At 57.3% G+C, this 55,431-nt stretch carries 63 protein-coding genes and 4 tRNA genes (1 of these 67 only partly in view); 6 read left to right on the top strand and 61 right to left on the bottom strand.

Features of this window, described 5'->3' with window-relative positions; translation table 11 throughout:
* The 4 genes in view from GH659_RS04215 to GH659_RS04200 are tightly spaced (at most 43 nt apart) and all read right to left on the bottom strand, a layout consistent with a single transcriptional unit that may run on beyond the window.
* On the bottom strand, positions 1-114 hold the 5' portion of the coding sequence (locus GH659_RS04215; RefSeq protein ID WP_153109514.1) for a lipopolysaccharide kinase InaA family protein. The gene continues 1,326 nt to the left of window position 1, outside the view; only the first 114 of its 1,440 coding nucleotides appear in the window; it begins with the start codon at positions 112-114; the stop codon falls past the left edge of the window.
* Positions 115-157: 43 nt separating this feature from the next.
* On the bottom strand, positions 158-979 hold the full coding sequence (gene rfaP / locus GH659_RS04210; protein WP_153109513.1) for a lipopolysaccharide core heptose(I) kinase RfaP: 822 nt from the start codon (positions 977-979) through the stop codon (positions 158-160).
* Positions 976-2,097 carry a glycosyltransferase family 4 protein gene (locus GH659_RS04205; RefSeq protein WP_153109512.1) on the bottom strand — a complete coding sequence of 374 codons (1,122 nt, stop codon included), beginning with the start codon at positions 2,095-2,097 and terminating at the stop codon, positions 976-978. Before GH659_RS04205 ends, rfaP begins: the two co-directional genes overlap by 4 nt.
* Complete coding sequence (locus GH659_RS04200; protein ID WP_153109511.1) at positions 2,097-2,951, bottom strand: lysophospholipid acyltransferase family protein; 855 nt, start codon at positions 2,949-2,951, stop codon at positions 2,097-2,099. Before GH659_RS04200 ends, GH659_RS04205 begins: the two co-directional genes overlap by 1 nt.
* Positions 2,952-3,184: 233 nt before the next feature.
* On the opposite strand from GH659_RS04200, the gene metK reads away from it, so the two are divergent.
* Positions 3,185-4,351 carry a methionine adenosyltransferase gene (metK, locus tag GH659_RS04195; RefSeq protein ID WP_153109510.1) on the top strand — a complete coding sequence of 389 codons (1,167 nt, stop codon included), beginning with the start codon at positions 3,185-3,187 and terminating at the stop codon, positions 4,349-4,351.
* 62 nt (positions 4,352-4,413) lie between these two features.
* Here the strand turns inward: metK and GH659_RS04190 are convergent, their stop codons facing one another.
* Complete coding sequence (locus tag GH659_RS04190; protein ID WP_170285821.1) at positions 4,414-7,902, bottom strand: EAL domain-containing protein; 3,489 nt, start codon at positions 7,900-7,902, stop codon at positions 4,414-4,416.
* On the bottom strand, positions 7,899-8,912 hold the full coding sequence (locus GH659_RS04185; RefSeq protein WP_153109508.1) for an ABC transporter substrate-binding protein: 1,014 nt from the start codon (positions 8,910-8,912) through the stop codon (positions 7,899-7,901). The genes GH659_RS04190 and GH659_RS04185 overlap by 4 nt, the downstream gene beginning before the upstream one ends.
* Positions 8,913-9,293: 381 nt before the next feature.
* Between GH659_RS04185 and GH659_RS04180 the strand changes: the two genes are divergently transcribed.
* The gene (locus GH659_RS04180) at positions 9,294-10,526 is read left to right on the top strand and encodes an HD-GYP domain-containing protein (RefSeq protein ID WP_153109507.1); all 1,233 of its coding nucleotides are present in this window, start codon (positions 9,294-9,296) and stop codon (positions 10,524-10,526) included.
* Between the two features lie 2 nt (positions 10,527-10,528).
* Here the strand turns inward: GH659_RS04180 and ubiA are convergent, their stop codons facing one another.
* Genes ubiA through GH659_RS04160 form a run of 4 tightly spaced genes read right to left on the bottom strand, consistent with a single transcriptional unit; the run spans position 10,529 to position 15,224 of the window.
* Positions 10,529-11,428, bottom strand: a complete 900-nt coding sequence (ubiA, locus tag GH659_RS04175; protein ID WP_153109506.1) for a 4-hydroxybenzoate octaprenyltransferase — start codon at positions 11,426-11,428, stop codon at positions 10,529-10,531.
* Positions 11,429-11,454: 26 nt separating this feature from the next.
* Positions 11,455-12,780: an MFS transporter gene (locus GH659_RS04170; RefSeq protein WP_153109505.1), complete on the bottom strand. Its 1,326-nt coding sequence runs from the start codon at positions 12,778-12,780 to the stop codon at positions 11,455-11,457.
* Entirely contained in the window at positions 12,777-14,831 is a 2,055-nt protein-coding gene (recG, locus tag GH659_RS04165) for an ATP-dependent DNA helicase RecG (protein WP_153109504.1), read from the bottom strand. Before recG ends, GH659_RS04170 begins: the two co-directional genes overlap by 4 nt.
* 9 nt (positions 14,832-14,840) lie before the next feature.
* On the bottom strand, positions 14,841-15,224 hold the full coding sequence (locus tag GH659_RS04160) for a RidA family protein (protein WP_153109503.1): 384 nt from the start codon (positions 15,222-15,224) through the stop codon (positions 14,841-14,843).
* Positions 15,225-15,267: 43 nt separating this feature from the next.
* Between GH659_RS04160 and GH659_RS04155 the strand changes: the two genes are divergently transcribed.
* On the top strand, positions 15,268-15,600 hold the full coding sequence (locus GH659_RS04155; protein ID WP_153109502.1) for a hypothetical protein: 333 nt from the start codon (positions 15,268-15,270) through the stop codon (positions 15,598-15,600).
* Between the two features lie 34 nt (positions 15,601-15,634).
* Here the strand turns inward: GH659_RS04155 and GH659_RS04150 are convergent, their stop codons facing one another.
* From GH659_RS04150 to GH659_RS03915, 48 genes are all read right to left on the bottom strand, one after another.
* Positions 15,635-16,417: an SPOR domain-containing protein gene (locus tag GH659_RS04150; RefSeq protein ID WP_153109501.1), complete on the bottom strand. Its 783-nt coding sequence runs from the start codon at positions 16,415-16,417 to the stop codon at positions 15,635-15,637.
* 42 nt (positions 16,418-16,459) lie between these two features.
* Positions 16,460-17,089, bottom strand: a complete 630-nt coding sequence (locus tag GH659_RS04145; protein WP_153109500.1) for a DUF2802 domain-containing protein — start codon at positions 17,087-17,089, stop codon at positions 16,460-16,462.
* Between the two features lie 154 nt (positions 17,090-17,243).
* Positions 17,244-17,642 carry a 50S ribosomal protein L17 gene (gene rplQ / locus GH659_RS04140; protein ID WP_153109499.1) on the bottom strand — a complete coding sequence of 133 codons (399 nt, stop codon included), beginning with the start codon at positions 17,640-17,642 and terminating at the stop codon, positions 17,244-17,246.
* A 30-nt stretch (positions 17,643-17,672) separates the two neighbouring features.
* Complete coding sequence (locus tag GH659_RS04135) at positions 17,673-18,647, bottom strand: DNA-directed RNA polymerase subunit alpha (RefSeq protein WP_153109498.1); 975 nt, start codon at positions 18,645-18,647, stop codon at positions 17,673-17,675.
* Positions 18,648-18,689: 42 nt separating this feature from the next.
* A complete protein-coding gene (gene rpsD, locus GH659_RS04130) occupies positions 18,690-19,319 on the bottom strand; it encodes a 30S ribosomal protein S4 (RefSeq protein WP_153109497.1) in 630 nt (209 codons plus the stop codon).
* An 11-nt stretch (positions 19,320-19,330) separates the two neighbouring features.
* A complete protein-coding gene (gene rpsK, locus GH659_RS04125) occupies positions 19,331-19,720 on the bottom strand; it encodes a 30S ribosomal protein S11 (RefSeq protein WP_153109496.1) in 390 nt (129 codons plus the stop codon).
* 13 nt (positions 19,721-19,733) lie between these two features.
* Entirely contained in the window at positions 19,734-20,096 is a 363-nt protein-coding gene (rpsM, locus tag GH659_RS04120; RefSeq protein WP_153109495.1) for a 30S ribosomal protein S13, read from the bottom strand.
* A 59-nt stretch (positions 20,097-20,155) separates the two neighbouring features.
* Entirely contained in the window at positions 20,156-20,269 is a 114-nt protein-coding gene (rpmJ, locus tag GH659_RS04115; RefSeq protein ID WP_153109494.1) for a 50S ribosomal protein L36, read from the bottom strand.
* 70 nt (positions 20,270-20,339) lie between these two features.
* On the bottom strand, positions 20,340-20,558 hold the full coding sequence (infA, locus tag GH659_RS04110; protein WP_153109493.1) for a translation initiation factor IF-1: 219 nt from the start codon (positions 20,556-20,558) through the stop codon (positions 20,340-20,342).
* Position 20,559: 1 nt separating this feature from the next.
* The gene (gene secY, locus GH659_RS04105) at positions 20,560-21,885 is read right to left on the bottom strand and encodes a preprotein translocase subunit SecY (RefSeq protein ID WP_153109492.1); all 1,326 of its coding nucleotides are present in this window, start codon (positions 21,883-21,885) and stop codon (positions 20,560-20,562) included.
* 20 nt (positions 21,886-21,905) lie between these two features.
* Positions 21,906-22,340: a 50S ribosomal protein L15 gene (gene rplO, locus GH659_RS04100; protein ID WP_153109491.1), complete on the bottom strand. Its 435-nt coding sequence runs from the start codon at positions 22,338-22,340 to the stop codon at positions 21,906-21,908.
* 1 nt (position 22,341) lies between these two features.
* Positions 22,342-22,524 carry a 50S ribosomal protein L30 gene (gene rpmD, locus GH659_RS04095; RefSeq protein WP_153109490.1) on the bottom strand — a complete coding sequence of 61 codons (183 nt, stop codon included), beginning with the start codon at positions 22,522-22,524 and terminating at the stop codon, positions 22,342-22,344.
* Positions 22,525-22,527: 3 nt separating this feature from the next.
* A complete protein-coding gene (gene rpsE / locus GH659_RS04090) occupies positions 22,528-23,052 on the bottom strand; it encodes a 30S ribosomal protein S5 (RefSeq protein ID WP_153109489.1) in 525 nt (174 codons plus the stop codon).
* A gap of 28 nt (positions 23,053-23,080) precedes the next feature.
* Entirely contained in the window at positions 23,081-23,437 is a 357-nt protein-coding gene (gene rplR / locus GH659_RS04085; protein WP_425499977.1) for a 50S ribosomal protein L18, read from the bottom strand.
* Between the two features lie 10 nt (positions 23,438-23,447).
* Positions 23,448-23,981, bottom strand: coding sequence for a 50S ribosomal protein L6 (gene rplF, locus GH659_RS04080; RefSeq protein ID WP_153109488.1), 534 nt, complete (start codon positions 23,979-23,981; stop codon positions 23,448-23,450).
* A gap of 9 nt (positions 23,982-23,990) precedes the next feature.
* Positions 23,991-24,386: a 30S ribosomal protein S8 gene (gene rpsH, locus GH659_RS04075; protein WP_153109487.1), complete on the bottom strand. Its 396-nt coding sequence runs from the start codon at positions 24,384-24,386 to the stop codon at positions 23,991-23,993.
* A gap of 15 nt (positions 24,387-24,401) precedes the next feature.
* On the bottom strand, positions 24,402-24,707 hold the full coding sequence (gene rpsN / locus GH659_RS04070) for a 30S ribosomal protein S14 (RefSeq protein ID WP_153109486.1): 306 nt from the start codon (positions 24,705-24,707) through the stop codon (positions 24,402-24,404).
* Between the two features lie 7 nt (positions 24,708-24,714).
* A complete protein-coding gene (gene rplE / locus GH659_RS04065; protein WP_153109485.1) occupies positions 24,715-25,254 on the bottom strand; it encodes a 50S ribosomal protein L5 in 540 nt (179 codons plus the stop codon).
* A 10-nt stretch (positions 25,255-25,264) separates the two neighbouring features.
* Complete coding sequence (gene rplX, locus GH659_RS04060; protein WP_153109484.1) at positions 25,265-25,582, bottom strand: 50S ribosomal protein L24; 318 nt, start codon at positions 25,580-25,582, stop codon at positions 25,265-25,267.
* A 9-nt stretch (positions 25,583-25,591) separates the two neighbouring features.
* Entirely contained in the window at positions 25,592-25,960 is a 369-nt protein-coding gene (gene rplN / locus GH659_RS04055; RefSeq protein WP_153109483.1) for a 50S ribosomal protein L14, read from the bottom strand.
* A 126-nt stretch (positions 25,961-26,086) separates the two neighbouring features.
* On the bottom strand, positions 26,087-26,350 hold the full coding sequence (rpsQ, locus tag GH659_RS04050) for a 30S ribosomal protein S17 (protein ID WP_153109482.1): 264 nt from the start codon (positions 26,348-26,350) through the stop codon (positions 26,087-26,089).
* Positions 26,347-26,541, bottom strand: a complete 195-nt coding sequence (gene rpmC, locus GH659_RS04045; RefSeq protein WP_153109481.1) for a 50S ribosomal protein L29 — start codon at positions 26,539-26,541, stop codon at positions 26,347-26,349. Before rpmC ends, rpsQ begins: the two co-directional genes overlap by 4 nt.
* A gap of 2 nt (positions 26,542-26,543) precedes the next feature.
* A complete protein-coding gene (gene rplP, locus GH659_RS04040) occupies positions 26,544-26,957 on the bottom strand; it encodes a 50S ribosomal protein L16 (protein WP_153109480.1) in 414 nt (137 codons plus the stop codon).
* Positions 26,941-27,735, bottom strand: a complete 795-nt coding sequence (gene rpsC, locus GH659_RS04035) for a 30S ribosomal protein S3 (RefSeq protein ID WP_153109479.1) — start codon at positions 27,733-27,735, stop codon at positions 26,941-26,943. Before rpsC ends, rplP begins: the two co-directional genes overlap by 17 nt.
* 9 nt (positions 27,736-27,744) lie before the next feature.
* The gene (gene rplV / locus GH659_RS04030) at positions 27,745-28,074 is read right to left on the bottom strand and encodes a 50S ribosomal protein L22 (RefSeq protein WP_153109478.1); all 330 of its coding nucleotides are present in this window, start codon (positions 28,072-28,074) and stop codon (positions 27,745-27,747) included.
* Between the two features lie 10 nt (positions 28,075-28,084).
* Positions 28,085-28,360: a 30S ribosomal protein S19 gene (rpsS, locus tag GH659_RS04025; RefSeq protein ID WP_153109477.1), complete on the bottom strand. Its 276-nt coding sequence runs from the start codon at positions 28,358-28,360 to the stop codon at positions 28,085-28,087.
* Positions 28,361-28,373: 13 nt separating this feature from the next.
* On the bottom strand, positions 28,374-29,201 hold the full coding sequence (gene rplB, locus GH659_RS04020) for a 50S ribosomal protein L2 (protein WP_153109476.1): 828 nt from the start codon (positions 29,199-29,201) through the stop codon (positions 28,374-28,376).
* Entirely contained in the window at positions 29,201-29,503 is a 303-nt protein-coding gene (gene rplW / locus GH659_RS04015; protein WP_153109475.1) for a 50S ribosomal protein L23, read from the bottom strand. Before rplW ends, rplB begins: the two co-directional genes overlap by 1 nt.
* Positions 29,500-30,120 (bottom strand): 50S ribosomal protein L4, encoded by a 621-nt coding sequence (gene rplD, locus GH659_RS04010; RefSeq protein WP_153109474.1) that lies wholly within the window; start codon positions 30,118-30,120, stop codon positions 29,500-29,502. Before rplD ends, rplW begins: the two co-directional genes overlap by 4 nt.
* Positions 30,120-30,761: a 50S ribosomal protein L3 gene (rplC, locus tag GH659_RS04005; protein ID WP_153109473.1), complete on the bottom strand. Its 642-nt coding sequence runs from the start codon at positions 30,759-30,761 to the stop codon at positions 30,120-30,122. Before rplC ends, rplD begins: the two co-directional genes overlap by 1 nt.
* A gap of 112 nt (positions 30,762-30,873) precedes the next feature.
* The gene (gene rpsJ, locus GH659_RS04000) at positions 30,874-31,185 is read right to left on the bottom strand and encodes a 30S ribosomal protein S10 (protein WP_153109472.1); all 312 of its coding nucleotides are present in this window, start codon (positions 31,183-31,185) and stop codon (positions 30,874-30,876) included.
* Between the two features lie 82 nt (positions 31,186-31,267).
* Positions 31,268-32,458, bottom strand: coding sequence for an elongation factor Tu (tuf, locus tag GH659_RS03995; RefSeq protein WP_153109461.1), 1,191 nt, complete (start codon positions 32,456-32,458; stop codon positions 31,268-31,270).
* A gap of 25 nt (positions 32,459-32,483) precedes the next feature.
* Positions 32,484-34,577, bottom strand: a complete 2,094-nt coding sequence (gene fusA, locus GH659_RS03990; protein WP_153109471.1) for an elongation factor G — start codon at positions 34,575-34,577, stop codon at positions 32,484-32,486.
* Between the two features lie 63 nt (positions 34,578-34,640).
* The gene (gene rpsG, locus GH659_RS03985; RefSeq protein WP_153109470.1) at positions 34,641-35,111 is read right to left on the bottom strand and encodes a 30S ribosomal protein S7; all 471 of its coding nucleotides are present in this window, start codon (positions 35,109-35,111) and stop codon (positions 34,641-34,643) included.
* Positions 35,112-35,202: 91 nt separating this feature from the next.
* Positions 35,203-35,580, bottom strand: a complete 378-nt coding sequence (gene rpsL, locus GH659_RS03980; RefSeq protein WP_153109469.1) for a 30S ribosomal protein S12 — start codon at positions 35,578-35,580, stop codon at positions 35,203-35,205.
* A 167-nt stretch (positions 35,581-35,747) separates the two neighbouring features.
* The gene (gene rpoC, locus GH659_RS03975; protein WP_211364098.1) at positions 35,748-39,956 is read right to left on the bottom strand and encodes a DNA-directed RNA polymerase subunit beta'; all 4,209 of its coding nucleotides are present in this window, start codon (positions 39,954-39,956) and stop codon (positions 35,748-35,750) included.
* An 84-nt stretch (positions 39,957-40,040) separates the two neighbouring features.
* The gene (gene rpoB, locus GH659_RS03970) at positions 40,041-44,324 is read right to left on the bottom strand and encodes a DNA-directed RNA polymerase subunit beta (protein WP_153109468.1); all 4,284 of its coding nucleotides are present in this window, start codon (positions 44,322-44,324) and stop codon (positions 40,041-40,043) included.
* A gap of 224 nt (positions 44,325-44,548) precedes the next feature.
* The gene (gene rplL / locus GH659_RS03965) at positions 44,549-44,923 is read right to left on the bottom strand and encodes a 50S ribosomal protein L7/L12 (RefSeq protein WP_153109467.1); all 375 of its coding nucleotides are present in this window, start codon (positions 44,921-44,923) and stop codon (positions 44,549-44,551) included.
* Positions 44,924-44,979: 56 nt separating this feature from the next.
* Positions 44,980-45,483 (bottom strand): 50S ribosomal protein L10, encoded by a 504-nt coding sequence (gene rplJ / locus GH659_RS03960; protein ID WP_153109466.1) that lies wholly within the window; start codon positions 45,481-45,483, stop codon positions 44,980-44,982.
* A 252-nt stretch (positions 45,484-45,735) separates the two neighbouring features.
* Positions 45,736-46,425, bottom strand: coding sequence for a 50S ribosomal protein L1 (gene rplA, locus GH659_RS03955; RefSeq protein ID WP_153109465.1), 690 nt, complete (start codon positions 46,423-46,425; stop codon positions 45,736-45,738).
* Between the two features lies 1 nt (position 46,426).
* Positions 46,427-46,858, bottom strand: coding sequence for a 50S ribosomal protein L11 (gene rplK, locus GH659_RS03950; RefSeq protein ID WP_153109464.1), 432 nt, complete (start codon positions 46,856-46,858; stop codon positions 46,427-46,429).
* A 101-nt stretch (positions 46,859-46,959) separates the two neighbouring features.
* Positions 46,960-47,493, bottom strand: coding sequence for a transcription termination/antitermination protein NusG (gene nusG / locus GH659_RS03945; RefSeq protein WP_153109463.1), 534 nt, complete (start codon positions 47,491-47,493; stop codon positions 46,960-46,962).
* On the bottom strand, positions 47,490-47,843 hold the full coding sequence (gene secE / locus GH659_RS03940; RefSeq protein ID WP_153109462.1) for a preprotein translocase subunit SecE: 354 nt from the start codon (positions 47,841-47,843) through the stop codon (positions 47,490-47,492). The genes nusG and secE overlap by 4 nt, the downstream gene beginning before the upstream one ends.
* Before the next feature lie 16 nt (positions 47,844-47,859).
* A tRNA-Trp gene (locus GH659_RS03935) sits at positions 47,860-47,935 on the bottom strand.
* A 52-nt stretch (positions 47,936-47,987) separates the two neighbouring features.
* Positions 47,988-49,178 carry an elongation factor Tu gene (gene tuf, locus GH659_RS03930; protein WP_153109461.1) on the bottom strand — a complete coding sequence of 397 codons (1,191 nt, stop codon included), beginning with the start codon at positions 49,176-49,178 and terminating at the stop codon, positions 47,988-47,990.
* A 45-nt stretch (positions 49,179-49,223) separates the two neighbouring features.
* A tRNA-Thr gene (locus GH659_RS03925) sits at positions 49,224-49,298 on the bottom strand.
* A gap of 35 nt (positions 49,299-49,333) precedes the next feature.
* Positions 49,334-49,407: transfer RNA gene (locus GH659_RS03920), tRNA-Gly, on the bottom strand.
* Between the two features lie 44 nt (positions 49,408-49,451).
* Positions 49,452-49,536, bottom strand: a tRNA-Tyr gene (locus tag GH659_RS03915).
* A gap of 170 nt (positions 49,537-49,706) precedes the next feature.
* Between GH659_RS03915 and GH659_RS03910 the strand changes: the two genes are divergently transcribed.
* Positions 49,707-50,441 (top strand): class I SAM-dependent methyltransferase, encoded by a 735-nt coding sequence (locus GH659_RS03910; RefSeq protein WP_153109460.1) that lies wholly within the window; start codon positions 49,707-49,709, stop codon positions 50,439-50,441.
* A gap of 9 nt (positions 50,442-50,450) precedes the next feature.
* On the opposite strand, the gene GH659_RS03905 is transcribed toward GH659_RS03910, so the two are convergent.
* Positions 50,451-51,044, bottom strand: coding sequence for a response regulator (locus tag GH659_RS03905; RefSeq protein WP_246167699.1), 594 nt, complete (start codon positions 51,042-51,044; stop codon positions 50,451-50,453).
* Here GH659_RS03905 and GH659_RS03900 point away from each other — a divergent pair.
* Positions 51,030-51,974, top strand: a complete 945-nt coding sequence (locus tag GH659_RS03900; protein WP_153109458.1) for a spermine/spermidine synthase domain-containing protein — start codon at positions 51,030-51,032, stop codon at positions 51,972-51,974. The two genes, GH659_RS03905 and GH659_RS03900, sit on opposite strands and share 15 nt — an antisense overlap.
* A 23-nt stretch (positions 51,975-51,997) precedes the next feature.
* Here the strand turns inward: GH659_RS03900 and GH659_RS03895 are convergent, their stop codons facing one another.
* Positions 51,998-53,173, bottom strand: coding sequence for an EAL and HDOD domain-containing protein (locus GH659_RS03895; RefSeq protein WP_153109457.1), 1,176 nt, complete (start codon positions 53,171-53,173; stop codon positions 51,998-52,000).
* Positions 53,174-53,216: 43 nt separating this feature from the next.
* Positions 53,217-54,287 (bottom strand): CDP-6-deoxy-delta-3,4-glucoseen reductase, encoded by a 1,071-nt coding sequence (locus GH659_RS03890; RefSeq protein ID WP_153109456.1) that lies wholly within the window; start codon positions 54,285-54,287, stop codon positions 53,217-53,219.
* 64 nt (positions 54,288-54,351) lie between these two features.
* On the opposite strand from GH659_RS03890, the gene GH659_RS03885 reads away from it, so the two are divergent.
* Complete coding sequence (locus tag GH659_RS03885) at positions 54,352-55,224, top strand: SDR family oxidoreductase (protein WP_153109455.1); 873 nt, start codon at positions 54,352-54,354, stop codon at positions 55,222-55,224.
* The last annotated feature ends 207 nt before the right edge of the window (positions 55,225-55,431 follow it).

The following is a 55,431-nucleotide window of genomic DNA, read 5'->3' as shown; positions in this document are numbered from 1 at the left end:
CCCGTCCGCCAGCGAGACGCGGAACGGCACATCGGGCATGCGCGCCGGCTGCCGCAAGTCGGCGGCCGTCAGCAACGGCACCGCTTCGTTTTGAGAAGTCGAGCATCCTGTCATTTCTGCCCCTCGGTCGCGTTACCGGAATCAAACCACCAGAAAATCACGCCGGCCCCTTCGCATACTTGCGCAGGTAGCGCGCGTGCAGGCGCGCCGCTTTGCGTTCAAGCTGGCGCAGCAGCGACGCCTCATCGCGCAGAATCGTGCGCAGCGGCCGGTCGAAATACAGCCTCAGGAAGCGCAGCACGTCACGCTTCGTCAGGCCGATGTCGAGCGCCGAGAAATAAAGGCCGGCCAGATCCTTGTCGCGCCAGCGGCGCGGCGTCTGCGCGCGGATTTGCGCGCGGTGCAGGTCGATCAGCGAGAGCTTGAGGTTGTCGGGCGTCGGCGCTGGGTCGAGATGAAGCAGGAAGTGGCAGATGTAGAAGTCGCGGTGATTGACGCCGCCTTGATGCATGCGCCGCGCCATCTCGGCGACACGGTGGAGCAGCGCGCGCTTCATCGCCACCGGCGGTGGGGTAACCGGCCAGTCGCGGCAGTAGTCTTCGAGGCTGATCGTCGGCGCCAGCTCCTCGGTGACGATGAACGAATGCTGCGTCGCCGGATTGCCGCCGCGCTGCCCGAAAGCGACGCCGCACATGGTGTCAACGCCGAGTTGTTCCAGCCGCTTGATCGCCTGCCACTCGTTGCCGGCGCCGAGCACCGGCAGGCGCAGCGAGCACAGGTTCTTGAAAATTTCGCCCCAACCGACACCGCGATGGATCTTGACGAAATAGCCGCGCCCGCCGACTTCGGTGCGCAAGGTGCGGCGCGCTTCGAGTTCGCGGAAGACTTCGCCCTGCAACGCCTCGACGGCGGCGAACGGATCGCGCCCGGCCCACAGCGTACGGAACGTCTCATCGAGATGAACGACGGTTTTACTCACAGGCGCTCCTGCAGAATCAGGTCGGCGGCGCGCTCGGCGTTGCTGTAGATATCGGCCGTCTCGGCGAAAGCCAGCGCATTGGCTTGCCAGCGTGCCCGTGCCTCCGTATCCGTCAGCATTTCGGCCAGCGTCGCGTTCAAGGTTTCTTGGGCGAACGGCTCCGGCACGACGCGGCCGCCGTCGGCTTCCTCGATGTAGTGCGCGTAGCCGCACACCGCTGTCGTCAGCACCGGCAGACCGGCGACTAGTGCTTCGAGCAGTACCGTGCCGGTATTTTCGTTGTAGGCCGGATGGATCAGCAGGTCGGCGCCGAGCAGGAAGCGCGGGATATCGTTGCGCCCAGGCAGGATGTTGACGCGTTCGGCGATGCCGAGCGCGTTGGCTTGCCGCTGGAACGGCGCCGGATCGTCCTGGCCGACGACAATCAGCCGGGAGCGCGACTTGAGCGACTCGGGAAGGCTGGCCAGCGCCTTCAAACTGCGGTCGAGCCCCTTGGTCTTGAAACCGGAGCCGACTTGCAGGAGCAGCAGGTCATTGTCGCCCAGCCCGAACTCGCGGCGGAAGTCGGCGCGAATCTCGGACGCATTGGCCGGCGCGCGGCGGTCGGGCGAAATTCCCGGCGGCAACAGGTGAAAACGCGCCTTCGGCGTGCCATAGTGTTTTTCGAAAAACGGCTGCTGCACCTGCGAAATCATCAGGATTTCGGTCCTGCTCTCCGGCGCGAAAACGGCGCGCTCGTAGGCCGCGAAATGGCGGTAGCGGCCGGACAGCCGGTAGAACGAATTGCGCAGCGTGCGCGCCTTTTCCTCGTAGCAGGCATCGGCGGCGAAATAGACGTCAAGCCCCGGCATCTTGTTGAAACCGATCACCCGCTCGGCTGGGCGCCGTTCGAGATCGCGAAACAACCAGTCGGTGAACCGGATGTTGCGGCGCACGTTGGTGAAGGCTTTCACCGGCACGACGACGACCTCGAATCCGGCGGGAACATCGCCGTCCCACTTGGCCGTATAGACGCGGATCGCGTGTCCGCGCGCCTGACAGGCCAACGCGATGCGCAGAAAATCGCGCTGCAGGCCGCCGAACGGGAAGTACTTGTAAAGGCAGAAGGCGAGTTGCATCAGCGGCTTTCGGGTGGCGCCTCGACGCCGCGCGGGCGCTTGTAGCGGTTGTAACCCCAGAGGTATTGCTCGGGACATTGGCGGATCAGGTGTTCGATCTCGTGGTTGATCTGTTGGGCGCGTTCCTCGGTCGTGCCGGAAAACGCTTGCGTCGGCGGTTGCAGATGGAAGTGATAACCCGCCCCACCGGGTAAACGCTCGGCCCAGACCATGATGGCGGCCGCGTTCGTCTCGGTCAGCCGCGCCGCCAGTGTCATCGTGTACGCCGGCTTGCCGAAGAAATCGAGCCAGCGCCCTTCACCCATTTTCGGCGCCTGATCGGGCAGCATGCCGACGGCTTCGCCCTTCTTCAGCGCCTTGATCAGCGAGCGCACGCCGGCCAGATCGGCGGCGGCGATGTGCAATTGCGCTCGTGCCCGCCCGGTCTCGATCATCGTTTGCAACCACGCCTGCTTCGGCGGGCGGTAGAGGACGGTGATCGGCGCCTGCGTCGACAGGTATTGCGCGGTGATTTCGAAACAGCCGAGATGCGGCGTCAGGTACAGGATACCCTTGCCCTCGCGCCTGGCGGCTTCGACCAGTTCCCAGCCGGTGATCTTGACGACGCGCGCGGCCGCTTCTTCCAGCGGGCGCAGCCAGATTTTCGGCAGCTCGAACGACGTCTTGCCGGCGCTGGCGATGGCGCCAAAGCGGGCGCGCCGTTCGCCATCCTCGCCGAGCGCCAGCGCCATGTTCTCGCGCAGGTGGCGGCGATAGGTCGGCGACAACAGCCAGGACAACCAGCCGGCGACGGCGCCGAGACGGTGCAGCCACGACAGCGGCAGATAACTCAGGAAACGGAAAACAAGAATCACGCAATAACCCCGAAAGAACCCAAAAGCAACCCCTGAATAACCCTACTCGCAACGAGTTTGACCCGTAGAATCCGAAAAACTACAATTATCCCATTCGCCGAGTTAATCAGGACAACTTGCAGGGCGAGGAAACACAAATTAAGTGTTTCGAAATACTGCTAAAGCGTCGTCTGCTCAAACCCCGGAGCCGGCCACGCCGCTGCAACGGGGTTTTTCATTTGGAGCAGAAGTACATGGCCCACGAGTATCTCTTCACTTCGGAATCCGTTTCCGAAGGCCATCCCGACAAGGTCGCCGACCAGATTTCCGATGCCGTCCTCGACGCCATCCTGGCCGAGGATCCGCACGGCCGCGTCGCCTGCGAGACGCTGGTATCGACCGGTCTCGTCGTCATTTCCGGCGAAATCACCACCAAGGCGCACATCAACTACCGCGAAATCGCGCAGGAAGCCGTGCGCCGCATTGGCTACAACGATTCCGAAATCGGTTTCGACTACAAGAGCTGCGCCGTGCTCGCCGCGATCAACCGCCAGTCGCCGGACATCGCGCAGGGCGTCAACGAAGGCCAGGGGATCGACCTCGACCAAGGCGCTGGCGACCAAGGCCTGATGTTCGGCTACGCGTGCAACGAAACGCCGTCGCTGATGCCGTTGCCGATTTACTACGCGCACCGCATCATGCAGCGCCAGGCCGAAGTCCGTAAGGACGGCCGCCTGCCGTGGCTGCGCCCGGACGCCAAGAGCCAGCTCACCGTCAAGTACGTCGACGGCAAGCCGGTGGCCATCGACACCGTCGTCGTCTCGACGCAGCACAGCCCGGACGTATCGCACGCACAGATAGAGGAAGCGGTGATCGAGGAGATCGTCAAGCCGGTGTTGCCCAAAGACATGTTGACCGACAAGACACGCTACCTGATCAACCCGACCGGCCGCTTCGTCGTCGGCGGTCCGCACGGCGACTGCGGCCTGACCGGCCGCAAGATCATCGTCGACACCTACGGCGGCGCAGCGCACCACGGCGGCGGCGCCTTCTCCGGCAAGGATCCGTCGAAGGTCGACCGCTCGGCCGCTTACGCCGCCCGCTACGTGGCCAAGAACATCGTCGCCGCCGGCCTCGCCGACCGCTGCGAAGTACAGGTCGCCTACGCCATCGGCGTCGCCAAGCCGGTGTCGCTAATGGTCGATACGTTCGGCACCGGCAAGATCGCCGACGAGAAGATCGTCGAGCTGATCGGCCGCCATTTCGATCTGCGTCCGAAGGGCATCATCCAGTCGCTCAACCTGCTGCGCCCGATCTACGCAAAAACCGCCGCCTACGGCCACTTCGGCCGCGACGAGCCGGAATTCACGTGGGAAGCACTCGACAAGGTGGCGGCGCTGAAGGCCGACGCCGGACTCTGATCCGCACGCGCAAAAAGCATTGCGCACAAGCCGACCGCCGCCACGCGGTCGGCTTTTTCATTTCACGGCGATCCGCGGCGCAGCAGCGCCTGCAGCAGGTCGGTCAGGCGATCCCGCCGCCGATGCAGCTCTGTCTGTTTGTTGCTGACCAGCTCCGTGTCGCCGCGCACGTAGCCTTCGTAGAGTTCCGTCGCCAATGCATGGATCGACTCGTGCAACACGTCGAGTTCGGCGAATTGCGGCAAGTCGCCGTAACGCCGCGCACCCTCATCATGCAGCCACAAACCGAAACGACACGCACAAATGGCCAGCGGCGGCGGAACTGACCGCCGGTTAGCGACCAAGTCGTCCAGCGCCGCCACCCACGCGCGGTGTTCGGTAGCCGCGAACAGCACCGCCAGATCTTCCTTCTCCACGGGCTCGACATTGCGCCATTCGGCAGGCAGCACCCAGTGGGCCGCCCAGTCGGCCAGGCTGTCGGCGGGCATCGGGCGGGCGATGCCGTAGCCCTGCGCCTGTTCGCAGCCGAGCTGCAGCAGGACCGTGCCGTGCTCAACCGTCTCCACCCCCTCGGCGATCACTTCGCGCCGGAACGCGGTCGCCATGCCGAGCACGCCGTCGAGAATCGCCAGATCGTCGGGGTCATCGAGCATGTCGCGCACGAAACTCTGGTCGATCTTGAGCACCTCGGCCGGCAGGCGCTTGAGGTAGGTCAGCGACGAATAGCCGGTCCCGAAATCGTCGAGCGCAAAACGCACGCCCAAGGCGCGGCAACCTTCCATCACCTCGCTGGCTTGCGCCATGTCCTCGAGCAGACTGGTTTCAAGCACCTCAAATTCGAGTTGCGCCGGATCCGCCTCCGGATGCAATGCCAACAGTTCCCGCAGGCGGGAAACAAAGCCGGCGTGCAGCAGGTGCCGGGCGGCGATATTGACGCTGACACACAGGTTCAATCCCATCCGACGCCACGCGGCCATCTGCGAGAGCGCGGCCGCCAGCACCCACTCGCCGAGCATGACACCGAGCGGCCGGTTCTCGACCATCGGCAAGAACTCTCGCGGCAACAACAAGCCGCGCTCGGGATGCTGCCAGCGGATCAGCGCCTCGACGCCGAGCACCTCGCCGCTCCGCATGCTGACGCGGGGCTGGTAATGCAGCACAAATTCGCCTCGCTCAAGGCCGGCGCGCACGCGTTCGACCGACTCCCGTTCGCCCTGGATGACCGCCTCCTGCTCGACATCGAAGCGCTGGCAGCGGTTCTTGCCCAGTTGCTTGGCCGAATACATCGCCTGATCGGCATGACGCAGCAATTGATCGGCATCGGCGTTGTCGAGCGGGTAAACCGTGTACCCGATACTCGCCGAGACCTGCATCACCTCGTCATCGAGCACGACCTGATCGGCTGCCGCCCGCAGCAACCTCGCCAGCACGGCATCGCAATCGCCCACCTGCTCGATGTCGACGAGCACGGCGGCGAACTCGTCGCCGCCCAGCCGCGCCAGGATGTCGCCCTCGCGCAGCACCGAACGCATGCGCTGCGCGACCTCAACCAGCAGTTTGTCGCCGGCGCTGTGGCCATGCCGGTCATTGATGGCCTTGAAGCCGTCGAGGTCGAGATAGACGACGGCCAGCTCGGTGCCGCGACGATGGGCCTGCGCCATCGCCTGTTGCAAATGGGCGGCAAACAGCTTGCGGTTGGGCAGATCGGTCAGCAGGTCGTAGTGGGCGACATGTTCGAGCTGCTGCTGATGGTTCTTGGCCTGCGTAATGTCGGAAAAGAGGCCGACGTAGTGCTGCAGCCGGCCGCTCGCGTCATGCACGGCGCTGATGCTGAGCATTTCCGGATAAATCTCGCCATTCTTGCGCCGGTTCCAGACCTCGCCGTACCAGTGCCCCGTCTCGGTCAGCGTCCGCCACATTTCGGCGTAGTAGTCGGCGGACTGGCGGCCCGAATTGAGAAGGCGCGGATTCTTGCCGACCACCTCGTCGCGCGTGTAGCCGGTAATCTCGGTAAAGGCTTCGTTGACGTCGAGGATCGTTCCCTCCGTATCGGTGATCGTAATGCCCTCGCGCGCATACGTGAAAACGCTGGCCGCCAGTTGCAGGCGGGTTTCCGACTGGCGCGAATGGGTGATATCGACATAGGCCACCACCACGCCATAGCGCGGATGATCGAGCGGCGTCGCGCTAACGTTCAGCCAGAGGCTGTGCCCCGGCGAGCGCACCTCCATGACCACGTCGTGCACGGCACGGTGCTCGGTCAGCGCTCGCACGCTGGGATACTCGTCGAGCGGCATCGGCGTGCCATCGGGCCGGTAGATTTCGACGTCGCCGCTGCCGAGCTTGCGCACCAGTTGTTCGGCTTGGCGCAGGCCGAGCATGCGCTCCGACGCCGCGTTGCACTCGACGATGCCGCCCGCGCGGTCAAGCAAGACAATGCCGACCGGCAGAATGCCGAAAATCGTGCGCAAACGCTCTTCGTTGCTGGCCAGCATTTCCATCGCATCGGCGAGCAGACGTTTCTCCTTCTGCAGGTTGAGCCCGAGCGCCTGCAATTCGCGTTTTTGCACAATCTGGCGCAACAGCGAAACGAACAGCAGCACGAGCAGCGCCGACAGGGCGATGATCCAGAAGCGGTACTGCGCCCATACATCGGCCACGCCGATATCCGGCGCAACGTCGTAGGGCGGAAGGCGCAGGGCGCGCGCCAGGTTTTCCACCGGCAGATAGTCGGCCGCCGGGTCGAAGCCCTCGATCCCGGCCGCCTGCGCCGCCGGGTGATCGGTGTCCAGAACCAGCAGCGCGCTGGCGATGCGGCGGGTCAGGCGTGGGTCGAGATGCGGCAGCGCCACCAGCGGCCATTCCGGATAGAGGCGCGTCGACACGATGTAGGGGAAACCCGGAAGGTGCTGGCGGTTGATGATGCGCAAATCAGGAATCTGTAATTTTTCTTGCCGGGCCATCGCTTCGAGCACGCCGGTCCGGACGAAGCCGGCGTCCACTTTGCCCGCCAGCACGGCCTCGATCACCTTCTCATGGTTATCCATCCGGATCAGCGTCGCGTCCGTGGGCAACTCGACGCCGACCTGCAGAAGCTCATACGCCTGCGCCTGATAGCCGCCGAGATACGGGCCGAGCATGGCGATCTGTTTGCCCCGCAGATCGGCCAGCGCCGCAATGCGCTCATCTCCCGAACGGGCGACGATCACGCCGCCGAAAGCGCTCGTCGCCACGCCATCTTCGCGATTGACTTGCGTGACCAGCGCCCCGGTCAGCGTGTTCCGGCTGCGCAAAACAAGGTAGTGGCTCGGATTGGTCAGCACCAGATCAAGCTGGTTCCTGTCCAGTGCCGTCTCGATTTCGCCAACTCCGAGAACCTTGAGTTCGACCTTGATGCCGTCCAGCCGGCTGCCCAGATAGTCGGCCAACGGCTGATAGCGCGCCTCCATGACCGGCTTCGGCATGTAGGCGAACACGCCGAGCGTGATCGTCTCCGCCGCCTGAACGGCGAAGCTCAACACGCACAAGGCGACGACACCGAGAGCTCTCATGTACTCAACCTTTTTGGCCGACTCAGGCATTCGGTGGTGCACAGATCCTCAACGCCGACTTCGGCCGCCATCAACCCCATTTCGCGCATCAGTGAACACAAATGGCGCGCTGCCTGGACGAAGGAGGCATCGCGCCCCGACAACCACGCCACATTTGCATCATAGGAAGGAATCGTGATTCCGGCGAGGGCGCGCTGAACGCCCTCGGGGTCGATCTTCTGGCGACCGGCGATGCGGTAGACGCCGTCGAGGCGGTTTTCCCTCAAATGACTCAGCGCCCGAAAATGAGCACCGGTCAGCGCTTGCAACGCCTCGACGCAACAGTCCAGCCGGTCGCGGCGCACGGCGAGCACGTCGAAAATCCGGTTCGGCATCTGCCGGCTGTCAAACAGACGCCGCGCGCCGTATTTCTGCAATTGTCCGGCGACCGGCTCGTAGCTCACCACCGCGTCCACCTCGCTCCGTTGCATCGCCTCAAGATGCCGGCCCGGCGGCATGTCCACGACGGACAACGCCGTCTTGTCCATATCATGGTGGCGCAGGAAACCTTCCAGCAGCAGCGCGCCAGTCGCGCTGCGCTCGACACCGATGCGCCGACCGACGAGATCGGACGCCTGCCGGATGTCGGGCTGCGCGTAGAGCGCATCCGCGCCGGAGGAAACGTCGAAGACAAGCGCCACGGCCAACGGCACGCCGGCGGCTTGGATGCGCAGCGTTTCATCGAGCGTCAGGCAGGCCGCATCGACCGCCCCCGAGCGCAACGCCGCCATGGAATCGGAAGCGTCTTCGCCGCCGAGCAGCGTCACCGGCGACGGTAGCCAGCCGAACTCGCTCGCCAGATAGAGCGTCTCGTAACCGATCCACGCATGCAGCCCGATGGAGAGGTGTTTTTGCCTGACTCGCTTGATCGCCCACGGCATGGCCAACGAAGCCAACCCGGCCAGCGCGGCCCCGCCGACGAGCAGCGTCCGCCGCTTCGCGTTGGGGCGCGACGATTGGTTCGCGCTCATGGATACAACCCCCTTCTTTCTCCGCTGATCATGCGGCTGTTCGCAACGCGGCGGGAACTTCAGCGCCTTGATCGGCTCGGAGTTACCTTTGGCGCCTTTTCAACAACTTTGGAATCCCGAATGACCAAGGCGGCCTGCCTGCGATGTTTCGCACGGCCGGCACAGCCAGTCCCTGTCAAAACAGGTTAGCACAGCCTCATTTGACGGACCGGATTGGCGTCACCCGAGATTTTTTGATAAAACAACGCATGGACGCGTTTTGGATACCTGCTTTCCCGATGACCGTTTCCGCCTATTTCTCGCTCGCGGAAATGGCCTGCTCGTCGCAAGCTCTTTCCCTCACAGCGAACCTTTCCGACTCATCTGCCCAGCCCCGCCACAATGCTCAAAAAGATCAGCGTTAGCCAACTCACGGTCGGCATGTACCTCAAGGAATTCTGCGGCTCCTGGATGGAACATCCGTTCTGGCGCAACTCCTTCGTAATTTCCGATCCGGAGGATATCCGGCGCATCCTCGCGAGCAGCATCAAGGAAGTGTGGATCGACAGCGACAAGGGGATCGACGTGGCGGCGGACGTCGCGGTCGTGTCCGAAACGGAGAACGAAGCACAGGTCGACGCCGAACTGGCCGCGGCCGCCCAAGCGGAGCGTGCAACCGCACCGCTTCCGGTCGAGGCCGAACTGCAACGCGCCGCCATCATCTGCGCCCAGTCGAAACGCGCCGTCACCTCGATGTTTCAGGAGGCGCGCATGGGCAAGGCCATCGACACCGGCAACGCCCATAAGCTGGTCGAAGAGATTTCCGATTCGATCCTGCGCAACCCCGGCGCATTGATCAGCCTCGCCCGCCTGAAAACCGCCGACGACTACACCTACATGCACTCGGTCGCCGTCTGCGCCCTGATGATTGCGCTCGGACGCCAACTCGCACTGCCGGAAGAACAGGTACGCCGGCTCGGCGTCGCCGGTCTGCTGCACGATCTGGGCAAGGCCATGGTGCCGCTGGACGTGCTCAACAAGCCGGGCAAGCTGACCGACGAGGAGTTCCGGATCATCAAGGCGCATCCGGAAGAAGGACATGCGCTGCTGAAGGACAATCCGGACATCGACCCGATCGTGCTCGATGTCGTCCTTCACCACCACGAAAAAACCGATGGCTCGGGCTATCCGAAAGGGCTGAAAGATGAGGAAATCAGCCTCTTCGCCAAGATGGGCGCGGTGTGCGACGTCTACGACGCGATCACCTCGAACCGCCCGTACAAGGCTGGCTGGGATCCGGCCGAATCGTTGCGCAAGATGGCCGAATGGGCGAACGGCCATTTCGATCCGACCGTCTTTCAGGCGTTCGTCAAAAGCCTCGGCATCTATCCGACCGGTTCGCTGGTCCGGCTCAATTCGGGGCGACTCGCCGTCGTCATCGAACAGTCGGCGAAATCGCTGCTGACGCCGCGCATCAAGGTCTTCTATTCGACCCGCTCGAACGCCCGCATCCGGCCGGAAATCATCGATCTGTCGCACAAGGGCAACCCGGAGAAGATCGTCAGCCGCGAAGATCCGGGGAAATGGCTTTTCCCCGACCTCAATGAACTGTGGTCGGGACAGGCCGGCGCCTGACCTCAGAACGGCCGCACGCCGCGCAGCAGCCAGAAATCGATCACGATACCGAGAAAAATGACGCCCCCGAGCCAGTTGTTGTGCAGGAAGGCCTTGAAGCAACGCTGGCGATCACGGCCGCGAATCAGCGTGAAGTGATAGCCAGCGATCAGCGCCGCCGCCGCCAGCCCGGAAAAATACGCCCAACGGGCCTGCACCAGCACGCCGACCCACGCCAGGATCGCCAGAAACGCTGCGTAACAGGCCATCACCGCCGCCACGTCGAAACGCCCGAAGGTGATCGCCGAGGTCTTGATGCCGATCTTCAGATCGTCCTCGCGGTCGACCATCGCGTACTCGGTATCGTAGGCCACCGCCCAGAAGACATTGGACAGCAGCATCCACCACGCGACCGCCGGAATCATGTCGAGATGCGCCGCGTAGGCCATCGGGATGCCGAAACCGAACGCCACGCCGAGATACGCCTGCGGCACGGCAAAGAAACGCTTGGTGAAGGGGTAACTCGCCGCCAGAAACAGCGCTGCCACGGACAGGCCGATGATGTAGGTGCTGCGCAACGGCAGGATCAGACAGAACGCGCTTAACACCAGCGCAAAGAAGAGCACGAGCGCCTCCTTGACCGACACCTTGCCGGCCGCCAGCGGCCGCTCCTTGGTGCGCTCGACGTGCGGATCGAACTTGCGGTCGGCCAGATCGTTGACCACGCATCCAGCCGAACGCATGAGGACGGTACCGAGAACGAAGATCCAGACGATGATCCAGCTTGGCGTACCGTAAGCGGATAGCCACAACGCCCACAGCGTCGGCCAAAGCAGCAGCAGGATGCCGATCGGCTTATCAAGCCGCATCAGTTTTTCGTACTGGTTCAGACGATCGATCAGGCGGGAGGGCTCAGCGTTCATGGCAAAGTTCTTTTAATGTAGTTGAGTTATTTCGTGCTTCCGCGCAGCGATTCGACGATCCGAAGCACAAACCGGGTCAGATCGTCCGGCACCTGACGGCACACATAGAAGGCGACCAACGCATTGCACAGCGCCGCGATCCCGAATAGCTGCGGGATCGATACGTCCAGCCAAAGCAGCGCGGCCGCCGCGATGGCGCCACCGACCATGAACAACGCATTGAGAATGTTGTTGGCGGCAACGATCCGGGCGCGATGCTCCGGTTCACTGCGCGACTGCATCACGACATAAAGCGGCACCACGAAAAAGCCGCCGAAGGCGCCGATGGCGAACAGATCGAAGAACACCCGCCAACAAGCGCCCGTCGCCAACAGATCACCGAGAGGCAGCGGTGCGCCGGATGGCGGCAGCGCCGGCCCGGCGAACGCCAGATCGGCACCAAAGACCGTCAGCCCAAGGATGCCAACCGGGATCAGTCCAATCTCGACATGCTTTCCGGAAAACTTTTCGCACAGCATCGACCCGGTTCCGATCCCGACGGTAAAGATCGACAGCATGAGCGTCACCAGCACCTCGTTTCCCCCAAGGACATGGAGCGCATAGACGGGAAATTGCGCGAGCAGCAGCGCGCCGTAAAGCCAGAACCACGAGATGCCGATGATCGTGAGGAACACGGTGCGGTTTTCGCGCGCAAAGACCATGCTGTGCCAGGTTTCGGTCACCGGGTTGAAATTGACGCGCAAGTCCGGCGATGGCGCCAGCGCTGGTGAGATGCCGCAACTGGCCACATAACCGCCGATCGCCACCAGCAGGGCGGCGAAGGCGATCCAGCCGGGATTGAGGCCGGAGCCGGCGAGCAGCCCGCCGGCCAAGGTACCGATCAGGATGGAAACGAAAGTGCCCGATTCGACCAGCGCATTGCCGCCGACCAGCTCTTCCTCGGAAAGATGTTGCGGCAGGATCGCGTACTTGACCGGCCCGAACAGCGTCGATTGCAGGCCAAGAAGAAACAGCGCCGTCAGCAGCACTTCCAGACTGTGGGCATAGAAGCCGAGCGCCGCCACGCCAATGATGGCGATCTCCAGCAACTTGACGAGCCGGGACAGCCGCGCCTTGTCGTACTTGTCGGCCAACTGGCCGGCCGTGGCGGAAAACAGGAAGAACGGCAGGATGAACACGCCCGCCGCGAGGTTGGTCAAGGTTTCCGGCGTCAACGTCGTCCAGCTCGCCGTGTGGAAGGTGAGCAGGACGACCAGCGCGTTCTTGTACAGGTTGTCGTTGAAGGCACCGAGGAATTGCGTCCAGAAGAACGGGGCGAAGCGCCGCGTGCCGAGCAGATGAATTTGGGTCATGCCTTGAGCAACTCCTGTCGCGATCCCAGCCAGCGGGCAAGATGGCGCTCGGCCCGTTCGGGCGCTTCGCGCAGCAGCGTATCCGCCATTTCGCGCGCCAGTTCGATCAGATCGGCATCAGCCTCCAGATCCGCGTAGCGCAGTACGGGCACCCCGGATTGGCGGCTGCCGACGAACTCGCCGGGGCCGCGCAACTGCAAGTCCTGGCGGGCAATCTCGAAACCGTCCGTGTTTTCATAAATGATTTTCAGCCGTGCCCGCGCCGTCTCCGACAACGGCTGCTGATAGAGCAGCACGCACACCGATTCGTGCTGGCCGCGCCCGACGCGTCCGCGCAGCTGATGCAACTGCGAGAGCCCGAAGCGCTCAGCGTGTTCGATCACCATCAGGCTGGCATTGGGCACATCGACGCCGACCTCGATCACCGTCGTCGCCACCAGAACGTCGATGTTTCCGGCGGCGAACTCGGCCATCGTCGCCGCCTTCTCGTCCGCCTTGAGACGTCCATGCACCAGCCCGACCCGCAATCCGGCCAGTTCGCGGGAAAGCACCGCGTGCGTGTCGAGCGCCGTCTGCAGCTGCAACTTCTCCGATTCCTCAATCAGCGGGCACACCCAGTACGCCTGTCGGCCAGCCGCGATCGCCCCGCGAATGCGCTCAATGACTTCGTCGCGACGGGCGTCCGAGACGAGCCGCGTCCGTACCGGCGTCCGCCCGGGCGGCAATTCGTCGAGCACCGACACGTCGAGGTCGGCGTAATAGCTCATCGCCAGCGTCCGCGGAATCGGCGTCGCCGACATCATCAACTGATGCGGCGGCAGCGCGTTCTTTTCACCTTTCCGCCGCAGCTCAAGCCGTTGCGCCACGCCGAAGCGGTGCTGCTCGTCGATAATCGCCAAGCCCAGGCGGGCATAATCGACGCTTTCCTGAATCATGGCGTGCGTACCGACAATCAGGTGGGCCGTGGTCGCCGCATGCTGCTGCGAGGCTTGCTTGTCGGCTTTCTTCAGACTACCGGTAAGCCACGCGACCTCCACGCCAAGCGGCTCCAACCAGGCGCGCAGCTTGAGGTAATGCTGCTCGGCCAGAATTTCCGTCGGCGCCATCAGCGCGGCCTGAAAGCCCGCCTCGATGGCCTGGCACGCGGCGAGTGCCGCCACAACGGTTTTACCGCTGCCGACGTCTCCCTGCAGCAGGCGCTGCATCGGAACAGGCCGGACGAGATCATCGGCGATTTCACCAAGCGCACGCTGCTGCGCCGCCGTCAGCGGAAAAGGCAACGCGCCGAGCAGTTGGCGACGCACCCCGCCATCGCCATTGAGAACAGGCGCCCCTTTGGCCCGCCGCGCCTGATAGGCCTTGCGGAGCGAGAGTTGCTGAGCCAGCACTTCGTCGAACTTGACGCGCCGCCAGGCGGGATGAGTACGCGCCTGCAGCGCCTGGCTATTCGCTGAGGGCGGCGGCGCATGCAACAGGCGAACCGCCTCTGCAAAAGTGAACAGACCATGCCGCTGGCACCATGATTTGTCCAGCAACTCGGACAAATCGGACTGGCCAAGCGCCTTTGCGATCAGCTTCCGTAGGGAATTCTGCGACACGCCGGCCGTCGCCGGATACACCGGGGTGAGTGATTCGGGCAACGAGGCGTCGGCGGCGACAAGACGGTAGCGGGGATGAACCATTTCCGGCCCCCAGAAGCCCTGCCGCACCTCGCCGAAAAGACGCAGCTTTCGCCCGTCTTCGCGTGCCGCTTCGAGCTGTTTGGTCTGGCTGCCGTAAAAATTCAGGAAACGCAGCGTCGCTTCGCCGCTGTCATCCGCAACCTTGGCAACCAACTGGCGGCGCGGTCGAAACTGCACAGAAACGTCGAGGACGCTCGCCTCGATTTGAACCGGCATCCCGGTGACGGCATGGCTGATCGCCGTCAGCCGCGTCTCATCCTCGTAACGCAGGGGCAGGTGCACAACCAGATCGTCGATCCGCTCAAGACCAAGCCTGCCCAACTTAGCCCTGAGCGCGGGCGTGACGCCAACTCCCTCGATCTCGGGCATTAACCGACGTTATTTCGGCAACTCCATGACGGCATCGGCTTCAACCAGCGCGCCACGCGGCAAAGACGCCACACCGACCACCGCACGCGCTGGATAAGGCTCCGTAAAATACTCCGCCATCATCTCGTTAACCTTGGCGTAATTGGCAAGATCCGTCAGGAATACATTGACCTTGACCACATTTTCCAGCGACCCGCCGGCCTCTTCAGCAACCGCCTTCATATTCTCGAAAACACGAGCAACCTGGGCATCGATTCCATCGACGAGTTGCATCGTTTCCGGATCAAGGCCAATCTGGCCGGCAAAATACACGGTATAACCAACTTTAACGGCCTGCGAATAGGTTCCGATTGCCGCGGGGGCGTTCGCGGTTGAAACGATTGTCTTGCTCATGTTGTTATCCTCCGTTTAAAAATTCTTCTCATGGGAATGATAGATGACTTCAACCATCATCGCCAACCTCGAAAAACTGCTCAACGGGCCGCGCGATGGCGCCCTGCTTCGCTTCTCCCTGGGCAATGAATGGCTCAAGGCCGGCAATCCAGAGTATGCAATCCGTTACCTGCGAGAGGCAACCACACTCGACACCACGTTCTCCGCCGCCTGGAAAATGCTCGGTAAAGCGTTGGCTGACAAGGGCGACCTTTCAGCCGCCCTGGAAGCCTACAAGACAGGGATTGCCGTTGCCGAAAGCCGCGGTGACTTGCAAGCCGCAAAAGAGATGACGGTATTTGCGAAACGGCTGCAGAAGCAAATGGGCAACCATTAAACTGACGCTCCCGCGCTACGCAGCGCGTATCTTTTTAGTGCGACTTTTTTCCCGAACGACTTGCCTGCGGCGTCGCCTCTATCCCGAGGCTCTTCAAACGGGCGCGAACGGTTTCTGCGTCCTCGCGGGTTTTAAACGGCCCGACGATCACGCGCGCCTCAATGGTCGACGGGATCCCTTCGAGGGATAACTTGGCGTGCAACTCCTCGGCTCGCCGGGTGTCGGTGAACACCCCACTCTGCAGGAGAATTCCTTTCGCTCCCCGAGGAACTACAACCGTCGCTTTGGGCGTTTCCCTAGCGGCAGGCGATGGGACAACCGTCAGCGCTGGCGCAACCTCAACCGCCGGCACAGGAGCGGATCCCCGAAGTTCATTATTAGGCGCGGACGAATTTCTTCCACCGCGTTCGGTCACGTTGCTGGCAGAGCTTTGCGAAAACGGCTTATGTGTTTCCCGGCCACCTCCGGCCGGCTCCGCTACCACCGCTTCTTGCACTGGAGCCACAACGTCCAGAGCGGCCGGCGGCGCGCTCACCTCAGGTTCAGCTGCATCAACCGCACCACTATCTGGTGCGTCAATTGGCAGCGCGGCCTCAACCGGAAGCGGTACGATCTTCTTTCCAACAGGTACCGGCTCGACAAATACAGAATCTTCATCGTCGTTTGCTTCTTCGGTATTGAGACGGTCGAAAAGAATCAGCCCCCCAAGCAGAGCGACAATCATCAACCCGGCAACGCCGATTCGCCGCACCAATTTTCTCTTGAGTTCGGCAAGTTTCTCTGAGTTCTTGGCAGCCCCATTTTCGTCACGGCCCATTAACGTCGCACTCCCTTTGAACCAAAATTCTCAATTCTGCCTTCAGACATTCGCGTCACCCCCACGGGCCAACGCCACCACCAACTCGGCCTCTGCCCGAGAAATTCCGCATTGCACGCAAATTGCGTTGGCGTCATGCCCGCCTTTCGCCATTTGCAGAGCATCACTGTAAAGCGGCGAAATGCTCTGCGTTGCATCCTTCGGCGTAATGTGCCGTTGCAACTCCTCACGCAGCACCAGAACCTCCGCACGCAACCCGCCGACTTCTTTACGCAACTGTGCGGCTTCGCGTAGTAGTTCCTCTATCGCGTCACCAACTTCTTCCAAGCCCGGTGTCGGGACTGCCACACGCAAATCGCTCCCTTTCCCTCCTTGCTCAGGGAAGTCTTTCTCGCCAACGTCGCCTGAGGAGGCCTCGCAGCCGTCTTCGCCAGCATCTGTGCGTTGCGCCACTTCCTCAGTATTTTCTGCTGCCTCGACCTGCTGCATGGCCGAATATGCACTCACGCCGTGATCGCCCAAATGTTCTTTGTCCGAAGGTGAAAACTCGTTCCCGGCCCGTCCCAAACGCTTGATGCGCAAACATGACCAGATCATGTATCCGGCAAGTAGGCCAACGATAGCGAGCAGCAGTTCTCGCCAATAAGGATTTCCCCAAAAAAACGGTTCCATAATCGTATCGATAACAACGTTCCTTCATTTCCCGAATGCCAGCCCCCCGAGGCTTTACAGCACCAGTGCCGGCCCCGCTTCAATTTTCACCGCGCGGCAGACAAATGGCAAAAAAAAACCAGGTCAATGACCTGGTTTTTTCAACAAAACCGCCTTACGCCGCCTCGGCCACGGGCTCGGCGGACTCGATCTCTTCCGACTGGTCAAGCAACTGGACAAACGCCATCGGCGCATTGTCTCCATCACGGAAACCACATTTCAGAATCCTCAGATACCCACCATTCCGCGTTGCGTACCGCGGTCCAAGAACGTCAAAAAGCTTCACAACCATCTCACGATCGCGGAGACGGTCAAACGCCAATCGACGATTCGCCAGCGACGGCTTTTTACCGAGCGTGATGATCGGCTCAACCACGCGACGCAGTTCCTTAGCCTTCGGCAACGTGGTCTTGATCGTCTCGTGCCGAAGCAGCGAAACAGTCATGTTGCGCAACATCGCCAGACGGTGCGCGCTAGTGCGATTTAATTTACGTAATCCCAAACGATGACGCATTTCTATTCCTTCCTATTCTTGTTCGGGCAATTATTTTTCGAGACCAGCCGGCGGCCAATTCTCTAGTTTCATGCCCAATGTCAGGCCCCGCGCTGCCAAGACTTCCTTGATCTCGTTCAATGACTTGCGTCCAAGGTTAGGAGTCTTAAGAAGCTCATTCTCCGTACGTTGAATCAGGTCACCAATATAATAGATGTTCTCGGCTTTCAGGCAGTTCGCTGACCGCACCGTAAGCTCCAGGTCATCAACAGGCCGAAGGAGCAACGGGTCAACCTGAACAGTCTTCTGACTCTCCACCGGCAGCGCCGTCCCCTCAAGATCCGCGAAGACGGATAACTGTTCACGCAAAATACGTGCGGCAGCGCGAATCGCCTCCTCTGGCTCTATCACGCCATTGGTTTCAATCTCCATGATCAGCTTGTCAAGATCCGTGCGCTGTTCAACGCGCGCGCTCTCGACGAAATAGCTGACCCGCCGAACCGGGCTGAACGAAGCATCCAGAACCAGCTTGCCGATGCTCTTGGCGCTATCTGAAAGCTGGCGAAGATTCCCAGGTACGTAGCCCCTGGACTTCTCGACCTTGATCTCCATAGCCAATTTACCGCCGGCCGAAAGATGAGCGATCACATGATCCGGATTGATAATCTCCACGTCATGAGACACGGAAATATCACTCGCCCGAACCACGCCATCGCCTTCCTTGTTGAGCTGCAGCACGACCTCGTCGCGATTATGCAGCTTGAACACGACTCCTTTCAGATTGAGGAGGATATCTACAACGTCTTCCTGAACACCATCAATCGTGGAATATTCATGAAGAACCCCCTCAATACTAACTTCCGTCGGAGCGTATCCAGGCATTGACGATAGAAGAATTCGCCGCAACGCATTACCCAAGGTGTGTCCATAACCGCGTTCAAACGGCTCCATGACCACCTTTGCGTGCACCGGAGATAGGCTCTGTACATCGATAATTCGCGGTTTCAAAAGTCCACTACTTTGCATGTCCTGTCCTCTGCCTAATTGCGAAACGTGCTGCTACCGCGATCACTTCGAGTAGAGCTCAATCACAAGGCTCTCATTGATCGTGGACGGCAATTCGCTGCGCTCCGGACGTGCTTTATATGTCCCTTTGGCTTCCTTGACATTCACTTCGACCCACTCAGGGAATCCCCGAGCCTCGGCGGCTGCTAATGCGGCTTTGATACGCAGTTGGTTCTTCGACTTCTCGGCGACTTCGATAACGTCACCGGGACGAACCTGATACGACGGAATATTTACGCGCCGTCCATTCACCAAGACGCTGTTATGGCGCACGACCTGCCGCGATTCTGCACGCGACGCTGCGAACCCCATACGATACGCGACCGTATCCAAACGCGACTCAAGCAACTGCAGGAGATTTTCGCCGGTCACGCCCTTGCGCCGATCAGCTTCTTTGTAGACCTTGCGGAACTGGCCCTCAAGAACCCCGTAGATACGACGAATTTTTTGCTTTTCACGCAAATGAACACCGTAGTCGGACAAGCGCTGCCCCGACTTTTGTCCATGTTGCCCCGGCGCATATGAACGCCGTTCAATTGCACACTTGTCAGTGAAGCACTTCTCACCTTTCAGGAAGAGTTTTTCCCCTTCTCGGCGACACTGACGGCACTTCGGATCAAGATTACGAGCCACTTAATTTCTCCTTAAATCCGGCGTTTTTTGGGGGGACGGCAACCATTATGCGGAATCGGCGTTACGTCGGTAATCGTCGTAATTTTCATGCCGAGTGCATTGAGCGCACGAACCGAAGACTCACGGCCAGGACCAGGACCCTTGATGCGAACTTCGAGGTTCTTGACACCACATTCTTGTGCCATCTTACCTGCGGCTTCCGCTGCGACCTGTGCAGCAAAGGGCGTACTTTTGCGCGAGCCCTTGAAGCCAGCACCGCCGGACGTTGCCCAGGACAACGCATTTCCCTGCCGGTCAGTAATGGTGATAATAGTGTTGTTAAAGGAAGCGTGAATGTGCGCGATACCCTCCGCGACGTTCTTTTTAACTTTCTTCCGAACTTTTGTAGCTGTCTTAGCCATTTAGTGATTCCTCTTACTTTTTACCGGCGATTGCCTTGCGCGGCCCCTTGCGGGTACGGGCATTGGTGCGCGTACGCTGACCCCGGCACGGGAGCCCTTTGCGATGGCGAAGCCCTCTATAGCAGCCAAGATCCATCAGGCGCTTGATGCTCATTGTCACTTCGCGGCGAAGATCGCCCTCGACGGAAAACTTGCCGACTTCGTCACGCAGACGATCCATTTCGGCTTCCGTCAAATCCTTCATCTTTACAGTACGAGCAACCCCTGCTGCGTCACAAATAACTTTGGCGCGGCTACGTCCAATACCATAAATCGCCGTCAACGCGATTTCGGCATGCTGGTGGTTGGGAATATTTACCCCTGCAATGCGGGCCATCGATTTACCCCAAAAAATATACTGGAATTAGATACCGACTATCAGATTTAGTCTGACAATCAACCTTGACGTTGCTTGTGACGTGGATCGGAACAGATCACGCGAACAACGCCATTTCGCCGAATGATTTTGCATTTACGGCAGATGCGCTTAACAGATGCCAGCACTTTCATTGATTTACTCCTCGTTCATGGCATTAGGCGCAGCCAGCCCTTTGCCGAGTAGATTACTGCGTAGAGATCTTTACTTGGCTCTAAAAACGATTCGAGCCCTGCTTAGGTCATAAGGTGTTAGTTGAACAGTCACTTTATCCCCGGGCAAAATCCGGATGTAATGCATTCGCATTTTCCCCGAAATAAACCCTAGGACAACATGTCCGTTATCAAGCTTTACTCTGAAAGTCGCATTGGGGAGGTTTTCCAAAACCTCACCTTGCATTTCGATCAAATCTTCCTTAGCCATGCTATTTTGCGGGCGCCCCGGCCCCCTTAAAGTTCGCCTTTTTCAGGAGGCCCTCATATTGGTGCGACATCACATATGCCTGAACTTGACTCATGAAGTCCATGGTAACAACGACGATAATCAGCAAAGACGTACCACCAAAGTAAAACGGAACGTTCCACTTCAGAATCAGGAACTCTGGCAACAAACAGACCAGTGTAATATAGCCAGCCCCGATTAACGTTAGTCGCATCAATATTTTATCAATGTAGCGTGCCGTCTGATCGCCAGGACGGATTCCAGGGACGAATGCGCCGCTTTTTTTCAAGTTATCGGCGGTTTCTTTCGAATTAAAAACAAGCGCCGTGTAAAAAAAGCAAAAGAACACTATCGCCGCCGCGTACAACATCACATACACGGGCTGACCAGGAGAGAGTCCGCCAGCGATATCTTTAAGCCAGCGCATAGACTCCGTCTGCCCAAACCATCCGGCAACCGTCGCGGGGAAAAGAATAATCGAAGATGCGAAAATAGGAGGAATCACACCGGCCATGTTGAGTTTGAGTGGCAAATGCGAGCTCTGGCCACCGTAAATCTTGTTGCCGACTTGGCGCTTAGCATAATTGACCAGAATCTTTCGTTGGCCACGCTCGACGAAAACCACAAAAGCCGTGACAGCAACGACCAGCACGCTAATGAACAGAGCGGACAAGGGATGCATGGCACCGGTTCGTACGAGCTCAAGCAGACCACCGATTGAATTCGGCAACCCAGCGGCGATACCGGAAAAGATCAAAATCGAAATTCCGTTGCCGAGCCCCCTCTCGGTAATCTGCTCCCCCAACCACATAAGAAACATGGTTCCGGTCAACAACGTTACCACCGTAACCAAGCGGAACAGCATTCCAGGTTCTGGAACCAAGCCTGGCTGCGACTCTACCGCAATAGCGATGCCAACCCCTTGAAACAGCGCCAGCACCACCGTTCCGTAGCGAGTGTATTGCGTTATTTTTCGGCGCCCGGCCTCACCCTCTTTTTTCAGAGCTTCTAGCTGCGGACTCGCATGAGTCATCAACTGCATGATAATCGAGGCTGATATGTACGGCATAATCCCAAGGGCGAAAATCGTAAACCGACTTAATGCTCCGCCTGAGAACATATTGAACATGCCGAGGATACCGCCTTGCTGCCTATTAAAGAGTTCGGCAAGCGCTTGCGGATCGATACCGGGAACGGGGATGTGCGCACCAATACGGTATACAACCAAAGCCCCAAGCAAGAAAAACAGGCGACGTTTTAGGTCGCCGTATTTGCCACTCTTGCCAACTTGTTTAGTATTGGTTGCCAAAAAATTCACCGTAATGAAATTTAGTCAGCGATGCAGCCACCGGCCGCTTCAATCGCGGCTTTCGCGCCCTTCGTGGCCCCGACCCCTTTTAACACGACTTTGCGGCCAATCGCACCCGAGAGGACAACCTTCGCCGACAAGGCATGAATCGAAACAAGATTTGCTTGCTTGAGAGCAAGCAGATCGATCTCATCGAAGGGCAAATCGTTAATTTCAGAAAGGCGAACTTCCACGTTACGGGCGTTTGTCATAGAAACAAAGCCGCGCTTCGGCAGACGACGCTGCAATGGCATCTGCCCACCTTCGAAACCAACCTTATGGAAGCCTCCGGCACGCGACTTTTGGCCTTTGTGCCCACGCCCGCAAGTTTTGCCGAGACCAGAGCCGATTCCACGCCCAACACGCCGCTTAGCATGCTTTGCGCCTACACCCGGCTGAATTGTATTGAGTTCCATCTCATCCCTCACTCTTCAGAAGGTACGAAACCTTATTAATCATTCCACGAACCGCCGGAGTATCAACCAGTTCGGAACTACTATTGAGCCGCCTTAAGCCAAGCCCCTTTACAGTCGCTCTATGCGACTGCTTGGTGCCGATCAGACTCTTGACCAGCGTGACCTTAATTTTCTTTTCGGACATGGATTACCCCAAAATCTCTTCGACAGTCTTACCACGCTTGGCAGCAATTTCCGCCGGCGTGCTCATCGTCTGCAGACCATTGATCGTCGCCCGCACAATGTTGTAAGGGTTGGTAGACCCGTGAGCTTTCGCGACCACGTTGGTCATCCCCATCACATCAAACACCGCACGCATCGCACCGCCAGCGATAACCCCGGTTCCTTCGGGCGCGGGCTGCATCATCACTACTGAAGCGCCATGACGTCCAACAACCGTGTGATGCAAGGTACCGCTTTTGAGACTGACCTTGACCATCTTCCGCCGAGCTTCTTCCATAGCTTTCTGCACGGCCACGGGAACCTCTCGCGACTTCCCCTTGCCCATACCGATACGCCCGTCACCATCACCGACGACCGTGAGGGCTGCGAAGCCGAGAATCCGACCACCTTTTACCACTTTGGTAACCCGGTTGATCGAGATCATCTTTTCGCGCAAGCCATCATCAGGCTTATCAGCTTGCTGCGCTTTTTTACTTTGTGGTTTTGCCATTACTAACTCCGATCCTTATCACGATCCGTCAGAACTTCAGACCAGCTTCGCGAGCCGCTTCCGCAAGCGCCTTGACGCGCCCGTGATACTGAAACCCACTGCGATCAAATGCCACTTGCTCGACGCCGGCCTGCTTAGCGCGCTCGGCAATCAACTTGCCGATAACGACGGCAGCCGCCACATTCCCACCGTTCGCAACATCTTTGCGAACATCAGGCTCAAGCGACGACGCTGCGGCGAGAACTTTTGAACCACATGCCGTAAAGATCTGGGCATAGATATGACAGTTAGTACGAAATACAGACAAGCGCAGTGATTTCAGCTCCGCGATCTTGAGCCGGGTTTTACGCGCTCTGCGCAGACGCGCCGTGTTCTTGTCAATCATTTATGTCCCTTTACTTCTTTTTCGTTTCTTTGATGACGACTACTTCATCGACATAACGGACACCCTTGCCTTTGTATGGCTCAGGCTTGCGATAGGCGCGAATCTCCGCAGCCACTTGCCCGACGCGCTGCTTGTCGACACCTTTGATAACGATCTCTGTCTGCGAAGGAGTCTCGCACTTGACACCGGCAGGCATCTTATGGGCAACAGGATGGGAAAAACCGAGCGAGAGATTCAGAACATCACCCTGTGCTTGCGCACGATACCCAACACCAACCAGCGACAGCTTCTTCTCAAAGCCCTTGCTGACCCCGGCGACCATGTTGGCGACAATCGCGCGAACAGTACCGGAAAGCGCATTGGCATTCTGAGCACCCTCCACCGGCTTGCACAACAAAACACCTTCAGCCTTTTGCACTTCAACGGCTGGGTTTGCTGCCATCGAGATGGCACCCAAGGGCCCCTTTACGACAATTTCACTGACACTGACCGCAACATCCACTCCTTGCGGAAGCACGATCGGATTCTTAGCGACGCGTGACATACTCCCCCCTTACGCGACGATACAAAGAACTTCGCCACCGGTATTGCTGGCGCGAGCTTTGCGGTCCGTCATAACCCCCTTGGGGGTAGACACAATCGCCACTCCCAAGCCATTCATAACACGGGGAATATCATTCGCCCCTTTGTAAATACGCAGACCAGGCTTTGAAACCCGATCAATCCGCTCGATAACGGGACGACCGGCGTAATACTTCAGACCAATTTCCAACGTCGCCTTACCGACAACTTCGCGCACAACAAACTCTTCTATATAGCCCTCATCCTTCAGGACCTTGGCAATCGCCACTTTTACCTTCGACGAAGGCATTTCCACCGCCTCTTTATTCGCCGCTTGCGCGTTGCGAATACGCGTCAGCATATCGCCGATCGGATCGCTCATACTCATATCGTTCTCTCCCGCTTACCAGCTAGCCTTGGTCATACCAGGGACTTCGCCACGCATAACGAAATCACGCAATTTGCTACGACCCAACCCGAATTTACGATAAACACCACGCGGACGCCCAGTCAACTTACAACGATTGCGAAGGCGCACTGGACTCGAATTCCGCGGCAACCCCTGAAGCTTCAGACGCGCCTCATAGCGCTCTTCTTCACTAAGGGACACATCATCAATCACAGTCTGCAACTCGGCACGCTTAGCGGCGTATTTTTCGACCATCTTGCGCCGCTTCTCATCGCGGTTGATTAATGCAAGTTTCGCCATGTTCGCCTCAGTTCTTGAAAGGGAATTTAAAGGCCGCAAGCAACGCGCGCGCCTCATCATCGGTCTTCGCCGTGGTAGTGACACTAATATTCATACCACGCAAAGCATCGATCTTGTCGTATTCGATTTCAGGGAAAATAATCTGCTCCCTGACACCCATGTTGTAGTTTCCGCGACCGTCAAAACCTTTTCCGGAAATACCACGAAAATCCCGAACGCGTGGCAGCGCAACAGAAACCAAACGATCAAGAAATTCATACATGCGAGGACCCCGAAGCGTAACCATACAACCGATCGGATACCCATCACGAATCTTGAAACCAGCGATAGACTTTCTAGCCTTCGTAACAACCGGCTTTTGACCAGCAATCTTGGTCATATCTCCGACGGCATTTTCCAAAACCTTCTTATCGGAAACCGCCTCGCCAACACCCATATTCAGAGTGATTTTTGTGATACGAGGAACTTGCATCGCGGACTTGTAGCCGAACTTTTGCGCCAGCTCTTGCACTACAGAATTCTTATAAAACTCAAACAAACGTGCCATATGGATCCCCTCACGCCCCGATCATTTCGCCATTTGACTTGAAAAACCGGACTTTCTGCCCATCCTCAAGCACCTTGAAACCAACGCGATCAGCCTTTTGCGTTGCCGGGTTAAAGAGCGCCACATTTGAAACATGGATCGGCATGTCTTTTTCAACAACACCACCCACAACCCCTTTAACCGGATTGGGCTTCACATGCTTTTTGGCGCGCGCAACACCGTCCACGACAACCTTATCGAGACCAACCCGTGCAACAACCGTCCCGCGCTTGCCCTTATCCTTACCGGCAATCACGACGATCTCGTCACCCTTACGAATCTTTTCCATAGCAGCCCCTTACAACACTTCCGGTGCCAGAGACACGATTTTCATGAAGCGCTCACTACGCAGCTCACGGGTAACCGGCCCAAAGATACGGGTACCAATCGGTTCAAGCTTGTTATTGAGAAGCACCGCGGCATTCCCATCGAACTTAACCAAGGAGCCATCGGGACGGCGAACGCCTTTTGCCGTACGAACGACAACAGCATTATACACATCACCCTTTTTCACTCGGCCGCGAGGAGCAGCATCCTTGATACTCACCTTGATAACATCGCCAACAGTCGCATAACGACGCTTCGAGCCACCCAGGACCTTAATACACATAACTGAACGTGCGCCCGTGTTATCGGCCACATCCAGAACAGTTTGCATCTGAATCATCTATATCTCCAACTTATCCCGCTACGCGGTCAGTCTTGGATCCCGTACGGGAAAAGAAACCGCAACCCTGACGGATGCGGCAGCGAAAAAAGGAGGATTATATCCTCCTTTTTATAAAACGCAAGATTAAATAGCGACTGCTTTTTCGAGCAGCTTGCTAACTACCCATGCCTTTGTTTTCGACATCGGGCGGCTTTCTTGAATTTCTACAAGATCACCAGCTTTCGCCTCGTTTGCTTCGTTATGCGCATGATACTTGCTGGAGCGCACGATGATCTTGTTGTACTTCGGATGCTTGACTCGACGCTCAACCAAGACCGTAACCGTCTTGTCCATCTTGTCGCTAACAACCCGGCCGATGAGAGTACGCTTGCTAGTCGCCTCGCTCATTGCTGCACCACCTTTTCCCGAAGTATGGTACGAACACGCGCAATATCCCGTCGCACCTTTCCAATCTGACTGTGATTGCCGAGTTGTTGCGTTGCGTGCTGCATGCGCAAGCCGAACTGCGCCTTCAACAACTCCAACAGTTCCTTATTCAACTCGTCAACGCTTTTATTTCTAAGTTCAATGGCTTTCATCTTTACCCCACCATTCGCGTCACGAAAGTCGTCGGAATCGGCAGCTTCGCCGCGGCCAGTGCGAACGCTTCACGCGCAAGCGACTCAGCAACTCCATCCATCTCATACAAGACCTTACCCGGCTGAATTTCGGCAACGTAATACTCCGGATTTCCTTTGCCGTTACCCATTCGAACTTCAGCAGGCTTCTTGGAAATCGGCTTATCCGGGAAGACGCGAATCCAGATCCGCCCACCCCGCTTAATGTGGCGCGTCATCGCGCGACGCGCCGCCTCGATTTGCCTTGCAGTCAGACGGCCCCGACCAATGGCTTTCAGTCCGAATTCGCCGAAGCTAACCTTGACGCCACGAGTCGCCAGCCCAGCATTCCGGCCCTTTTGCTCTTTCCGGTATTTCCTTCTAGTTGGTTGCAGCATCAGTCGCTCCTGCCTTTCTAACTCGTTTCACTGGCGCCTTGTTCTCCGAATCCGTCCCAACTTCACCCTTAGGCTTGGGAGCGCGACGTGGCTTACGCGCCTGCTCGTCACCAACAGAAGCGTCAGCCTCGACATTTACCTGTTCGTTACGATTTAGAACCTCGCCCTTGAATACCCAAACCTTCACGCCGATGATGCCGTAAGTGGTCAGCGCCTCGGAAGTTGCGTAATCAATATCGGCGCGCAGAGTGTGGAGCGGCACACGCCCCTCGCGATACCATTCACGGCGGGCGATTTCCGCCCCGTTAAGACGGCCGGAACTCATGATCTTGATACCTTGAGCACCGAGACGCATGGCGTTTTGCATAGCACGCTTCATTGCGCGCCGGAACATGATTCGCTTCTCGAGCTGCTGCGTGATCGAATCCGCGATCAGTTGAGCATCAAGCTCCGGCTTGCGGATTTCTTCAATGCTGACATGAACGGGCACGCCCATGATCTTCTGCAACGAAGCGCGTAGATGGTCAATTTCCTCGCCCTTTTTCCCGATAACAACCCCGGGACGGGCAGAGAAAACCGTAACCCGCGCATTCTTCGCTGGACGTTCAATAAGAACGCGACCAACGGAGGCATGCTTGAGCTTTGCCTTAAGGAATTCGCGAACCTTCACATCTTCCGCGAGCATACCCGCGAATTTCTTACTATCCGCATACCACCTTGACGACCAGTCGCGGGTAACTGACAGCCGAAAGCCGGTCGGATTAATTTTTTGTCCCATTAGGTTACCTCAGTTTCCGACGGTCAGAAAAATGTGGCATGTGGGCTTCACGATCCGGTTGCCACGCCCTTTGGCTCGAGCGGTAAACCGCTTCAGCATTACGCCCTTCTCGACGTAAATTGTCTTGACCTTCAACTCATCAATGTCCGCGCCATCGTTGTGTTCGGCGTTTGCAATCGCAGACTCCAAAACTTTCTTGATGATGCCGGCCCCTTTTTTCGGGCAAAACTCCAGGATATTGAGAGCCTGGTCAACTTTCTTACCGCGGATTAGATCGGCAACCAAACGACCTTTTTGGTCGGACAGCCGAACACCGCGCAAAATTGCACGCGTTTCCATACCCATTCCTTTACTTCTTCGCCTTTTTGCCGGCAGTGTGCCCTTTGAACGTGCGGGTCAGAGAAAACTCGCCAAGCTTGTGGCCAACCATGTTTTCGGTGACATACACAGGAATATGCTGCTTACCGTTATGAACGGCGATAGTCAGCCCGACAAAATCAGGCAGAACGGTTGAACGCCGCGACCACGTCTTGATTGGTCGTTTGTCGCTCGTGGCGCGCACTGCCTCAACTTTTTTCAGCAAATGGGCATCGACGAACGGGCCCTTTTTAACAGAACGTCCCATAGTTCTCTACCCCTTACCGTTTATGACGACGCTGCACGATCATGGAATTCGTGCGCTTGTTGCTGCGAGTCCGGAAACCCTTGGTCTTAATACCCCACGGAGTAACCGGTGCCATACCAGCCGCAGTACGACCTTCACCACCGCCGTGAGGGTGATCAACCGGGTTCATGACAACACCCCGAACAGTCGGCCGAACACCACGCCAGCGCATCGCACCAGCCTTGCCGATCGAGCGAAGACTGTGCTCTTCATTGCCGACTTCACCGATCGTCGCCCGACACTCGACGTGAACCCGGCGAATTTCACCAGACCGCAATCTGACCTGCGCGTAAACCCCCTCGCGAGCGAGAAGCTGGGCCGACGTACCCGCTGAGCGAGCAAGCTGCGCCCCCTTATTCGGCACCATTTCGACACAGTGAATCGTAGTACCCACCGGAATGTTACGAATGGGCAAAGCATTACCGGCCTTGATCGGCGCTTCGGAGCCACTCATGATCTGCTGGCCGACGACCATTCCCTTGCACGCAATAACGTAACGCCGCTCACCGTCTGCGTAGCAAAGCAACGCAATATTCGCGGTACGGTTCGGATCGTATTCCAGCCGCTCAACCTTCGCGGGAATTCCATCCTTATTACGCTTGAAATCAACGACACGATAACGCTGCTTGTGCCCACCACCCTGATGACGGGTCGTCACATGTCCGTTATTGTTGCGACCAGCCTTTTTCGACTGCGACTCAACGAGCCCAGCAAACGGCGCTCCTTTATGGAGTTCCGGATTAACCAGTTTGACGACCGCACGCCGCCCCGGAGAGGTCGGCTTAACCTTAATGAGCGCCATTACACAGACCCTCCATCAACAAAATTGATTTCCTGGCCCGCTTTCAGCCCGACATAGGCCTTTTTCCAGTCTTTACGTCGCCCCATCGAGCGACCAAAGCGCTTCTGCTTGCCTTTCACATTAGCGACCTGAACCGATTCAACCTCAACCTTGAACAACAGTTCGACCGCCGCCTTAATCTCGGGCTTCGTTGCATCGGGAGAAACACGGAAAATCACTTGCTGGTTCTTGTCAGCAACAAACGTGGCTTTCTCGGAAATCTGCGGCGCAAGCAAAACTTGCATCAGACGTTGTTGGCTCATCCCAGCATCTCCTCAATCTTCGACAGCGCGCCTTTAGTCATCAGCACTTTCGGGAAGCGAACCAGTGACACCGGATCAGCCTCACTCGCCTCAAGCACCAATACATTCGGAAGGTTACGCGACGCCAAATAAACATTCTCATCAAGAAGATCGGTCACCACGAGCACAGACTCATAGCCCATACCTTTAAGCTTGCCGGAGAACATCTTTGTTTTCGGCGCATCAACGCTTAGCGACTCAACAATCGCCAAACGATCCTCGCGAACCAACTGCGACAAAATCGAAGCCATACCGGCCCGATACATTTTCTTGTTCAGCTTTTGACTAAAGTTCTCGTCGGGCGAATTCGGGAAAACCCGACCGCCACCGCGCCACAGCGGCGAGGAAGACATACCAGCCCGCGCACGACCGGTGCCTTTTTGCCGAAACGGTTTAGCCGTCGTGTGCTTAACTTCTGCACGCCCCTTCTGCGCGCGATTTCCGCTGCGCGCATTGGCCTGATAAGCCACGACCACCTGATGAATCAGCGCTTCGTTATATTCACGCCCGAACAACACATCAGAAGCCTGGACTCGAGACGCCTCCTGGCCCTGCTCGTTAATCAGCTTGAGTTCCATTACGCCCCCTTCACCGCAGGACGCACAACCAAATCGGACCCCTTGGATCCTGGAACGGCGCCTTTTACCAACAACAATTGACGAACAGCATCAACGCGAACCACCTCGAGATTCTGCTGCGTACGCTGCACATCGCCAAGATGCCCCGCCATCCGCTTACCCGGGAAAACACGCCCCGGATCCTGGTTCATACCGATCGAACCGGGCGCGTTATGCGAGACAGAGTTACCATGACTAGCGCGCTGCGAACTGAAGTGATGACGTTTAATACCGCCAGCAAAACCCTTACCGATGGTCGTCCCGGTCACATCAACCTTTTGCCCCACGGCAAATATCTCAACGGTAAGACTGTCGCCAGCCTTAAACGAAGAAAGCTCAGCCTCGGCTACCGAAAATTCCTTCATCACCGAACCAGCTTCGACACCGGCTTTAGCCAGATGGCCAGCCAACGACTTATTGACGCGCGAAGCACGACGGGTACCAAACGCCACCTGAACAGCAGCGTACCCATCCACTTCTGGCGTTTTTATCTGGGCGATACGGTTATTCGACACATCGAGCACAGTTACCGGGACAGAAACCCCATCATCGGTAAAAATGCGCGTCATGCCGACCTTGCGCCCAACAAGGCCTAGAGTCATGATTATTCTCCTCTTGCCAGCTACGATTGGCTGGCGAGCACTACATGGAAAAAAAGGTGGCCACCACATGGCGCCACCACGAAAAGAGGCGGATTATAGCCGCCCCCCCCTCTTACTGCAACTTGATTTCGACATCCACACCAGCGGGAAGATCCAACTTCATGAGGGCATCCACCGTTTTGTCCGTCGGATCGACAATATCCATCAGGCGAAGGTGCGTCCGAATTTCGAACTGATCGCGCGATGTCTTGTTGACGTGCGGCGACCGCAGCACGTCGAAACGCTGAACTCGAGTCGGGAGGGGCACTGGACCACGAACAACAGCACCGGTGCGCTTAGCCGTTTCGACGATTTCTTGAGCCGACTGATCGATCAGCCGATAGTCGAATGCCTTGAGACGGATGCGGATTTTTTGGCTTTGCATTTGAATTCCAAAGAGCGAAAGTACGATTGTGTGCTGCAAAAAAGGAGGGGCATGCTATCACACCCCTACACGTAAAGAGAAATTACTCGATAATCTTGGCGACGACGCCGGCACCAACGGTACGACCACCTTCGCGAATCGCGAAGCGCAGACCGTCTTCCATGGCGATCGGGCAGATCAGCTTGACCGTCATCGAGATGTTGTCACCCGGCATAACCATTTCCACACCTTCCGGCAGGGCGATGGCACCCGTCACGTCCGTGGTACGGAAGTAGAACTGCGGGCGGTAGTTGTTGAAGAACGGGGTGTGACGACCACCTTCGTCTTTCGACAACACGTACACTTCACCCGTGAAGTGGGTGTGCGGGGTGATCGAGCCTGGCTTGGCCAGAACCTGGCCGCGCTCAACATCTTCACGCTTGGTGCCGCGCAGCAGAACGCCGACGTTGTCGCCTGCCTGACCTTGGTCGAGCAGCTTGCGGAACATTTCAACACCGGTACAGATGGTCTTGACGGTGGGCTTGATACCGACGATTTCGATTTCTTCGCCAACCTTGACGATGCCGCGCTCAACACGACCGGTGACCACGGTACCGCGGCCCGAGATGGAGAAGACGTCTTCGATCGGGAGCAGGAAGGGCTTGTCAACCGCACGTTCCGGCGTCGGAATATAACTGTCGAGCGCGTCGGCCAGACGGAAGATGGCGGCTTCGCCAATTTCGCTCTGGTCGCCTTCGAGCGCCTTGAGGGCGGAGCCCTTGATGATCGGCACGTCGTCGCCCGGGAAGTCGTACTTGGAAAGAAGCTCGCGCACTTCCATTTCAACGAGTTCGAGCAGCTCTTCGTCGTCCACCATATCGCACTTGTTCAGGAAGACGATGATGTAAGGCACGCCCACTTGGCGAGCCAGCAGGATGTGTTCGCGGGTCTGCGGCATGGGGCCGTCAGCGGCCGAACACACCAGAATGGCGCCGTCCATCTGGGCGGCACCGGTAATCATGTTCTTGACGTAGTCGGCGTGACCCGGGCAGTCAACGTGAGCATAGTGACGGGTCGCCGTTTCGTATTCAACGTGCGCGGTGTTAATGGTAATACCTCGCGCCTTTTCTTCCGGCGCCGCATCAATCTGGTCGTAGGCCTTCGCCTCACCACCAAACTTCTTCGACAGAATCGTCGTGATCGCCGCCGTCAGCGTCGTCTTGCCATGGTCAACGTGACCAATCGTGCCGACGTTTACGTGCGGCTTCGTACGTTCAAATTTTGCCTTAGCCATTTAATTTCTTCCTATGAACCAAATATCACTTTTTGTTGATGACAGCTTCAGCGACGTTTTTGGGCGCCTCAGCGTAGTGCTTGAATTCCATCGAGTAAGTAGCACGCCCCTGCGACAAAGAACGTACCGTTGTCGAATAGCCAAACATCTCGGCGAGAGGAACTTCAGCCTTAATAGCCTTCAAATTACCCGGCAGATCTTCCATACCCTGAACGATACCGCGACGTCCCGAGAGGTCGCCCATGATATTACCCATGTACTCCTCCGGCGTTTCGACCTCGACCGCCATCATCGGCTCAAGCAACGTCGGTTGCGCCTTCCTCATGCCGTCCTTGAAGGCCATCGAGGCCGCCATCCGGAAAGCATTTTCGTTCGAGTCAACGTCATGGTACGAGCCATCGAACAGCGTGAACTTGATATCCACAACCGGGAAGCCGGCCAGAACACCACTCTTGATCGAGTCCTGCAAGCCCTTGTCAACAGCTGGAATGTATTCGCGCGGAACAGTACCGCCCTTGATCGCATCGACGAACTCATAGCCCTTGCCCGGCTCGTTCGGTTCAACCTTGAGCCAAACGTGACCGAACTGACCACGACCACCGGACTGTTTGACGAACTTGCCCTCCTGCTCGACCGACTTCTTGATGCACTCGCGGTAGGCAACCTGTGGCGCACCGACGTTAGCCTCAACGCCAAACTCGCGCTTCATACGATCAACGATAATTTCGAGGTGAAGCTCACCCATGCCGGAGATAATCGTCTGCCCCGACTCCTCGTCCGAGCGCACGCGGAACGACGGATCTTCCTGGGCAAGACGGCCTAGCGCGATACCCATCTTTTCCTGGTCAGCCTTCGTCTTCGGCTCGACGGCAATATGGATAACCGGCTCCGGGAAAACCATGCGCTCTAGAGTGATCACCGACTCCGGATCGCACAACGTCTCGCCAGTCGTAACCTCCTTAAGGCCGACACACGCAGCGATATCGCCAGCAAGAACTTCCTTGATTTCCTCGCGGTTGTTAGCGTGCATCTGCAGTACGCGACCGATCCGCTCCTTGCGCCCCTTGACCGGGTTGTAGATGGTATCGCCGGAATTCAGCACGCCCGAATAAACACGCACAAAGGTCAACTGACCAACATAGGGGTCAGTCATCAGCTTGAAGGCAAGCGCGGAAAACTTCTCTTTGTCATCAGCCTTGCGCGTCGCTTCCTTGCCATCCTCGTCCTCGCCAGCAACCGGCGGAATATCGACCGGCGACGGGAGAAACTGAATAACGGCATCAAGCATGCGCTGCACGCCCTTGTTCTTGAACGCCGTACCGCACAGCATCGGCTGGATTTCGCAGGCAATGGTGCGCTGACGAAGACCGGCAATAATATCTTCCTCGGACAGATCCCCCGCCTCGAGGTACTTGTCCATCATCTCTTCAGACGCTTCAGCAGCGGCCTCGACCATCTGCTCGCGCCAAGTCTGCGCCTCGTCCTTCAGATTACCGGGAATATCCTCATAGGAAAACTTCATACCCTGAGAGGCCTCGTCCCAGATGATCGACTTCATCTTTATCAAATCGACGACGCCGGTGAAGCTATCCTCAGCACCGATTGGAATCACAACCGGAACGGGATTCCCCTTCAAGCGCGTCTTCATCTGCTCGACGACCTTGAAGAAGTTCGCGCCCTGGCGGTCCATCTTATTCACGAACGCGAGACGCGGCACCTTGTACTTATTGGCCTGGCGCCATACCGTTTCCGACTGCGGCTGAACACCACCGACCGCACAGTAAACCATACAGGCACCGTCGAGAACCCGCATCGAGCGCTCAACTTCAATAGTGAAGTCAACGTGCCCCGGAGTATCGATAATATTGAATCGATGCTCGGGGAACGACATATCCATGCCCTTCCAGAAGCAGGTAGTTGCAGCCGAAGTAATGGTAATACCACGCTCCTGCTCCTGCGCCATCCAGTCCATGGTAGCCGCACCGTCGTGCACCTCACCAATCTTATGATTAACGCCCGTATAGTAAAGAATACGTTCGGTCGTCGTAGTTTTCCCAGCGTCGATGTGAGCACTAATACCGATATTACGGTAACGCTCGATAGGGGTTTTGCGAGCCACTTTTTACCTTACGAAATAATGTAGAAGCGCCTGCAGACTGCAGGCGCCAAAATCAACCGTGGATTAGAACCGGAAATGCGCAAACGCCTTGTTGGCATCCGCCATACGATGCACTTCATCTCGTTTCTTTACCGCACCCCCGCGATTCTCAGCCGCCTCAAGCATTTCAGCGGCCAGACGCTGATCCATCGACTTCTCCGAACGCTTGCGAGCGGACTCCCGGAGCCAGCGCATCGCCAGCGCCATACGCCGACTGGGACGCACCTCGACAGGAACCTGATAATTAGCACCGCCGACCCGGCGGCTTTTAACTTCGACCAATGGCTTGACATTACCCATCGCGAGATTAAAAACCTCAATAGGATCTTTCCCGCCCTTGGCAGAAATAATATCAAACGCACCGTACACAATACGCTCAGCGACCGACTTTTTGCCGCTCATCATAATCGTATTAACAAACTTGGAGACTTCAACACTACCAAACTTCGGATCCGGCAGAATATCGCGCTTCGGCACTTCACGACGACGTGGCATACAAACCTTTCTATTATCAATTCAGCTGACAGGCATAGCGAACCACACCCATCACAGCCACCCAAAAGATGACCACTTACTCAGACAGCTATCAAGCCGCCTTAGGACGCTTTGTTCCGTACTTGGAACGGCTCTGCTTACGATCCTTGACACCCTGCGTATCCAAGGAACCGCGAACCGTGTGATAACGCACGCCAGGCAAATCCTTCACACGACCACCACGAATCAAAACAACGGAGTGCTCCTGGAGATTGTGACCCTCACCACCGATATACGAGATCACCTCAAAGCCATTCGTAAGACGAACCTTACAAACCTTCCGCAAAGCGGAATTCGGCTTCTTTGGCGTCGTAGTGTAGACGCGAGTACAAACACCCCGCTTCTGCGGGCAGTTTTCCAGAGCCGGAACCTTGCTCTTGCTAAGCACAGCCTCGCGAGGCTTGCGCACAAGCTGATTAATTGTTGGCATATCTCAACCTTGATTTAAACAGGATCCGGAGAAAAACCCGATTTCCTGAAAATACCGGCGAACCCGAGCAACCACGAGCACGCCGATGCATTTTTTATAAAAAGCATGGGCAATGATTAGCCCATGCCAACAAAGACCGGTGATTTTAGGAAGTAACTCTCACCAAGTCAACTCACAGCATCTTCCCGGGGACTTTCGTCTCCGACCTGCTTTTCTGTGACGCCGAAAATCTCCGCGCCCAGATCAACTCCGGCTGCATTGCTTTTCCGCATTCTGTGATATGCCAAGCCCGTGCCTGCCGGGATCAAGCGACCGACAATCACGTTCTCCTTCAGCCCGCGAAGTTCGTCACGCTTGCCCATAATCGCTGCCTCGGTAAGAACCCTGGTCGTTTCCTGGAACGAAGCAGCCGAGATGAACGAATCGGTGGACAACGAAGCCTTCGTAATACCGAGCAGAACAGGCTCATAGGTCGCCGGAAGCTTGCCTTCGGCAATCACCTTATCGTTTTCGTCAAGCAAATGTGCTTTTTCGACCTGCTCCCCCCGAATGAACTTGGTATCACCCGGCTCGACAACGATCGCGCGACGAAGCATTTGCCGCACGATGACCTCGATGTGCTTGTCATTGATCTTTACGCCCTGGAGGCGATAGACGTCCTGGACCTCGTCCGTAATATACACGGCCAATGCCTCAACGCCCTGCAAGCGAAGGATGTCATGCGGATCAGGCGCCCCATCGACGATCAACTCACCCTTATTGACCACTTGCCCATCGTGCACCAAAACGTGCTTGTCCTTCGGAATCAGGTACTCATGGGTGACACCCTCAAGATCCGTAATAACGAGACGTTGTTTGCCCTTTGTATCCTTGCCGAACGACACCGTCCCGGTAAATTCCGCCAGCATACCGGCATCTTTTGGTGTCCGGGCTTCGAACAACTCGGCAACACGCGGCAGGCCCCCGGTAATATCGCGGGTCTTCGCCGATTCCTGCGGCAAGCGCGCAAGAACATCCCCGACCGAGATCTGCTGCCCGTCGAGCACGGTGATGATTGCCCCAACCTGGAAAGTAATGGTTACCGGATGATCGCTGCCGTGCATCCGAACTTCTTCGCCGTTTGCGTCATAAAGCTTGACCTGAGGACGAAGCCCCTTGGTTTGCGCCTTCCCGCCGCGTTTCGGATCAATTACAACCAGTGTCGACAGACCCGTAACTTCGTCGATCTGCTTGGCGACGGTAACGCCTTCCTCGACGTTCTCGAACTTCACCTGCCCCGAGTATTCGGCAATGATCGGTCGTGTATGCGGATCCCAAGTGGCGAGCTTCGTGCCCGCCTTGACCTGTTGTCCATCCTCCACCTGAAGCGTGGAGCCATAGGGAACCTTATGCTTTTCCCGTTCACGACCATTGTCGTCGGTCACCAACACCTCACCCGAGCGCGTGATGACAATCTTTTCGCCCTTGGCGCTGGTAACGTAGCGCATCGACGCCGTGAAGCGCACGATGCCCGCGCTCTTGGTTTCGACATGACTCGCCACCGCAGCCCGGGAGGCTGCACCGCCAACGTGGAATGTCCGCATCGTCAGCTGCGTACCCGGCTCACCGATGGACTGGGCCGCGATAACCCCGACCGCTTCCCCAACGTTCACAGGCGTACCCCGACCAAGATCGCGCCCGTAACACTTGGCGCAAAGTCCATATCGGGTATCACAGGTAAGCGGCGTCCTAACCTTGACTTCGTCAATTCCGAGTTGGTCGATCAGATCACACAAATCCTCATCAATCAGGGTGCCGGCATCGATCACCGTCTCGTCAGTCTCTGGATTGACAACATCATAGACCGTAACCCGACCGAGGATTCGGTCACGCAGCGGCTCTATGACCTCGCCACCCTCGATTAGGGCCCGCATCGTCACGCCGTTCTCGGTACCACAGTCATCCTCAATGACAACGAGATCCTGCGTCACGTCGACAAGACGACGCGTCAAATACCCGGAATTCGCGGTCTTCAGCGCCGTATCGGCAAGACCTTTTCGCGCACCGTGGGTCGAAATAAAGTACTGAAGAACGTTCAACCCCTCGCGGAAATTGGTCGTAATCGGCGTTTCGATAATCGATCCGTCCGGCTTGGCCATCAGACCCCGCATCCCTGCCAACTGCCGAATCTGGGCGGCCGAGCCCCGTGCGCCCGAGTCAGCCATCATGTAGATCGAGTTGAAGGACTCTTGCTTGACCTTATTGCCATGCCGATCGATCGCCTCTTCATGACCAAGCTGCTCCATCATCACCTTGGCAACCTGATCGCCGGTGCGCCCCCAGATATCAACGACTTTGTTATAGCGCTCACCATTGGTGACTAGACCATTGGTGTATTGGCTCTCGATTTCCTTGACCTCTTTTTCGGCCGCAGCGATGATTTCGCTCTTTTGCACGGGCACAAGCATGTCGTCCGAACAAATCGAAATACCGCCACGGGTGGCCAAACGATAGCCATTCTGCATTAACTTGTCGGCAAAAACGACGGTCTCCTTCAAACCGCAACGGCGGAATGAAGCATTGATCAGTTTCGATATTTCCTTTTTCTTCAGCGGCTTGTCGATGACGCTAAAAGGCAAACCTTTGGGAAGTATCTCGGAAAGAAGCGCCCGGCCAGCCGTCGTCTGATAACGGGTAACCTTCTCGTCCCAACCGTTTTCCGCATTTCGCTCGTATTCCCGAATACGGACCGACACCTTCGCATGAAGTTCCAGCGTTCCGGCATCCATCGCCCGCGATACCTCTGCGAGGTCCGCAAACACCATGCCCTCGCCCTTCGCATTGATTCGCTCCCGGGTCGCGTAATAGAGCCCCAAAACGATATCTTGCGAAGGAACAATGATCGGATCGCCGTTGGCCGGAGAAAGCACATTATTCGAGGCGAGCATGAGCGTCCGCGCTTCCATCTGCGCCTCAAGGGAAAGCGGCACGTGCACCGCCATCTGGTCACCGTCGAAGTCGGCGTTAAAAGCCGCACAAACCAGCGGGTGAAGCTGGATCGCCTTACCCTCGATAAGGGTCGGTTCGAATGCCTGAATACCCAGGCGGTGTAGCGTCGGGGCTCGGTTGAGCATGATCGGATGCTCTCTGATCACCTCCTCAAGGATGTCCCACACCACCGGCTCCTGCACTTCGACCATCTTTTTCGCTTGCTTGATCGTCGTCGCCAGCCCCATGATTTCAAGGCGGTTAAAGATGAATGGCTTGAACAGCTCAAGCGCCATCAGCTTCGGCAAACCACACTGGTGCAATTTGAGCTGGGGACCGACCACGATGACAGAGCGACCGGAATAGTCGACGCGTTTCCCCAACAAATTCTGCCGGAAGCGCCCCCCCTTGCCCTTGATCATGTCGGCAAGTGACTTGAGCGGCCGCTTGTTGGCGCCGGTCATTGCCTTACCGCGGCGTCCATTATCCAGCAGGGAGTCGACGGCTTCCTGCAGCATCCGCTTTTCGTTACGCACGATGATTTCAGGAGCCTTGAGCTCCAGCAAGCGCTTCAGACGGTTGTTGCGGTTGATGACGCGGCGATAGAGATCATTCAGGTCAGAAGTCGCAAAACGACCGCCGTCGAGCGGCACGAGCGGACGCAAGTCCGGCGGCAGCACGGGCAACACTTCCAGGATCATCCATTCCGGCTTGATTCCGGACTTCTGGAAGCCTTCAAGAATCTTCAGGCGCTTGGAGTATTTTTTGCTCTTCGTTTCCGACGTCGTCGATTCCAGCTCGGCGCGAAGATGATCAACTTCGCTGTTAATGTCGATGGAGCGCAACAGCTCGCGCACGCCTTCCGCGCCCATCGCCGCGTAGAAGTCGTCGCCATACTCCTCGACCTTCGCCAGATAGTCGTCTTCCGTCAAAAGTTGACCGCGGTTCAATGGCGTCATGCCGGGGTCGCAGACGACGAATGCTTCGAAATACAGGACGCGTTCGATATCGCGCAATGTCATGTCGAGCACCATGCCAAGCCGGCTTGGCAAGCTCTTCAGGAACCAGATATGCGCCACGGGCGAGGCCAGCTCGATATGCGCCATGCGTTCGCGCCGGACCTTCGACAGAGTGACTTCAACACCACATTTTTCGCAGATGACACCACGATGCTTGAGTCGCTTGTACTTACCGCACAGACACTCGTAATCCTTCACCGGTCCGAAAATCTTCGCGCAAAAGAGGCCGTCGCGCTCCGGTTTGAATGTACGGTAGTTAATCGTTTCCGGCTTCTTTACCTCACCGTAAGACCATGACCGAATTTTGTCAGGTGACGCCAAACCAATCGTAATCGCATCGAATTGTTCTTCTTGCGTTACCTGTTTAAACAAATCAAGCAATGCTTTCATTTTTCACTCCGTTCGGGGTGAGAACCCCAAATCTTTGGCTGCCGACCAGCGGCAGCCGCCATCGCACTACTGCCGAGCGCTATTTCAATAGCGGTCCAGATCGATATCGATCGCCAGCGAGCGAATTTCCTTAACCAGTACGTTGAAGGACTCAGGCATCCCGGCATCAATTTTGTGATCGCCCTTGACGATGCTTTCATAGACCTTCGTACGTCCGTTGACGTCATCCGACTTGACCGTCAGCATTTCCTGCAGGACATACGATGCACCGTAGGCTTCGAGTGCCCACACTTCCATCTCACCGAAGCGCTGACCGCCGAACTGCGCCTTACCGCCAAGCGGCTGCTGGGTCACCAGAGAGTACGGACCAGTTGAACGGGCATGCATCTTGTCATCAACCAAGTGGTGAAGCTTCAAGAAGTGCATGTAGCCAACAGTTACGGGGCGCTCATATTGCTCGCCGGTCCGGCCATCGAACAGGACCATCTGGCCCGACTCAGGCATACCGGCCAATCGGAGCATTAACTTGATTTCCTGTTCCTTGGCGCCGTCGAAAACCGGCGTGGCAAACGGCACACCGTCCTTCAGGTTGCGCGCCATTTCGACAAGTTCGCCATCCGTCAGTTGCCCGAGATCCTCCGGCTTGCCGGCACCGTTATAGACCTGTTCCAGGAACTCCCTGAGTTCCTTCGCGCTGGCTTGACGACGCAACATCGCCCCGATCTTCAAGCCAAGACCCTTGGCCGCAAGTCCGAGGTGAACCTCGAGAATCTGACCGACGTTCATTCGCGACGGAACACCCAGCGGATTGAGAACGATATCGACCGGATTGCCATCGGCATCGTACGGCATATCCTCGACCGGTACGATACGCGACACCACACCCTTGTTCCCGTGACGACCGGCCATCTTGTCGCCCGCCTGAAGCCGCCGCTTTACGGCAACGTAGACTTTGACCATTTTCTGCACGCCCGGAGGCAGTTCATCGCCCTGCGTCAGCTTCTTGCGCTTTTCCTCGAAGGCGATATCAAAGTCCTTCCGGGTCTGCTCAAGACCTTCGCGTAGCGACTCGAGCTGATGCGCCACTTCATCATCGGCCATACGAATATCGAACCAATGAAGCTGCTCGATGCTCGCGAGATAGTCCTTTGTAATTTCACTGCCTTTAGCCAGGCGCTTCGGGCCGCCATTCGCCGTCTTGCCGACGATCAGACGTTCCACGCGCTCCATGGCGTCACGCTGAACAATACGCAGTTGATCGGCAAGATCAAGCTTGTAACCGCGCAGGTGGTCATCAATAATCGATTGCGCACGCTTGTCTCGCTCAATGCCTTCCCGTGTAAAGACCTGAACGTCGATAACGGTTCCGGAGATCCCGGACGGAACCCGCAACGAGGTATCTTTAACGTCGGATGCCTTCTCGCCAAAAATGGCGCGCAGGAGCTTCTCCTCAGGCGTCAACTGCGTTTCGCCCTTCGGGGTCACTTTCCCAACCAGCACATCGCCTGCTTCGACCTCTGCGCCGATGTACACGATGCCGGATTCGTCAAGCCGCGATAGCTGAACTTCGCCCAGCGAAGCGATATCGCGGGTAATTTCTTCCGGCCCGAGTTTCGTATCCCGGGCAACGACGGTCAATTCCTCAACGTGAATCGAGGTATAGCGGTCTTCCGCGACTACGCGCTCGGAAATCAGGATCGAATCTTCGAAGTTATAGCCATTCCACGGCATGAACGCAATGCGCATGTTCTGCCCGAGCGCCAACTCCCCTTTATCGGTAGACGCGCCATCGGCGACAACGTCCCCCTTCGCGATCAGATCCCCCACCCGCACTTGGGGCCGCTGGTTGATATTCGTGTTTTGATTGGAGCGGGTGTATTTGACGAGGTTATAGATATCAACCCCGACTTCGCCCGGAACGGTCTCGTCATCGTTGACGCGAACAACGATCCGCGAAGCGTCTACGTAGTCGACCTTCCCCCCCCGCAGAGCCTGCACCGCGGTACCCGAGTCGACCGCCACCGTACGCTCGATACCGGTACCGACAAGTGGCTTTTCGGGACGCAGGCACGGCACGGCCTGACGCTGCATGTTGGCGCCCATCAAGGCACGGTTTGCGTCGTCGTGCTCAAGGAATGGAATCAGCGACGCCGCCACGGAAACAATCTGACCCGGCGCCACGTCCATATACTGCACACGCGCCGGTTCAGCCAGGATCGTTTCACCCTTTTCACGACAGGTAACGAGTTCATCGACGAGCCCGCCGTCCTCACCGAGCGCGGCATTGGCCTGCGCGATGATGTAACGGCCTTCTTCGATCGCGGACAGATATTCGATTTCATCCGTCACTTTCCCGCCAACAACCTTGCGATACGCGGTCTCGAGGAACCCGTATTCGTTGGTGCGCGCATAGAGCGCCAGCGAGTTAATCAGACCGATGTTAGGACCTTCCGGCGTCTCAATCGGGCACCCCCGTCCATAATGCGTCGGATGAACGTCGCGAACTTCAAAGCCGGCTCGCTCGCGGGTAAGACCGCCCGGGCCCAATGCAGATACACGACGCTTATGCGTAATTTCCGAAAGCGGGTTGGTCTGATCCATGAACTGCGAAAGCTGGCTTGACCCAAAAAATTCCCGGACGGCCGCGCTAATGGGTTTCGCATTGATAAGATCGTGCGGCATCAAATTCTCGGACTCGGCCTGCGAGAGTCGCTCCTTCACTGCCCGCTCGACGCGCACCAAGCCCGCGCGGAACTGGTTCTCGGCAAGCTCGCCAACCGATCTGACACGCCGGTTACCAAGGTGGTCGATATCATCGATATCGCCCCGGCCATTACGCAGATCGACCAGAATCTTGATGACTTCCACGATGTCCCGCGGCGAGAGCGTCAATTGCTCGCGCACTTCGCATGCAACGCCCAACGCTTTCAAGGAAACGGCAAGTTCGTTAGCCGCGGCCTTCGTCACATTTTCCGCAACCGAACGCGCCCCGTAAACCAACTCGCCAAACAGCTGCTCCAGCGCCTCGGGCGCCGCACCTGTCTTCTCACCGATCAACTTGATGATTGCATCACGCTTGCTCGGGACGTGCCGGATCATGGCTTTATATTCAACCACTTCAGCGCGCGAAACGCGCCGGTTGAACTTCATTCGCCCGACTGCAGACAGGTCATAACGTTCATCGGAGTAAAACAGACCGTTGAACAGAATCTCCACCGCCTCTTCCGTAGGAGGCTCGCCTGGCCGCATCATCCGGTAGATCGCAATTCGCGCGGCCTGCCGGGAAACTGTCTCGTCCGTACGCAACGTCTGCGAAATAAAGCCGCCACAATCGAGATCGTTGATATAGAGCGTCTGGAGTTCTTCTACGCCGGCCTCGACGAGTTTTTCAAGCAGCGCCTCTGTAATCTCATCGTTTGCGTTCGCGAGAATCTCGCCAGTTTCGCGATCAACGATGTTTTGTGCGACCACACGCCCGAGCAGATAATCTTCAGAAACGGCAATCTGCCGAATCCCTGCGGAATCGAGCTCGCGGATATGCTTGGCCGTGATGCGCTTGTCCTTGGCAACAATCACTTTCCCGGATTGATCACAGAAATCGAACCGCGCGACCTCGCCACGGAGCCGCTCAGGCACCAAGTGAAGTTCGAATCGGCGCGCTTTGATCTCAAACGTATCGAACGCGAAAAACTCCCTCAGGATTTGTTCCGAATTAAGCCCAATCGCCTTCAACAAGGTGGTCACAGGCATCTTCCGACGTCGGTCAACTCGGAAGTAGAGGATGTCCTTCGCGTCAAATTCGAAGTCCAGCCATGACCCACGATACGGAATGACGCGTGCGGAAAAAAGGAGTTTCCCCGAACTGTGAGTCTTGCCTCGGTCATGCTCGAAAAACACGCCGGGCGAGCGATGCAATTGCGAAACGATCACCCGCTCAGTTCCATTGATTACGAACGAACCGGTCGTGGTCATGAGCGGAATTTCGCCCATATACACTTCCTGCTCTTTAACCTCCTTCACCGTATCGGGCGATTCGCGATCCATAATCACCAAGCGCACCTTTGCCCGCAGGGCAGATGCGAATGTCAAGCCACGCTGCTGGCACTCCTTGACATCGAACGCCGGCTCGGCCAACGCGTAGCTGACAAATTCGAGCCTCGCATTCCCGCTATGGCTAACAATCGGAAAAATCGAGGTGAAAGCCGCCTGCAGACCTTGATTTTTGCGCTGGGCGGGTGGCAAAGCCGCCTGGAGAAATGAGGTGAAAGATTCGAGTTGCGTTGCCAACAAGAACGGAACGTCAAGCACGTTGGCGCGCTTAGCGAAACTCTTGCGGATACGTTTTTTCTCGGTATAGGAGTAGGTCATGGTCGCTCCGAGCACAGAATGCAAAAATCCGACGGCGAAACCCGGCTTAGGAAAGCTTCACGCCGGGGGCAATGGACAAACGGAAAAACAAATCTCACTAGATCAGTCGCAGATGATTTGCGCTTGCGTTTGTCCATCACTGTTTGAACGGGATCACCGCTCAAACGGAAAGCACAAAAAGGCTGGCTGCGATTAAGCAGCCAGCCTCGTTCTCAAAAACAAGATTACTTGATTTCGACCTTGGCACCAGCGTCTTCGAGCTGCTTCTTGAGCGCCTCGGCGTCAGCCTTAGCAACACCTTCCTTGATGGGCTTCGGAGCACCATCAACAAGATCCTTCGCCTCTTTCAGGCCCAGACCGGTGGCTGCACGAACAACCTTGATGACTTCAACTTTCTTGTCACCAGCGCCGGTGAGCACAACCGTGAACTCGGTCTGCTCTTCAGCCGGCGCAGCAGCGGCACCGGCGGCGGGACCAGCAACTGCCATCGCAGCAGCCGACACACCAAACTTTTCTTCGAATGCCTTGACCAGGTCATTCAAATCCATAACCGTCATATTGCCGACAGCTTCGAGAATATCTTCTTTGGTAATTGCCATAATTAATTACTCCTAAATCTGAATACTTGATTCTGTGAAACACAAACGAACCGGGCTTAAACAGCCGCTTCCGCCTGCTCGCGTTGTTTTGCCAATGCACCCAGCGCAACAGCGAAGCCGGAAACCGGCGCCTTCATCACGCCAAGCAGTTTGGCCAGCAGTTCTTCGCGGCTCGGGATGGACGCAAGAGCCTGAACTCCAGCCTTGTCCATGACCTTTCCAGCATACGAACCGGCTTTGAGCACCAATTTATCGTTGCTTTTCGCAAAATCATTCAGCACTTTTGCTGCAGCAACAGGATCTTGTGAGATGCCGTAGATCAACGGTCCGGTCATCTGCTCGGCCAACCCATCAAACGGGGTACCCGCAACAGCACGACGAACCAAGGTGTTTTTCAAAACACGCAGGTACACTCCCGACTTGCGAGCTTGCGCGCGCAATTTCGTGAGATTGGCAACCTCCAGACCACTATACTCGGCCACAACAATGGTCTGGGCGGATGCTACCTGAGCAGACACCTCTGCTACGACTGCTTTCTTTTCATCTAGATTGAGACCCACAGGCCTTTCCTCCTAAGCAAGTCAATTTACGACGCCAGTTTGGCGTCGCCCCCACGGCGACCAAGCCAAGAACTTTCTCTAGCTGCAGCACGGCAGTCAGATTCAAATCCAGCTTAGGGCTCACCGTCTGCGCAGGTATCATTAAGCCTCGATGTAATCTAGGCGCCTGCGGTCTTTGACGTTCTGCAGTACATATAGCCGTACTGCAGCCCAAAGATTTTCGGGGTCGCATGGACCCCGTATTCAACTCTATTACAGCGAAGCGGCGTCAACCCGAACGCCTGGCCCCATGGTACTGGATACGGCGATCTTCTTCAGATACTGACCCTTCGATGTCGCTGGCTTTGCTTTCACCAGCGCATCAATCAGCGCCTTAAGGTTTTCCTCAAGCTGAGCAACTTCGAACGACGCACGCCCAATGGTGCTGTGAACAATCCCGCCCTTGTCGGTACGGTACTGCACTTGGCCTGCCTTCGCATTTTTGACAGCAGTCGTGACATCCATGGTCACCGTGCCAACCTTCGGGTTAGGCATCAGCCCACGCGGACCGAGAATCTGACCCAGCTGACCGACAACCCGCATTGCATCGGGCGTGGCGATAACAACATCAAAGTTAATGTTGCCGCCCTTAATCTCTGCGGCAAGATCGTCAAAGCCAACGATATCAGCACCGGCTTCTTTCGCAGCCGACGCTTTCTCACCCTGAGCAAACACCGCAACGCGCACACTCTTACCTGTACCTGCCGGCAGAACAACCGAGCCACGGACGAGCTGGTCGGACTTGCGTGCATCGATCCCGAGACTGACCGCAATGTCGATCGACTCGTCGAACTTGGCCGTAGCCAGCTCCTTGGCGAGCTTCAGCGCGTCCGATACTCCATAATTCTTGCTGCAGTCAAGCTTCCCCTGCACAGCCTTTTGGCGCTTCGTCAATCCAGCCATATCAAACCCCCTCCACCGTAATGCCCATCGAACGCGCGCTTCCTGCAATGGTGCGAACAGCGGCATCCATATCGGCAGCGGTCAGATCAGGCATCTTTTGGGTCGCAATAGCTTCGCACTGCGCGCGCGTCAGCTTACCAACCTTGTCTGTGTGCGGACGAGCACTACCCTTTTGCACACCAGCCGCCTTCTTGATCAGAATCGTCGCCGGCGGCGTCTTCATCACAAAGGTGAAGCTCTTATCCGCGAAGGCAGTAATAACCACCGGAATCGGCAGACCAGGTTCTACTCCCTGAGTCTGGGCATTGAATGCCTTACAGAATTCCATGATATTGAGGCCACGCTGACCGAGAGCGGGACCAATTGGCGGCGACGGATTAGCCTTTCCCGCCGGCACTTGCAGCTTGATATAGCCGACAATTTTTTTTGCCACAGCAATACTCCTTAAAACGGGTGCAAACGCGCAGCATGCGCTCCCCAAACAAAAAGCGACCCATAGGCCGCATACCTCGCGCCAAAGCGCAATCTTTAGACTCAGGCCTTATCGACCTGACCGAACTCTAGCTCCACCGGAGTTGCGCGCCCGAAGATAGTCACCGAAACACGAAGTCTATTTTTCTCGTAATTAACGTGCTCGACCGTGCCATGAAAATCGGTAAAGGGACCTTCTTTGACACGCACAACCTCACCAGGCTCAAAGAGAACTTTTGGCTTCGGCTTTTCAACCCCGTCCTGCATTTGCTGCAGAATCTTCTCTACTTCCCTTTCGGAAATCGGGCTCGGCCTGTTCGCAGCGCCGCCAACAAAACCAGTCACTTTCGGAGTGCTTTTCACGAGATGCCACGTTTCGTCGTTCATTTCCATCTCGACGAGCACGTACCCTGGGAAAAACTTTCTCTCCGAAATGCTTTTCTGCCCTTGCTTGAGTTCCACCACCTCTTCAACCGGCACCAATATGCGCCCAAATTGCGCATCCATGCCTTGCCGCTGAACGCGCTCGGTCAACGCCCGCTGAACACTTTTCTCAAACCCGGAATAGGCATGAACCACATACCATCGCTTGCTCATACCTTCCTCCAGCCGAGGACCAGATCGTAAAAGACCCACTCCAAACTCTTATCTGTAGCCCAAAGAAAGACCGCCATGATTACGACAAACGCAAAGACAAGCCCGGTCGCCTGCATTGTTTCTTTCCGCGTCGGCCAAACGACTTTCTTGGCCTCATTAACCGATTCACTCGCAAAAGAAAAAAACCGCTGCCCTGGCTCCGTCCGCCAAGCAACGGCCAAACACAAACCAACACCAACCAGCACCGCAACCACACGCAGCACCAAAGCCTGCTCGGATAGAAGATAGAAGCCTACAACACCAAGAACAAGAAGGAGCAGCGCCAACGCAAATTTGATTTTATCGGTCATTTCGTCAGCAATTTTATGGCAGGGGCAGAGGGAATCGAACCCCCAACCTTCGGTTTTGGAGACCGACGCTCTGCCAGTTGAGCTATACCCCTGCAGCAGAGACACGAGGCACACAGGCTTGTGCGCCTCGCATATTCGGAAGTGTTACTCGATAATCTTGGCGACGACGCCGGCACCAACGGTACGACCACCTTCGCGAATCGCGAAGCGCAGACCGTCTTCCATGGCGATCGGGCAGATCAGCTTGACCGTCATCGAGATGTTGTCACCCGGCATAACCATTTCCACACCTTCCGGCAGGGCGATGGCACCCGTCACGTCCGTGGTACGGAAGTAGAACTGCGGGCGGTAGTTGTTGAAGAACGGGGTGTGACGACCACCTTCGTCTTTCGACAACACGTACACTTCACCCGTGAAGTGGGTGTGCGGGGTGATCGAGCCTGGCTTGGCCAGAACCTGGCCGCGCTCAACATCTTCACGCTTGGTGCCGCGCAGCAGAACGCCGACGTTGTCGCCTGCCTGACCTTGGTCGAGCAGCTTGCGGAACATTTCAACACCGGTACAGATGGTCTTGACGGTGGGCTTGATACCGACGATTTCGATTTCTTCGCCAACCTTGACGATGCCGCGCTCAACACGACCGGTGACCACGGTACCGCGGCCCGAGATGGAGAAGACGTCTTCGATCGGGAGCAGGAAGGGCTTGTCAACCGCACGTTCCGGCGTCGGAATATAACTGTCGAGCGCGTCGGCCAGACGGAAGATGGCGGCTTCGCCAATTTCGCTCTGGTCGCCTTCGAGCGCCTTGAGGGCGGAGCCCTTGATGATCGGCACGTCGTCGCCCGGGAAGTCGTACTTGGAAAGAAGCTCGCGCACTTCCATTTCAACGAGTTCGAGCAGCTCTTCGTCGTCCACCATATCGCACTTGTTCAGGAAGACGATGATGTAAGGCACGCCCACTTGGCGAGCCAGCAGGATGTGTTCGCGGGTCTGCGGCATGGGGCCGTCAGCGGCCGAACACACCAGAATGGCGCCGTCCATCTGGGCGGCACCGGTAATCATGTTCTTGACGTAGTCGGCGTGACCCGGGCAGTCAACGTGAGCATAGTGACGGGTCGCCGTTTCGTATTCAACGTGCGCGGTGTTAATGGTAATACCTCGCGCCTTTTCTTCCGGCGCCGCATCAATCTGGTCGTAGGCCTTCGCCTCACCACCAAACTTCTTCGACAGAATCGTCGTGATCGCCGCCGTCAGCGTCGTCTTGCCATGGTCAACGTGACCAATCGTGCCGACGTTTACGTGCGGCTTCGTACGTTCAAATTTTGCCTTAGCCATGCCGGTACCTCAGAACATTAGAAATTAAAAACCAAGCGCTTATCGTGGTGCCCATGGGCAGGATTGAACTGCCGGCCTCTCCCTTACCAAGGGAGTGCTCTACCACTGAGCTACATGGGCATCTTCACTACAACCACAAAACATAGCCGCAAGAATGGAGCGGGTGAAGGGAATCGAACCCTCGTCTTAAGCTTGGAAGGCTTCAGCTCTACCATTGAGCTACACCCGCAAAACCACCGACCCGCAGCACCTTCAGCAAACACGCGGTATTCTTGGTGGAGGGAGAAGGATTCGAACCTTCGAAGGCAGAGCCGTCAGATTTACAGTCTGATCCCGTTGGCCACTTGGGTATCCCTCCAACTAGGAACGTGAAATTCTGCCACCAACGATTAACACTGTCAAATACTTTTTTATTTTTTTGAGCTAACCTGTCACCTGACCAGTCCGTGTTCGCCAGTCCGTCCAATGCCGCAAGCAATCACAACCCGCAATACCCCTAAAAAGAGCGCATGCACAAACTCCTCACTCATGAGGCAAGTCGTTCTGCAGTTCGGTGCATTTTTGCTAGCGCTTGCTCTTTCATGGCCACATTCCGCTTTGCACGACGAACAATTGCCGTGGCCGCAAACTGCGTTTGCGATTGGCGCAATCGCTTTTGTACTGGCTCACGTTGCGAAAGAGCGCTGGTGGTGGAAAGCTATCCACACTATCTTTGCGCCATCGGTTGCGATAGCTGGCACGCTTCACACTCCCCCGGAGTGGTATCTCTTTGGACTGATCACCCTCCTACTGTTTTACCGCGGCGCACTATCAGGCCAGGTCCCGCTCTATCTATCAAACCGTGCGGCAATTGCCGCCCTCTCCCAAATCATTGCCAGACAAAAACAAATCCGGTTCATCGACCTTGGCGCCGGAACTGGCAGCGTTGCATACCGGTTGGCACAAAACTTTCCGGACACACATGTCTCTGGAATCGAGAATGCTCCCGCCAGTTGGCTAATTGGCTACCTGCGCACACGCGGCAAAAAAAATTGCCACTGGCGCTGGGGAGACATATGGAAAACAGACCTCAGCCATTGCAACATTGCCTATGCGTTCCTATCCCCAGCCCCCATGACAAGGCTCTGGGAAAAAGCCCGCAACGAAATGCCTCCAGGCAGCCTCCTCATTAGCAACAGTTTCCCGATCGAAGACGTCGAAGCAACTGAAATCATTGACGTCGACGACACACGGCGCTCCAAGCTGTATTGCTACCGGATTTAGGCCGGTGCGCTAAAGGCGAACTCCCCGCTGGGCGATACTCACCATAGCTTGCGTCCGACTGGACACCCCCAGCACCTTAAAAATCGTCGTCAGATGAATCTTCACGGTACCCTCCGACAAACCAAGCTGGTTGGCAATATCCCGATTCGACTTGCCGCTCGCCATTAACCCGAGAACCTCGGCCTGGCGCCCGGTCAAACCAAGTTCCGTGGGATCAACATCCCCACCAATCGGAAAGGTTGGAGAATTTGCGGCTGAGAGCATCATTTTTTGATCCGGCTTGCACACACGACCAGCCATGGCCTCGCGAAGAACCGCCAACAACTGCTCGCTGGAATAGGCCTTTGACACGAAGCCGGAGGCGCCACACTTCATCGCCTTGTCAACCGTGTTTGCGTCGTCATACGCGGAGAGTATGACGACGGGCATCGCCGGATAACGCTGCCGAAACGTCCGCAGGCACGACAGCCCATCCAGCCCGGGCAACCCCAAATCAAGAACGGTAAGATCCATGGCATGCCGCTCCAGAAGGGCGCTCGCGCCCTCAAAATCGGCCACGCCGAACACTTCAATACCCGATCCGAGCTGATGCAGAATTTGCACCAGACCTTCCCTGACCAACGCGTGGTCCTCTACGACAAGCAGTTTGGGCATAGCAAAAAACTCTTCATCGAAATAACCTGGCCCGACTCTAACACCAACGGGGAATCAAGAAAATCTGCGTTAAGCACGCTTGCCGCCACCACCAACACAAACGACAGCACCTACCTTCACTGCGATAATGCACAAATGAAAACGCACGACAGCACGAACAACTTGACGAGCCGCGCGCTCGTCCATGAAGAAAACGGCGAACTCACCTTACACTTTGGAGGCCCAACCATCCAAAGCAGAATGTCGCAGAAGGACTCGTCCCACCTTGTCCTTGATTACACCCGCGCGATGATGGGTTTTCTGTTTTTCCTCCCCAGCCCGAAGCGCATTGTCATGATAGGACTAGGCGGCGGATCCATCGCCAAGTACTGCCGCAGTTCGCTTCCCACGTGCGCTTTTGATGCCGTCGAAATTTCTCCGCACGTCATTGCGCTGCGGAAAAAGTTCGACATCCCCGACGACGGGCCGCTGTTTCGTGTTGCACAGGATGACGGCGCCCGTTTCATCAGGCACCTTCACGACCAGATTGATGTGCTCATCGTTGACGGCTTCGACCGGGACGGACAACCGGAAAGCCTGAGCTCGCTGACCTTTTACGACGACTGTTACAGCGCATTACGCAGCGACGGCATGCTGGTCGTCAACCTGTGCGCCGATGACGATCGACACGGGATTTATCTTGACCGGATCCGTCAGATTTTCGGAAGCCAGACACGCATGATCAAAACGGATGACGGCACGAACACCATTGTCTTCGCCAGCAAAAGCAAGCGCTTCCCGATCAATTTCGCCGACATGGCAGAACGCCTGCGCCGCCTTGAGCCCGTGCACGCCATCGAGCTCGACAGAACGGCGCTCAAAATCCTCAACAGCCAATAACCGCATCCGCCAACGATGGAGCGTTACAGCTCCATCGTTCCGGCAAAAGCCAGCGCCTGCAGCTGCGCACGATTGAACTGCTCAGGCATGAGGCCCAGCATCATGACCTGCTCGGCCAGCGCCTGCGCATCCTCGCCTTCGCTGGCTCTGGCCAAATCAAGGAATGGGCCATACATGCCACCACGGCCAAGCAGCGCATCACTGATCGACTCCGGCAAGCTCATCGATTCGAGAATGCTCTCCATGCTGACGCCAAGAAGCGGCTCAAGCATCGAAAACGCCCCGGTGATGAAGAGATTGTCGTATTCCTGCCGATCAACGAGGCCATGCGACAAGACTTCCATCAGACGCGCGCGCGTCAGCGAAGTATGCAGGAGCGCCGGAGCCATCGGGTCTTTGCTCGCCGTCGCCAGAAGCAACGACAACCACTTGTTCAATTTCTCGTACCCGAGAATGGTCACCGCATGGCGGAACGACTGGATTTCGCAGGAGAGTCCGAAACCGGCCGAATTGATGTAGCGCAGCAATTTGTAGGACAGCGCAACGTCCTGCTTCAACGCGGCTTCGATCTCTCGAACATCCGCATTCTTGCGCACCAGATTCATGATCCGGATGATTTGCGCCTGCCCCGGATTAAGCGCCTTCGCCGCAGGCTTGGACGGGTTCGTGAAAAACCAGCTCGCCGCCGCACTGAGCCCCGCTTCCAGACAAGCGTTAAACGACGGTCCGTCCGGCACATTAAAGGCAATCGGAATACCGAACGACTGCGTTTGCGCGGCCATGACCTTCAACTGGGCCAAGGTATGGCGCTGAGCGTCAAAGCCGATGAAGCGGAATTTGAGACCCGACGTCAGCGCGGTCTTCGCATGCTCGTCAACGCCAAGACACAAGGAAATCGTCCCGCCCTGAAGGGCTGCGACAAGATCGGCCGCGCCCGATCCGGCCAATGCTGCTCCCGGGATTTCGATGACCGCATTTTCGGGCACCGGCCATTCCAGCACGGACGCATCGACCGGCGCACCGACCACGCTGACAAAAACGAGCTTCTCTTCCTGCGGCCAGCATTCCTGCAATCCGTCGAGCACCGCCGCGGCATCCTCTGCCGTCGCCCCCTCCCCGAGATGCAGGCGCAAGCGGATGGCGATGATCTTGCTCTGGCGATTGACCAGAGGCTGTCTAGAAATATGTATGTCCGGCATTGTTCTTGTAGTCTTTAACAAAATCGGTGAAAAACGAACAACGTTATCCGCGGATTGCGCCGCTGTGTGCGTCGGCGGAAAACTCGAAAGCATCGGAGAAGAATTCCTCCACCGGCAGACTGCATTGTCCGACAAAATCGCGGCGAGCGGCAGCCACCATGGCTGGCGAACCGCTCACGTAAGCCTGATAACCGGACAAATCGGGGAAGTCCTGCATCGCCGCCTGATGCACCAACCCCGTCCGCCCGCCCCAGCAATCGGCAGGAGCCGGCTCGGACAACACCGCCACAAAGCGGATGAAAGCATGCTCCATCGCCCACCGTTCGGCCAATGACAGCAAATAGAGATCATCCTTTTGGCGCCCGCCCCAGTAAATCGTCATTTGAGGCGGGGTAGCTTCGGAATTTTCCGCAGCCCGCATGATGACCTCCTCGACGATCGCCTTGATCGGCGCGAACCCCGTCCCACCGGCGATGAGCAGCATCGGTTTCGGCCCCCCGTTCTCCACCAAGGAGGGATCACGCAGATAAAAGGTGCCATGCGGCCCGGAAAAGCGGAGCAAATCACGCTCCTTCATGTGCTCAAACACATGCCCGGTGAACTCGCCCCCCGGCACCCGGCGGACATGCAACTCGAGCAACGATGCGTTGTGCGGCGCGCTCGCCAGCGAAAACGCCCGCCGCCGTCCGTCCTTGAGCAGAATCTCGATATATTGCCCGGGACGATAGACAAACCGTTCTGCCAGAGGGAGTTTAAGCTCGATAATCATCACATCCGGCGCCGCGCGGATCATCTTATTCACCTTGGCGGGGAGCGTTCTGACCGGCACCGACTGCTCGACGCGCAAATCGCGGCATTCGATGGTCAGATCGCACAAAGGTCGGGCACAGCAAAACAAGGCGTCGCCGGCCGCCCGATCCTCTTCGCTCAGCGTCTGCACAAGCGCCTTTCCGTGATCCACCTGACCGCTCAAGACCCTGCCGCGACAGACACCACAAGAGCCGTCGCGACAACCATGCGGCAACAGCAGCCCCTGGCGAAGCGCCGCATCAAGCACGGTCTCGCCCGGACCAGCCTCGAACGCATGCGGACCGGGATAAGCAATGATCTTCATTCTGGCGCTCCTCGCAATGCACCGGCATCCGCTCTGAGCCAAACGAATCCGCTAAAATCGTCCGGTGCAGAAACTACTCATTATCGGGGCCGGCGACATCGCCCGCCGCACCCTTCCCATTCTAAAAGACCGCTTCCGGATCTTCGCCCTCGTTCACTCGCCCGAACAGCAGGACGAGTGGCGTTCGCTGGGCGTTCGCCCGGTGATGGCCAACCTCGACGACCGGCACAGTCTTGTCCGGCTGGCTGGACTGGCCGATTTTGTGCTGCATTTCGCCCCACCGCCGGCTCGTGGCCTGACCGACGACCGGACTCGCCGGCTGCTCGCCGTTTTATGCCGTGCGCAAAGCCTGCCACAACGAATTGTCTACATTAGCACCAGCGGCGTATATGGCGACTGCGGCGGAGAGAAGGTGGCCGAAACGCGCCCGTTGCACCCGACCACCCCGCGGGCAAAACGGCGGGCCGACGCAGAACAGCGACTACGTGCATTCGGCGCCCACCATAAAACATGTGTCTGCATCTTGCGCGCACCTGGCATTTATGCAGCGGACCGTCTCCCGCTCGAACGATTGCGCAAGGCCACGCCGGTACTGCAGGCCGAGGATGACGTGTTCACCAACCACATCCATGCCGACGATCTGGCACGCCTGACCTGGGCCGCCTTGCGTCACGGCCGTCCGAATCGCTGTTATAACGCCAGCGATGATTCCGGCATGAAAATGGGCGACTATTTCGATCTTGTCGCCGACCGTTTCGGCCTGCCGCGACCACCGCGCATTTCGCGCGAAATGGCCGAAACGAAGATTCCCCCGGTACAGCGCTCGTTCATGAGCGAGTCGCGGCGACTCGACAACACGCGCATCAAAAAAGAGCTTCGCGCAAAGCTCCGCCACCCCCACGTTTCCGACGCTCTAAACCCGCCGCACGCCGTATGACAAATCATGGAAATGCAGGGCAATCGCACCAAACCCGAAATGCCACCGTCGTGAACATGCCAAAATAGCCGTTCACAATCAATCAGTTACAAAGGGGCTGTTCACAGGGCGTTGATTTGTGTAGTTTTCTGTCTTTTTGGGTGGCGTATGGAGACGGAGAAAGCGGCTACGGCAAATCAACGAGTCTCGCTGACGGAGGTCTTTTCG

This window comes from Propionivibrio limicola (genome assembly GCF_009469695.1).
In the GTDB taxonomy this organism is placed as follows: Bacteria; Pseudomonadota; Gammaproteobacteria; order Burkholderiales; family Rhodocyclaceae; genus Propionivibrio; species Propionivibrio limicola.
The sequence above is the reverse complement of the archived record's forward strand: the minus strand, read 5'-3'. Positions and strand labels throughout refer to the sequence as shown.

What these genes read in the sequence shown, in the direction of transcription:
- ubiA (WP_153109506.1), bottom strand. Translation starts at nt 11,428, where the DNA reads ATGAACGCTGAGCCCTCCCGCCTGATCGATCGTCTGAACCAGTACGAA.
- GH659_RS03910 (WP_153109460.1), top strand. Translation starts at nt 49,707, where the DNA reads ATGAGGCAAGTCGTTCTGCAGTTCGGTGCATTTTTGCTAGCGCTTGCT.
- rpoB (WP_153109468.1), bottom strand. Translation starts at nt 44,324, where the DNA reads ATGACCTACTCCTATACCGAGAAAAAACGTATCCGCAAGAGTTTCGCT.
- rpsN (WP_153109486.1), bottom strand. Translation starts at nt 24,707, where the DNA reads ATGGCGAAACTTGCATTAATCAACCGCGATGAGAAGCGGCGCAAGATG.
- GH659_RS04185 (WP_153109508.1), bottom strand. Translation starts at nt 8,912, where the DNA reads ATGAGCGCGAACCAATCGTCGCGCCCCAACGCGAAGCGGCGGACGCTG.
- GH659_RS04160 (WP_153109503.1), bottom strand. Translation starts at nt 15,224, where the DNA reads ATGAGCAAGACAATCGTTTCAACCGCGAACGCCCCCGCGGCAATCGGA.
- rplQ (WP_153109499.1), bottom strand. Translation starts at nt 17,642, where the DNA reads ATGCGTCATCGTTTGGGATTACGTAAATTAAATCGCACTAGCGCGCAC.
- rpsQ (WP_153109482.1), bottom strand. Translation starts at nt 26,350, where the DNA reads ATGAGCGAGGCGACTAGCAAGCGTACTCTCATCGGCCGGGTTGTTAGC.
- rplV (WP_153109478.1), bottom strand. Translation starts at nt 28,074, where the DNA reads ATGGAAACGCGTGCAATTTTGCGCGGTGTTCGGCTGTCCGACCAAAAA.
- rpsK (WP_153109496.1), bottom strand. Translation starts at nt 19,720, where the DNA reads ATGGCTAAGACAGCTACAAAAGTTCGGAAGAAAGTTAAAAAGAACGTC.
- GH659_RS04170 (WP_153109505.1), bottom strand. Translation starts at nt 12,780, where the DNA reads ATGACCCAAATTCATCTGCTCGGCACGCGGCGCTTCGCCCCGTTCTTC.
- rplE (WP_153109485.1), bottom strand. Translation starts at nt 25,254, where the DNA reads ATGGCACGTTTGTTTGAGTTTTATAAGAATTCTGTAGTGCAAGAGCTG.
- tuf (WP_153109461.1), bottom strand. Translation starts at nt 49,178, where the DNA reads ATGGCTAAGGCAAAATTTGAACGTACGAAGCCGCACGTAAACGTCGGC.
- rpsG (WP_153109470.1), bottom strand. Translation starts at nt 35,111, where the DNA reads ATGCCACGTCGTCGTGAAGTGCCGAAGCGCGATATTCTGCCGGATCCG.
- rplN (WP_153109483.1), bottom strand. Translation starts at nt 25,960, where the DNA reads ATGATTCAGATGCAAACTGTTCTGGATGTGGCCGATAACACGGGCGCA.
- rplX (WP_153109484.1), bottom strand. Translation starts at nt 25,582, where the DNA reads ATGGAAAAGATTCGTAAGGGTGACGAGATCGTCGTGATTGCCGGTAAG.
- rpsC (WP_153109479.1), bottom strand. Translation starts at nt 27,735, where the DNA reads ATGGGACAAAAAATTAATCCGACCGGCTTTCGGCTGTCAGTTACCCGC.
- rplO (WP_153109491.1), bottom strand. Translation starts at nt 22,340, where the DNA reads ATGGAACTCAATACAATTCAGCCGGGTGTAGGCGCAAAGCATGCTAAG.
- tuf (WP_153109461.1), bottom strand. Translation starts at nt 32,458, where the DNA reads ATGGCTAAGGCAAAATTTGAACGTACGAAGCCGCACGTAAACGTCGGC.
- rplA (WP_153109465.1), bottom strand. Translation starts at nt 46,425, where the DNA reads ATGGCTGGATTGACGAAGCGCCAAAAGGCTGTGCAGGGGAAGCTTGAC.
- rpsH (WP_153109487.1), bottom strand. Translation starts at nt 24,386, where the DNA reads ATGAGTATGAGCGATCCGATCGGCGATATGCTGACGCGTATTCGCAAC.
- rpsL (WP_153109469.1), bottom strand. Translation starts at nt 35,580, where the DNA reads ATGCCAACAATTAATCAGCTTGTGCGCAAGCCTCGCGAGGCTGTGCTT.
- rplR (WP_425499977.1), bottom strand. Translation starts at nt 23,437, where the DNA reads ATGATTGACAAGAACACGGCGCGTCTGCGCAGAGCGCGTAAAACCCGG.
- rplB (WP_153109476.1), bottom strand. Translation starts at nt 29,201, where the DNA reads ATGGCGCTCATTAAGGTTAAGCCGACCTCTCCGGGGCGGCGTGCGGTC.
- rpsM (WP_153109495.1), bottom strand. Translation starts at nt 20,096, where the DNA reads ATGGCCCGCATTGCAGGGGTAAATATTCCCAACCACCAGCATGCCGAA.
- GH659_RS04150 (WP_153109501.1), bottom strand. Translation starts at nt 16,417, where the DNA reads ATGGGCCGTGACGAAAATGGGGCTGCCAAGAACTCAGAGAAACTTGCC.
- GH659_RS03900 (WP_153109458.1), top strand. Translation starts at nt 51,030, where the DNA reads ATGCAGAATTTGCACCAGACCTTCCCTGACCAACGCGTGGTCCTCTAC.
- GH659_RS04155 (WP_153109502.1), top strand. Translation starts at nt 15,268, where the DNA reads ATGACTTCAACCATCATCGCCAACCTCGAAAAACTGCTCAACGGGCCG.
- recG (WP_153109504.1), bottom strand. Translation starts at nt 14,831, where the DNA reads ATGCCCGAGATCGAGGGAGTTGGCGTCACGCCCGCGCTCAGGGCTAAG.
- GH659_RS04205 (WP_153109512.1), bottom strand. Translation starts at nt 2,097, where the DNA reads ATGCAACTCGCCTTCTGCCTTTACAAGTACTTCCCGTTCGGCGGCCTG.
- rplP (WP_153109480.1), bottom strand. Translation starts at nt 26,957, where the DNA reads ATGCTGCAACCAACTAGAAGGAAATACCGGAAAGAGCAAAAGGGCCGG.
- rplD (WP_153109474.1), bottom strand. Translation starts at nt 30,120, where the DNA reads ATGGAACTCAAGCTGATTAACGAGCAGGGCCAGGAGGCGTCTCGAGTC.
- GH659_RS04180 (WP_153109507.1), top strand. Translation starts at nt 9,294, where the DNA reads ATGCTCAAAAAGATCAGCGTTAGCCAACTCACGGTCGGCATGTACCTC.
- infA (WP_153109493.1), bottom strand. Translation starts at nt 20,558, where the DNA reads ATGGCTAAGGAAGATTTGATCGAAATGCAAGGTGAGGTTTTGGAAAAC.
- rplF (WP_153109488.1), bottom strand. Translation starts at nt 23,981, where the DNA reads ATGTCACGCGTCGCTAAGAATCCGATCGTGCTTCCGCAAGGAGTGGAT.
- rplC (WP_153109473.1), bottom strand. Translation starts at nt 30,761, where the DNA reads ATGACTCTAGGCCTTGTTGGGCGCAAGGTCGGCATGACGCGCATTTTT.
- GH659_RS04135 (WP_153109498.1), bottom strand. Translation starts at nt 18,647, where the DNA reads ATGCAAAGTAGTGGACTTTTGAAACCGCGAATTATCGATGTACAGAGC.
- rpmD (WP_153109490.1), bottom strand. Translation starts at nt 22,524, where the DNA reads ATGTCCGAAAAGAAAATTAAGGTCACGCTGGTCAAGAGTCTGATCGGC.
- GH659_RS03895 (WP_153109457.1), bottom strand. Translation starts at nt 53,173, where the DNA reads ATGCCGGACATACATATTTCTAGACAGCCTCTGGTCAATCGCCAGAGC.
- rpoC (WP_211364098.1), bottom strand. Translation starts at nt 39,956, where the DNA reads ATGAAAGCATTGCTTGATTTGTTTAAACAGGTAACGCAAGAAGAACAA.
- rpsE (WP_153109489.1), bottom strand. Translation starts at nt 23,052, where the DNA reads ATGGCAAAACCACAAAGTAAAAAAGCGCAGCAAGCTGATAAGCCTGAT.
- nusG (WP_153109463.1), bottom strand. Translation starts at nt 47,493, where the DNA reads ATGAGCAAGCGATGGTATGTGGTTCATGCCTATTCCGGGTTTGAGAAA.
- rpmJ (WP_153109494.1), bottom strand. Translation starts at nt 20,269, where the DNA reads ATGAAAGTGCTGGCATCTGTTAAGCGCATCTGCCGTAAATGCAAAATC.
- GH659_RS04190 (WP_170285821.1), bottom strand. Translation starts at nt 7,902, where the DNA reads ATGAGAGCTCTCGGTGTCGTCGCCTTGTGCGTGTTGAGCTTCGCCGTT.
- GH659_RS04145 (WP_153109500.1), bottom strand. Translation starts at nt 17,089, where the DNA reads ATGGAACCGTTTTTTTGGGGAAATCCTTATTGGCGAGAACTGCTGCTC.
- secE (WP_153109462.1), bottom strand. Translation starts at nt 47,843, where the DNA reads ATGACCGATAAAATCAAATTTGCGTTGGCGCTGCTCCTTCTTGTTCTT.
- rpmC (WP_153109481.1), bottom strand. Translation starts at nt 26,541, where the DNA reads ATGAAAGCCATTGAACTTAGAAATAAAAGCGTTGACGAGTTGAATAAG.
- rpsJ (WP_153109472.1), bottom strand. Translation starts at nt 31,185, where the DNA reads ATGCAAAGCCAAAAAATCCGCATCCGTCTCAAGGCATTCGACTATCGG.
- rplL (WP_153109467.1), bottom strand. Translation starts at nt 44,923, where the DNA reads ATGGCAATTACCAAAGAAGATATTCTCGAAGCTGTCGGCAATATGACG.
- GH659_RS03890 (WP_153109456.1), bottom strand. Translation starts at nt 54,287, where the DNA reads ATGAAGATCATTGCTTATCCCGGTCCGCATGCGTTCGAGGCTGGTCCG.
- rpsS (WP_153109477.1), bottom strand. Translation starts at nt 28,360, where the DNA reads ATGGGACGTTCTGTTAAAAAGGGCCCGTTCGTCGATGCCCATTTGCTG.
- rplW (WP_153109475.1), bottom strand. Translation starts at nt 29,503, where the DNA reads ATGAGCCAACAACGTCTGATGCAAGTTTTGCTTGCGCCGCAGATTTCC.
- metK (WP_153109510.1), top strand. Translation starts at nt 3,185, where the DNA reads ATGGCCCACGAGTATCTCTTCACTTCGGAATCCGTTTCCGAAGGCCAT.